Origin of the sequence: Streptomyces sp. NPDC048290 (assembly GCF_040652095.1) — a bacterium.
Lineage (GTDB): Bacteria > Actinomycetota > Actinomycetes > Streptomycetales > Streptomycetaceae > Streptomyces.
Genome location: NZ_JBEZLM010000025.1, coordinates 1 through 54,766 on the forward strand (window position 1 = coordinate 1; position 54,766 = coordinate 54,766).

The following is a 54,766-nucleotide window of genomic DNA, read 5'->3' on the forward strand; positions in this document are numbered from 1 at the left end:
CCACGGGCCCACAGCTGACGTCCAGCCGACAGCAGTCACCCACCGTTACATCCGTAACTGGCCGTACGTGAGGAATCCCCCGGTGGCCGCTGTCAGGCGTAGTCATCGACCGCGGCCTTCAGCGCCGCCGCAACCTGGGGGTTGAGGAACATCGGCGTCAGATCGTGCGCCTGTACGGATGGTGACCGTCCTAGGTAGTGCGCCGTTATCTGCGGCACCGCTCACGCTGAGCTGCGGGTACGGAACAGACAGTGGGGCCCGGCATCTGGCCGGGCCCTACGTCGTCCCACGTGGTGGGCTCGCGCCGGGGCAGGGTCGGCGGCCGAAGCCGCCTGGGAGCGGACTCGCGAACAGGGTAGGCATCTGGAGGGGCTGAAGAATCTCGCCACGGCCGGACCAGGATGCCGGGGGCGCAACCGTGGACCTTCGGGTCCTGTCTCCATCCCCATGGAGACCTTCCAAAGATCAGGATCAGCCCCGAATGGCCGGGAGTTACGGCTGTGGCGGGTGGGTCGGGCTCTGACCGTCACGTTTGTCGCTGCGGTGCTGGTCGCGGGCGGTGTCTTCTACAGTCTGGTGGTGCTGTTGGACTTCCGGGAGATCGACAGCACCGCGAAGCTGGATGCGAAGACGCTCTTCGACCTGGTGAAACTCTCCTTCGGAGTGGTCGCCGGAGCCGGTGCACTGGTCGCCCTGGTCGTGGCCTACCGCCGTCAGCGCGTCGATGAGGCGGGCGCCCACCGGGAAGCCACCCGGCTTCACACCGAGCGGTTCACCGCCGCCGTCGAGCAGCTCGGCTCGGAGTCCCCGGCCGTGCGCCTGGGCGGAGTCCACGCCCTTGCCGGCCTTGCCGACGACGCCCCCACACAGGACCTGCGTCAGACCTGCGTCGACGTCCTGTGCACGTACCTTCAGCTCCCTTTCACCCCCGACCCCGGTGACGACCCCGCCCACCAGGAGGAGCGCCACCGTTACCTGGCCTTTCGCAAGGTCCGGCACACCATCCTCCGCCTCATCGGCGACCACTACCGGCGTCCCCGGGGAACCCACGGCTCCTGGCAGGGCTGCGACCTTGACCTCACGGGCGTCACTATCGACGGAGACCTCGACTTCAGTGACGCCACGTTCTCCAGCGGCACGGTGCACTTCAGCGGTGCGGCGTTCTCCGGCAGCACGGTGGACTTCAGCGCGGCGACGTTCTCCGGCAGCACGGTGCACTTCAGAGGGGTGACGTTCTCCGGCGGCACAGTGCACTTCAGCACGGCGGCGTTCTCCGGCGGCACGGTGAACTTCAGAGGGGCGGCGTTCTCCGGCGGCACGGTGGACTTCAGCCTTGCGAGGTTCTCCGGCGGCACGGTGAACTTCGTTAGTGCGACGTTCTCCAGCGGCACGGCGAACTTCCTCGGTGCGACGTTCTCCAGCGGCACGGCGAACTTCGTTAGTGCGACGTTCTCCGGCGGCACGGCGAACTTCAGCCGTGCGACGGGCCCGGCTCCCCATGGGCTTCTTGCTGCTGTCGGTCCTTCACCTTCTGCGGCGATGACCCTTCCCTCTGATTGGCTGCCCCCGCCTCCGTAGCCCTGTGGAGGCGGAATTGGGGGTCGGGGAACAACGGGCCGAGAACCGGAGCCAACGGCCTTGCCGCAGATAACGGGGCCGCTTCGCGCAAGCCGCGCCCGGCGTATTCGCAGCTCAGCGTGAGCGGTGCCGCAGATATCGCCCTATTATCTATGGGAAGACTTCACGCCCCGGCGGGCACCGACGACCCGTCAGGTGCCCACCAGCGGAGATCCGGGCTTAGCGCACGATCTGGCATGGATGTTCCTCAACCCCCAAGAGCCCCGTGGGTTCACGGAAACTGAAGCCTGTTCAGTGGGAACTCGTGGGTCGGTCCGTGTGCATCAGCTGCGTGTGTCCGTGGGTTCGGTGTGAACGTGGGGGTGGGCTGCGAGGTGGTGGGCCTCTGCATCGGCTTGGTCCGCGGTTCTGTTGCTGTACTCCGGGACGTCGTACTCGTCATCGACTTCGGCGTGCCTGGATATCGCATGTCGCATGCTGCTTCTCCGGGGTCTTAGCTCGACGTCGGGTTGCTCAAGCCGTCGCCCGTCGGACGTTGTAGCGCCAGTGGGAGAGCGACCGGACCACAGTCTCAGCGCCAATGGGGTTCGCGCTGTGAACGAAGACCGTTCCGATTTGGAACGGCCGGTCATTGAAGGCTGCTTCTTCCAAGAGGGACACCACAGGCAAGATCGTGTCGTCACCGCCGAGATCGTGGTCGAGCCAGAGTTCGTCGATGAAGGTGTCGTGATGCTCTTGCAGGAGCTGGATGCCTTCACTGCTGGTGCGGGCAATCCGCGTGGCCCTGGGCAGCGGCCGGAGGTCATCAATGCCGAGTATGACGGGCGTGTGTGCGGGCGGGTCTACTTTCACCGGGCCATCATCGCGGTTACTGGGGTGAAAGCGGGTCTCGTCGTCCGATGACCTCCGCGAGCGGAGCTTCCGTGCGGGCAGCGACGATGCGCCGTGCCCGCAACTGAGCACGAGTGCGGGGGCGGAATTTGGGCTCCCTGACGCAGCCGCAGGGCTCCCGGCCTTCGTAGCGCAGGCCCGCATTCAACACTGCGGCCACGACCGACCAGCCCTTCACGTCGTGCCGTCGGGGTGCTGCGAAGTCATGTCCTGCGCAAAGCAGCGGTCCGCTGCAGCGAGGGCAGGCATGTGCGCCTTCGAGCTCGGGGTGCTTCTTGAACGACACGCGGCACGGCAGGCACGCGTAGTGCAGCTTGTACGGTGTCTCGGCGTAGAAACACATGAGGCGACGATACCGGACGATGCCAGCAGGCCACCGAGGGAAAATCGAAGGCCTTTTTCTCATCATGGTGCTTCTCGGTCGAGCGGATTTCGTCGAAGTGGCTGTTCGGCGGCCTGCTCCAGCAGGGCTCGTGCGGAGTCCGCGTAACGCATCGCTGTCTTCTCGTCGAACCCGAACACCTCGGCGAGGTGGAGCGGATCGGGCCCGTGGGTCAGGGCCCCTTCGAGTTGCCGGTCGACGCGGAGCCGCTCCAGCGTCGCGTCCTGCCCGCGCATCGAGCCGCTGATCCAGTGGTTGCTGGCACGGCTGGTTTTGGTGGCGGTCTGGTTGTTGATCAGCAGGTGGAGGTTCGCGGTGTTCGGCCACCGGCTTCGCCGGTGTTCCAGCCAGTCCAGCAGCAGTTTCAGGGGGAGGTCGTCGAGCGGGCGGACGCGTCCCGCGATGGTCAGCCGGCGGTTGCCGAGGTCGACGTCGTCGAGCATGAGCGTGCCGATCTGGGCGACCCGGGCGGCGTGGATTGCCGCGAGGGCGAGGACGAGCCTCGTTGCCGGAGTGGTGGCAGCCGCGACGGACCGGTCGACCTGGGCGGGGACGAGCGGTTGCAGCACGGCGTACTCGTACTGTCCGACTTTGATCCGGCTGGTCGGGTTGCGGAATAGCAGCCCATTCCGCTTGGCCCAGGTGAACAGCGAGCGCAGGGCCACGAGTTGGTCACGTCGCTGGTGGCCGTGCAGTGTCTTGATGTGGGTCAGGACGTCGTCGCGGGTCACTTCCCGCAGGTGGTCATAGCGGTCCGACCATTCCAGCAGGGCAGGCCGGACACGGTTGAGGTAGAGCCAGACCGTGCCTTCCCGCCGCGGGAGGCTGCGGGGGCCACCGTCACGCAGGACGCGGGTCCAGCGCTCGGCCCCCGAGCGGATGCCGGGTGCGAAACCCTCCAGACGCTCGGCGAGCCAGCCCTCGAAGGAGGGTTCTCTGTCGTCCTCGAAGATCCCCATCTCCTCCAGTACCGTGACGACGTGGCCGACCGGAAGGTCGCGGGACCGGAGCGGGGTGAAGATCTCGCTGTGCCGGATGATGTCGCCCTCGACGTACCCGGTGAGAACAAGGGCCAGGCCGCGGTTCACGGCGAAGCGGATGTTGCGCCCCCAGCCCCGTGCCTCGGCAAACCGATGAGCGAGGTACTTCGCCCAGGTCAGCCAGGGACTGGTCAAGTCAACCCCGGAGGGATCGAGACGGCCGTAGTCGCGCGAGACCTGTCCGAACAGCGGCAGCTGTTTCCAGTCGGCATTGGGCCGCCAGGCCGGCGCGGGCGGCTGCTTGCGAGGGGCGCCCCGCCGTCCGCCACGTCGCCGAGGGGCGGGTGCCGATCCGTTGCGATGGTGCATGCCCATGAAGAACAGCTGATGGTGCCGGACCGCGTTGAGGCGGGCCCTCACATCGGCCTCCGCGGCCAGCCGGTCGACAGTGGCCTCGGCGCCCAGCCGGGCCTGGCACCAGCACAGGCGGCAGTAGTCCGACTTCAGCGGCTGGGTGCGTCGGCAGCCGGCGCAGACGGCCGTCGCATGGCTGCGGCCGAACATGTAGCAGGTCGGGCAGAGTCGTCCGCTGAAGTCGCCCCAGGCCAGGCAGCCGTCGCAGGAGTCGGCGGGCTTGCGGTGGCCCTTCGGATACCGGCTCATGCAGGCGGCAGCGACCGGCCGTCGCGACGCTTGGGCACCACCGCTGGGACCGTTGCGGCGGCGCCGACAGCGGTCTGGGAGATGTTCTTCTCGCCGGGGCGGGTGACCTTCTGCGGTTCCGGGATCAGCAGGTCGCCGATCTCGCAGCCCAGCACCACGCAGATGACGTCCAGATCGTCCAGCTTGAGGGAGACCGGCTGGCCGGACCACAGCCCGGACATCTTCCCGGCCGAGATCACCAGGCCGTGCTCGGCCAGGCTCCGCTGGAGCTCGGACGCCTTCCAGATACCCCTGTTCGCGGCGGTCAGTTGCAGGTTCCACCTCATTGGGCCAGTCCTTCCAGCCGCTTCGCGGCCCGTTCCATCCCTGCGACCCAGGCGTCCTCGACCCGGGTCTGCTGCACGTGGATATACCGCATCGTGGTGGCGATCCAGGCATGTCCCAAAACCTCCTGGATGGCAAGCAAGTCCAGTCCGTTTCCATAGAGTTGGGACGCGCAGAAATGCCGCAGAACGTGCGGCGTCAACTTGTCCGTCCAGCCAGACAGATGAGCCTCGACGGCGTTGTCGAGACCGTTTCGCAGGGCGTCGTCGCCGACCCGGCGGGCGGAACCGTCGGCGTTCTTCCGCTCGCTCGGGAACAGCGGGGCGCCGGGCCGGGCGTGATCGTCGTCGAACTGGCCCCACACGTCCTCGATGAACCACCGCAGCGTCCGGTCGGCACCGTTGATCAGCGGCACCATCCGCTCGCGCGGCCCCGAACCTCGGGCGCCCTTGCCGTGGCGGACATGGAGCTTGCCGAAGCGCCCCAGATCCCACTTGATGTCGTCCAGGTCGAGGCCGCATGGCCGCCGTCATCCTTCGTGGCAGTTCCCCGCGGGCGCTTGTTGGGCCGGTAGCTGGGGCCGTTCATGATGACCTGGTGGCTGGTGTTGATCAGCCGGTCGGGCAGCGACTCGGCGACGACGGGGTTGGGGAAGAGGGGATACCTGCGGACGGACCGCTCGCGCCATCGGCGGACATGCGTGCGGGAGCCGTATCCCGGTCACCGGTTGCTCCCGGGACCGGACCGGGCACGGCGCAGCGGCGGGGCGGCCAGTTGCGAGGGAAGACTGTCGAGCAGGCGGTCGGTGAGTGCAGAGGCTGCGGCGTGAACGAGAGGCGGGCTCCCGTCCTGTGCGGACCGCAGCCTGGAGAGGATGGTGTGTGCGTCCGGGCTGAGGTGGACGGTGATCTTGCCGGTACGTGTCCGGCGGCGGAAGTCCTTTGCGCACGTCAGATGTTCCTCCGGGTGCTGGGGACCGGTGCGCAGGGCGGCGTCGATGTAGTGGCTGGGCGCGATGCGGCGTCGCTGTGTCTGGTCGGTATCGGCCCGTGCGACGAGCCGCGTCAGCACCTGCGCGTCCAGCCGCAGGAAGAGCGGGGTCCAGGCACGGGCATGCACCTGGGAGTCGGCGAGACCGGCGTCGAGCGCACGCAGCCGGGCCCAGACGAGGGCCCCGGCTCGGGGGGCGTCGCGCCCGTGCTCCGCGTGGTACTGGGCGAGGAGTTGCTGGTAGGTGAGCCCCAGAGCATGGGCGCAGCACTTGAGCTGGCGGAAGTCAGTGGCCATGGCGCCTCCGGGCGCAGCTCCGGCGGACTGCGGCCCAGGAGTCGGTGACCGGGCAAGGATGGAGCGCCAGGCCCGCTGGGCTTCTGCCGTGCTTCCGGGCCGGGGCCGGGGCATCTCGGCAAGGGCGCTGGTGAACCCCGCAGTTTCAGCTGCTGGGCTCAGCATAGGGCGCGCTTCCCGCTTCATCGAGGAGGCACGGCGGGGTGGTTGGGAAGGGCTGCGTGTCCGCTCGGGTCTGGAGACCGCATGATGCCCGGGAGTCACCGGTTCGGCGCGTGACGCACGCCGGCCCTGGTGGTGGCGGACGGCGTGTACGGGTACTGGCCCGGGTGCACTTCGCCCTGATCACAACCACTCAGGTGTCAGTCGCCGATGTCGTCGACGTCGAGGAACTCGCGCACGCGGGACGCCGCGTCCTCCTCCTCCGGATCTTCGGCCCCTTCCCTGTCGATGAGTTCCACCGCGGTGGTCAGAATTGAGAGTACGTCCCGCTCGCTGATACCGCCGATTTCATCGTCTGTCGGGACTTCGGGGAGTGATCGCAGCCGCTTGATGGTGTCGATTTGAAGCTGGCTCAGAATTTGGTGCTCGTCACCGTGGGTATCGTAGATTTTGATGGCGCGGGAGATCAGGAGACGAATATCGCTGATTTCGAATTCTTTGCAAATCGGGTGATTACTCATGCGGCTATCATATCGCCTTCGCTGGTTCCGTTGAAGCTCCATCCGAGTCCGCTTTCCCTCTGCCTGCGCGCCTGCCCTTGCGGATCTGTGTGAGAGGCGCTGCCGGGCAGGAGGCGGTAGGAAGGTGGCGGGCCGTGCAGGGTCGAGTGGCCGCCGGGATCACGCCGGCGGCCAGATGATGCCTCTCGGAGGCGTCGAATCGCGCAGGTCGCGATGAGCACCCCCGTGATGGAGCCGAGCCCAGGGCAGCCGCCGATCGGTCCCGCGCCTCGTCCAGACACGTCCGCCGCGCCTGACGGTGCGAGACGGTACGGGGGCGCGCCCTCGACCTGGAGCTGTGCATGTCCGCTGGACTGACGACTGATCACCCCGCCTGGAGCGAGACCGGGAGAGGGGACCGTGTCCGGGCGGTGGCCACCGCGTCCGGGATCTGGGCACTGTCCTGGGACCGTGAGGGACTGCTGGTGGCAGACGACAAGGAGACCGCCCCGTCGACCGGGCGGGCTCGCTACGGTGATGACTATGACGCACCGGAGCGAGACACAGACGTGGTCGGGTACGGGCCTGCCCCCGCGCGTCGACTGGCACGGCATCGAGCGACCGGCCGACGACGCCGAAGTTTTCAGTGCCGAGGGCATCGCCGCCCGTGTCCGGCGCGAGGCCGCCGAGATGAGGGCCGCCGCCGCGGAGTTGGCTGCCGGGACCTCGGATCCGCTCGACATCGCCGTCGCCGCTTTCCTGACCACTCAGGCCACCCTCCTGGAACGGGCCGGCGGCGACGCCGTGCGCGCCGACGTGATCCGCCCGGAGCAGGACACTCTCCACAGTTCTGGAACGCTTCCGACCGCCGCCCGGTCCGCGCTGCTGATCGCCCGCGCCCACCAGGAACGCGCACAGGAGGACAAGCCCACGCCGCGGTGAACGCCGCTGTCTCGCGATCACCGCGGCGGCCGTCAGTTCATCGCCGGTGGCCAGGGGGGCGGCGGGTTGTCATGCTGCGCCTTGACCGCCGGGGCCGGGGTGGTGCCGGTATCTGCCGGCGCACGGGGCGGTGTCCGCGGTGGCCATGCGGTGCTGCTCTTCGCGCAGGGAGGCGGCCGGGTGCAGGTCTGGTGGGCGTTGCCGGCCCGGCCCGCCGCTGGTCTGGCCCGTTGCCGTGTTCCCGGTCCGCGGGGGTGATGCCTGTGCCGTACCGTCGGCTGTGGGCCGGGTGCTCGGGGTTTCCGGGCCGGGGTCTGCGGCAGCGGTGGCATGTGCGGGACGTGCGCCGGGGCTGTCCCGGCGGGGTGCTCCCGCGGTGAGCAGCTCCTTGATCCGGCGGTCGAATCCGGCACCGGGCAGGGGGAGTTCGGTCTCGGGCCCGCGGAGGTATCCCGCGGTGACCACCTGGGGGATGTAGGCCATGAGCCTGGCGACCGCGGGTGAGCGGCGCCGGACTGTGTTGCGGGAGAGGCGGCTCAGGATTCTGAGGAAGGTCGCGATGGGCGCGTTGCCGAAGCGGAGGTCGGCCGGGTGCCCCGGGCACCGCCGGCCCGGGTTGCGGTCCCGGTCGGATGGTTGTGGTCCGGGTCCGGGCGGGGGATCGCGCCGGGCGTCGTCGGTCTGGCGGTGCCACCAGTCTGCGGTGGCCCTCTCGCCCTGGGCCAGGTGGTGCAGGTAGAGGCAGTAGGCAGCGGCGGCCTGGCCCGCCCCGGCGGCGTACTGCCACCAGAAGCGTGCTCCTTCGGCGTCGGCGCCGGGGCTGTTCAGCTGGAGTACACAGGCCAGGACCAGTGCGCTGCGGGGCCCGGGTACCTGTTCGGTGACGAAGTCGGCGACCGCGTCGGCCGGGGTGTGGGTCACGAGGACCTCACACAGGACACGCAGGTCCTCGGCCGCTCCGGTGCAGGCGCTTCTTCCCGCCGGGGCGGTGGCGGAAGGTCTCCTGGCCGCCGCTGACGGGCTCCTGGCGGGGACGACGTCGCGGGGGACGGTGCGCTCGCGTACCAGGAGGGCTCTGGACAGGAGTTCTTCGACGCGGGGCATGGGGTGGTGTTTCCTTCGGTCGGTGAAGGGGGGCAGATGACGCTCTCCACGAAACGGGTGGCGTGCCGTTCCTCGGAGCGCACCGTTGCCAGGGACGCGCCCAGCAGGGCGGAGACGGTCCCCACCTCCTGGTCAGCCAGAAGACCGCAGTTGACCCCGACCACCCGGCCGTCAGCATCGGCACCCTGAGCGGAGCCCTTCCCCGCGGGTTGACGCTGAGCGGCCTGCGCCAGGACCGCATCCTCAACGAAGCGGCCGAGAGCGCCGACCCGCTCCGGCTGATGCGCCTGTTTGGCATCACCGAGCAGACCGCCATGCGCTACGTCACCGCCGCTCATCCCGAGAAGACGGCGAAGCTGCCCAGGTGATGCCTCAGCGCGTGAGGCTGTCGGGGATCTTGAAAACTAGCCCAAGGGCGCTTACTCAACGGCCGCGTCCGCGGGAAGCGTGTGTTCCTCGAATCCGCCGTCTGTAACAGGGGTGAATCGTTGGCTGTGCCCGTTGGAGTAGCGAACGGTCACGGCGCCATCGGTGACGAACACATGCCGGTCGGGGTAGACCAGAGACTGAGCTACAGCACCAAGCACTGCCCTACGAGGGTCCTTGCTCCGCGCCAGCCCCGGCCCCGAGAACCGGCTGGTCAGGCTGTATTCGTTCCAGACCTCGTCACCCGCACCCAGCAACTCATCCGCGTACCGAAGGGTTTGGTAGATCGGCGTGTCTCTGGGGAGCGTGTGTTCCTCGACGTCTTCATGGCAGTCAACCTGCGTCATGGCGCCGCGGTCGGTGGCAGGTTGGGATTCAAGGGTGATTGTGGAGGGCTTGGGGGCCTGGTCCAGCTCACGGATCCGGCTGAGGGCGTCGTGGTAGCCGATGCCTTCGGCCTTCTGGAGTTCCCTCGCGCGCTGCTGCTCGGTGTTGCGCCTAGTCACGATCGTCTCCTGACCGGTCCAGGGCCCCCACGCAACCCGCCGGTGAAGAACGGATCGTCAGTCTGCGATTCCCGGATCCCGCAGGACCTTCTCCCGTCGGTGCCTGCGCGGCGTGGGCGCGTGGGCTGCGGAATGGGCGTTCGGCTCGCCCTCGAGGGAGAGCGTACTGGATGCGACTGACTCCGGTCAGCATGTGGCGCGGCGGCCGCTAACCCGAGCACCGGCGCCTACCCCGGGCTCATCGATCAGCTGGGCCGAACCCACTCGTTCTACGTCCGAAACCCCAGGTTGGTGGACGGGTTCCCCGTCAGACCGTTGCCAGATTCTGCGAACTCGCGCGCTTCTGACCGGGCCGCCCAGAAAATTCGCAGGCAGGAGCACGGTCACCGGTACTGCGAGGAAAGCTGATCCGGTTCGGCGCCGCCGTCCCGCGCGCCGGAGCGGACCCTGCCGAGTGGCTCGGGGAGACCCTCGCTGACATCGGAGTGCGCGGAATCTGGCACAAAGGTGCACACCTCCGCGAGCGGGGCGGTCCTGCGGTGGTTGCAGTGGACAAGCGTTCCCGACGCGGACCACGCCGTGTTCCCGCGGGGGCAGTGCGCGTGGAGGGTGCGTGTTCCATCGGGTAGTGTTCACAGGATCTTCCACAGCGGTCCGTGGTTGTTCTCGCGCAGGCCGGTGATGCGGCGCTGGACCTCGGTCAGGGAGCCGGGGGTGTGGGGCGGCTCTGCGGGCGTTGGTGGTGATCATCCGCGGTTCGCGGATGTCGCGGAGGATTTCGTGGCCGGGCCAGGTGGTGGTCTTTTCGACCGGCGGGGAGCCGGTCGGGGATGGGGAGGGACCATGGTGTTCCGTAAGTTTCTGAGCGCGCTCGGTGTGAACGCGCCCCGGGTCGAGACGGTGGTGGAGAATCCGGCGGTCCGGCCGGGCGGGACCCTGCACTGCACGGTAACCGTCGCGGGCGGCGGAGCCGACGTCGACATCGAGCGGCTGCGGCTGGAGTTGGTGGTGCGGGCCGAGGACCGCGAGGCCGACGGTTCGGCCGGCTGGTACAACCCGTACACGGTGGTCGCGGCGGACATCGACGGCTTCCGGGTGGCCGCCGGGGAGACCGTCACCCACCGTGTCGATCTCCAGGTGCCGTGGGAGATGCCGCTCACGCACGGGCGGGGTGCGCGCATCCGGGGCGGCCGGGCGGCGGTGCGCACCGAGCTGGCCGTCGACCGGGCCTTCGACAAGGGCGACTTCGACGAGATCTCCGTGCACGCCCTGCCGGCCCAGGACGCGGTCCTCCAGGCGTACGAGGATCTGGGCTTCCGGCTGCACGAGGCCGAGGTGAAGATCGGTCTTCTGCGGAGCGCGCCGCGCATGGAGGACCGGCAGACGGCCCCGTACTGGCAGGAGATCGACTTCTTCTACCCGGAGTCCTGGAACATGGGCCGCCAGGAACTGGAGACGGTGTTCATCGCCCGCGAGGACTCCCTCGACGCCCACCCGGGCGGCAGTCCGGCGGTGACCTTCCGCCACGCCGAGCTGGATCAGAATGTCTGGACGGAGACGCTGGACGCACACGTACGCCACTGCCACGGGATCGACTAGATGTTCTGGATCACCCGGGTTGTGGACGATGAAGAGCTTGACGCGGGGCCGCAACGCGGCCTTGCGGGTCTCCGGGGGCAAGGTGTCCTGGACCTGGAGCCGTCCCGCCAGGGCGGTAGCGGCCAGATCGACCCCGATCGCGCCGAGGAGGGATGAGACCACTGTGACCGGTGTGGCCGGTGTTGAGGCCACTCGCGCCGCGTTGCGCGAGCTGGAGGGACGGCCGTTCACGGCCATCGGCCGGGCCGCGACGCTTGTCTGGCTCGCGTTCGGTGACGACGTGCCATGGGCGGACCACCGTGGCGAGCACGCAGTCCGCCCGGAGTTGTCGCTGCACCTGCAGTGCCGCTGGCGGCTGCTCAACGGTGTCTCCACGATGGTCCAGGAGGGCGATCTCCATGTCCCGGGCGCGCGGGCCGGAGCCGGATTCGAGGCCGGGGGCGAGATCGGGACGAGTCGGTTCGACGACCGCGTGACAACCGTCATGCAGGTCGTCGCGGCAGATGCTCCCGTCGTCGACCACGTGCGCATCGGCGACGAGTTCGACCTTCAGCTGACGCTCTCGTCCGGCATGTCCCTGGAAGTGTTCCCGGCAGGGCGCCCGGAGTGGGAAGACTGGCGGTTCCTCAGCCCGGGCGTAGGGCGTCCGCACTATGTGGTGGAGAACGGCTCGGTGTTCAAGGCGTGAGCTCGCCACGCGCCCGCGGGCCCCGTCGCCGGGACCCGCGACGGCCAACGTGAACTACTTGGTCAGGACCTTCTCATCCTTCGTGGCAGACCCCCGCGGGCGCTTGTTGGGCCGGTAGCCGGGGCCGTTCATGATGACCTGGTGACTGGTGTTGATCAGCCGGTCGAGCAGCGACTCGGCGACGACGGGGTCGGGGAAGAGGGGATACCTGCGGACGGACCGATCGCGCCATCGGCGGACATGCCGTCGGGAAGTCTCGTCCGGGTGGGGCGCCGGTAGTAGACGGAGCGGACCGAGGCGAGGTCGAGGGTGCGGCGGTCGCTGGCCAGCGTGCCGTTCCAGCGGTCCCCGTCGAGGGATGCGGCGAGGGTGAGCCTGAGCGGGAAGTCGGCCATGTCTGCCCGGAAGACGGGCACACCACGGCGGTTCAGCTCGCTGGTCACCAGGTCGCACGTCGGGTCGAAGCGACCCGCGAGAACGAGGATCTGTCCGGTCTCGGGCATCAGTCGTCGCTGGCCCGGGATCGTCCGGCGCGTCCATCTCGCCCTTCGGCTGTGTCGGACCGTAGGTCTTCGGCGGATTCTTGGTCATGTAGACGCCCGGCGGCAGACCCTCGTACGTGCCGGTCTGCGTGTCCTCGTCGTAGGCGATATCGCCCGGCAGGATGCCACCGGTAGCCGGCACCGGTACGAGGAATCGCAACGCGACGGTGACGGCCCCTCCCCTGTGGGCAGCTCCGGCATGGCCTGGGCGCCGTCGGGACTCAGCGGAAGCCGCGACTCCGGCACGTCGAGCGCGACACCTGCAGGACGGCGGCCCTCAACCGTGATCGGCATGGCCTCTCCCCCCTCTTCATCCGCGGACAGGGAGTACTCGTTCTCCCCGCTCCACAGGAGCAGGGAGACATACCGGCGGGACTCCCACAGGCGGGAGAGTGAGAAGCAGGCCAACGGCCACGGACGGGCCGTACTCCGTCCTCCGGCGACGGCTCCCTACTGCCCGGGAGCAGCCACGTCCCGCTCGGTGAGGAACCTGTCGAGGAGTTCGGTGGTGGGTGAGGCGCTGGACAGGAAGAAGGCGGTGGCCAGAGCCACGGCCGACAACAGAACGAGCTTCCTCACCGCGCGATCATGGCACACCGCGAACCGCCCACAGCGCCCTTCCCGGGCATGTCCACCACATGGTGTGAAGCGCCTTGAGGAGGGTGTCCGAACTACGGGCCGAGAGGCCCGGCAGATCCTCGTCCTGCCGGGCGGCACCTCGTCATGGCCGACGAACGTGCGGCAGGCGGCTTCGGCACGGGCGTCGCCGGGCGGAGGCCCTTGGGGCGCGGCCGGGCATGCCCGTACCCGTGCGGTACGGACCCGGCGGTCCCGCCGGGTCCGGTCACGGGCGTCGCTGCGGACGATGTCCGTCTTCGCCGCGTTCGGGAACGGGGCGTCCCGGCGTGCGTCGGGGGACCCCGGACAGGGAGGCCTGTCGGTGTGGGGGAGGATGCGGGAGGGGAGGGGATGGTGAATGCGCTCAGAAACTCAGGAGCTGGTGCAGCCGCAGGTGCGCGTGGTGGACAGGTTCGGAGCGGTGCTGGTGGCTTCGATGTCCGTGCTGTGCGTCGAGGTTGTGATCGGGGCGATCGCGCTCGTCGTGTGGGGGCAGACCCAGGAGAGTCCAGGTCTTGCCTACAACACGATGGGAATCCTCGTCCTCGTCGTGATGACGCCGTTCGTTGCGGCGGCCGGAGCTGTCCTCGCAGCTCTGCTGTCCGTCGGTGTGGTGATGCCGCTCCTGGTCGTGGCCGGATGGCTTGGCCGCCGGTTCTCGGGGCGCGAAGTGTGGTGGTGGGCGCCGGCGCTGGCGGCCTCCGGGACCGCCTTGCCGGCCCTGATTGCGGCGGTGTTCATGGAGACCGGTCTCCTGGTGTGCCTGGGAGGGTGGCTCGTGGTGACGGTGGCGCTCGCCGTAACGGCGCTGGTCGCCCGCAGGTTGCTGCTACCGAACCGTCCGCGGCTCTCCGGCGGCGCGATGTTCGGACGGGTGGCACTGTATGGGACGTTCACTGTTGTCACCGCCGGCACGCTCGCCAGCATCGGCCTGTACGCCGGGATCGGATACGAGCCTCCGCGGCTGAGCACGGAACGGGTGGCCGGGACGTGGTCCGACGGAAAAGGCGGCATGCTCACTCTCACGGCCGACGGCAAGGCAACAGCGATCCGCGTCGAGACGTTCGACCTGGACGACTCCTTCGAACCCGTGATCCACCAGTGCACCGGCATCGGGACCTGGAAGTACGATCCGGGTGCCGGACCGTGGTCACAGGAGGTGGCTGTGTCCGTCGACAACTGCCCCATGGACACCTGGCAAGTATTCGGGACCCCCGAGCGTCCGAAGCTGTTCGTCTTCGTCGGCGACCCCGACACCGGGGACCTCTACATCCTGCAACACCGCGAACACGCCGTGTCTTACGGGTAGCCGCCTGAGCCGGGAGTCGAGCTTCTCCCGCCCTGGGCCAACAGCGCGATCTCGTCCTCGTCGAACGCGATGTCCAGCCATTTCTCCGCGAGGTCTGCCGTAGCAGAGTCGGTCACCACGCGTCCGCCGGGAGCGGAACGGGCGTGCTCTCGCTCCGCTCTCGCGCGCTATGGCACTACTCGCAGGTGGGTCGGCCAGCCGAAGTTCTTCCTGTCGAGGAGACGGAGCGTCTTCTTGATGTCCTCCGGGTCCAGTTTCACGCACCCCCAGGACTCGTGGTCACCGTCGCCATCCCAGCGACGGTTCGTCCCTCTGTGTTCCGGAGCGCCAGCTCCCGGTCCGTCCGTCTGCGTCCAGCTGCTTCACCCTCTCGCCCCACAGCCACCTCTGATTCCCGTGCCCCGCGACCATGCGATGGAACCTGCTCACAGACATCCGGGAGACCGGGCAAGCCTTCCGCGACGCCGGCGGGGACGGCCCTTCGCACCCGCACGCCGGTGCCGACGCAGTCCTGGTCCCGGCGCTGTCGACCGACTTCGGCTTCCACGTCTTCCTCGGCCGCAGTCCGCGGACACCCGGTTGGAGCGTGGTGCTGCTCGACCGGGACGAGGGCGGCTACCGGGAACACGCCATGGGTTTCGCCGAGTCGCCCTACCGGCACCTCGTCGGCGAGGAGGTCATCCATCCGAACGGCCCCGGCCCGGTCAAGCTCCAGCACCTGCCGATGGGCCGGGAGACCGTCCGGTGCCCGGGCACGGCCCTGGCCGCGGAATGTGAGGGATGCCCGTAGGCCCGGGGCGGTCGGCAGTCCGTCCACCGGCGACGGCTGGCTCCCTACTCCCCCGAAGCAGCCGCGTCCCGTTCGCCGAGGAACCTGTCGAACAGCTCGAAGAGCGTCTCAAGGACGTGAGCCTCCTGCTCCGGTGTGAGATCCCAGTCGCCCCGCCAGTCCGGCAGGGCAATCTGCCGGATCTGGCCGACCCAGCCGGGACTGCTTCTGACCTGGTAGTTCGCCATCAGCCACTCCCCTCACCCCTTCAGTCCCGGCCCGCCGTACCGCTGGGCCGCCTGGTCGTGGCCCACCATGAAGGCCGTCACACCCTCCAGCGACGTACGGTCGAGGAACATCCCGGTCCGCGCAGCGAACCGGGCGAAGTACTCACGCTCACTCATGTCGATCACATGGAGCTTCTTCAGCGTTGCCGCTCCAGCGTGAGGATGGCCTTGGCGATTGACGTCATTCGGTTCGGGCTGCACCGGGACCTGCGGAAGATGCGCCAGGACTTCAAGCGGGCGATGCCGCGCTCGACTGGCGCTCGTGCAGCGGCCAGTGCCCGGTTGAGGGTCTTCTCGGTGGGGGTGAGTTCCTGCAGGGCCTGGATGTGATCCGTCACCACGCATGCCGCCTCTCTCCTGCCCCGGGTCCGCGGGATCGTGCAAGCCCCTGATCGGGTCCCGGATGCCGTTGGCCACTCGAACGTGTGAGTTCAAAAGCAACCAGGCAGCCGGCTCTTGTCCCGGACGCCGGGATCGCATTCGTGTTCGAGATGTTCGTCCGTCCGGGGCCATTACGGTCCCGGATCCGGCGCGTTCTTAGAGCACAAGTACCAACCGGCTGCCCCGACGGAGGACACCGTGAACACTTCACCCGCGCCCGCTCATCGCCCCGGATTCGAACAGCGGCGGCGGTCCACGCTCTCCTGCCCGCCGCCCGGACCGCGGCAGTGCGACGCCTTCGCGCGCCGTTCAGCACGACGGGGCACGAGGTGCGGGGCATGAGCACCGGTGATGACGAAGGCGGCGTCCGCCAGGGTGCCGTGCCCGGCCCGCGCGGCGGGGAACTGCCGCTGCCGCCCGCCTCCGTGCCGGCCGGGCCGGACGACGGTGACATCACCGACGCCCTGTCGGAGGCGTACTGGTCCGTGTACGACGGCGCCGCGTCCAGGGCCACGGTGGGACAGATCCTCGCGCGGCTGCCGCGTATCGTGCGCCGGATCGGCCGGCTGGCCTGGAGCACGGACCGGGCCGCGACGCTGGCGGTTGTGGTCCTGCAGCTGGCTGCAGCGGCGATGACGGCGTTCGGGCTGATGGCCTCGGTGGCGGTCCTGCGGGAGCTGTTCACCGACGGGCCGACCGCGGACCGGGTGCGGGCGGCCGTCCCCCAGCTCGCGCTCGTCGTCGGGTTCCTGTCCGCCCGGGCACTGCTGGAGGCGGGCGTTGCCGTGGCGCAGGCCCGGGTGACGCCGAAGATCCGCACCGCGCTGGAGAGAGAGTTCCTCACGCTGACCGCACATGTGCGGCTGGAGGTCGTCGACGACGCGGACTGGCACGACGAGGCCTACCGGGCCAACGACCGCGGGCTGTTCTACGCCCGGCAGATCGTCGGCCAGGTCGTCTCTCTCGCCGCGGCGCTGCTGGGGCTCGTGGGCACCGCAGGTGTCCTGGGCGTTCTGCACCCCGCCCTGCTGCCGCTGCTCCTGCTGTCCGTGCTGCCGGTCGGCGCGGCGGCCGTTCGCAGTGCCCGGGCGCGCTTTCATTCCTTCAAGCGGTGGAACGCCCTGCAGCGCAGGGTGCGGGTCTTCTCCTGGCTGCTGCTGGAACGGGATGCCGCTGCCGAACTGCGTTCCGACACGGCCCAGGGCGCGCTGCTTCAGGAGCATCACCGGCTGACGACACGGATCGCCGAGGAGGACACCCGCCTGGGCGTGAGCTCGGCCGGGCTGGCTCTGGCGGGCCGGGCGGTGGGCGGGATCGGCACCGGCATCACCTACACGGTGCTCGCCGCCATGCTGATCGCGGACTGGCTGCCCCTGGCTGCCGGGGCCGGCGCGGTCCTCGCCATCCAGAGTGCGCAGACCTCGCTGACCCGGCTCGTCGACGTCTCCCACCTCCTGTACGAGCACGCCATGTGGGTGGATGACCTGCTCGCCTTCCAGGAGCGCTGCCGCGCCCTGCAGCCGCGCCGCAGCAGCCTGCCCGCCCCTGAGTCGGTGGAGACCATCACACTGGACGACGTGTCGTTCACCTACCCGGGCAAGGACACCCCGGCGCTGCACGGCATCTCCCTGACGCTGCACGCCGGTCAGACGGTGGCGTTCGTCGGTGTCAACGGCTCCGGCAAGTCCACCTGCGCGCGGCTGCTCGCCGGGCTGTACGAACCCCAGGACGGGGGCACGGTCCGCTGGGACGGCGTGAACGTGCTGGACATGGACGCCGAGTCGTTGCAGGCCCGGGTGGGCTGCGTGCTCCAGGACCCGGTCCGCTTCCCCTTCAGCGCGCTGGCCAACCTCACCATCTCCCGGGGCACTCTCACCGAGGCCGCCCCGCAGCGGGCACTGGACGCCGCGCGGGCCTCCGGCGCCGACCAGGTCATCGCCGCTCTGCCCGGCCGGTGGGAAGCACTGCTGTCCAAACGGTTCCGGGGCGGTCAGGAACTGTCGGCCGGCCAGTGGGCGAAGATCGCCGTGGCCCGCGGCCTGTACAAGAACGCCCCCGTCCTGCTGCTGGACGAGCCGACCGCCAGCATGGACCCGCGCGCCGAGCACGCCGTGTACGAGGCGGTGCTGCGGGACGCGCCTCGCCCCGATCAGATCACGGTGCTGATCTCCCACCGTCTGGCGAGCGTGGTCGCCTGCGACCGCATCTTCGTCTTCGACGGTGGCCGCATCATCGAGAGCGGCACCCACCAGGAGCTGATGGCCCTCGGCGCCGAATACGCCGCCATGTTCACGCTCCAGGCCGACGGCTACCGCTCCGAGGCCGGGGAGGCGGCGTGATGCCCGACCACACGCAGCCCCGTGGCCCGGACACCCGGACTGTCGGCCCGACGAACACGCTCAGTGCGACTCCGGGTGAGGGCCCAGAAGGCGGGGCGGGAGGCGCCGCGTTCAGGATCAGGTTGGTGTCAGCGCGGCGGTAGACCCAGACCCGCAGTCTCCCCGTAGCGGGAACCCGGGCCCAGGGCGTCTGTGCGAGGAGGCCCCGTGGTCCGGCTTTCCGCTACGGCGTCCACGACCTGGCCCGCTGGCGCAGCCACCTCATCGCCCGGCTCCCTGGCTGCCGGTTCGACTATCTGCACGCCCCCGACCCCGAGAGTGCCGCCGACCTGCTCACCAAGGAGACCGGGACCGGATGAGCGCCGCCGCGATCCTGCCCAGCCGCAACGAACCGGCCACCATCGCCGCCGTGACCACCGCCGTCGACACCGCCCTGGCCGATCCACGGGCGGTCATCGTCCACGCCGACTCCTCCGACACCCCGGACACCTCCCGGCATTTCACCACCACACCGGTCCAGGCCCGCACAGCCGCCCTGGCGGGGCTGCGGCGGGGCAAGGGCGCCCAGATCCTGGCCGCCGCCCGCCGCCCGGAGATCACCGGCGCCGAGGCGGTGCTGATCGCCGACACCGACACCCAAGGCCCCGACCCGGCCCTCTACGCGGCGCTGCTGGACCGTGTCCGGGCCGGGGCCGCCGTCGCGATCGCCGACTACCCGCGCCACTGGGACGAGGCCAACCTCACCCACCACCTCGCACGTCCGCTGATCGCCGCCACCACCGGACACGATGTCCCCCAGCCACTGGCCGGCGACCTCGCCCTCTCCCGCCCGGCCCTGGAGGCCGTCCTCCGCCACATCGACGCGCTGCCCCCGGACATCGCAGAGTGTGCGGACGGGTACGGCATCGACGCCTTCCTGCTGCTGACCGCCACCACCATCGGGCCTCTGGTCTCTGTCCGGCTCGATCAGCCCAAACGGCACGCCGGGTCCTTTCCCCACCTGCCCTCCATTTACCACCAGGCCGTGCCCGTCCTGCTCCACCTGACTGCGGCGCGGACCCCACCACCGGCCGGTCCGGGCGGCTCGGGGGCGCTGTACCGGGCCGCCGACCGCCCGCTAAAGGCCGCCCGGCTTGAGTCGATGCTCACCACGCTGAACAGCTTTGGCCCACACCCGGGCGGATACGATGAACACGCGTGGCCGCTTCCCGTCGCACACGCCTGGCACGCCGTCACCTCCCGTACACCAGCAGCTGATGCGGCCCGCCGACTGTGGCCGCACTACCTGCGGCGCGTGACCGACTGGCTCACCAGCGCCCAGCACGCCACCACCCGGCAGCGGGCCGCGACGCTCGCCGCCGCGCACACCCGCCTGCACACCGCCGTCCTCACCCCCACTGGAGCCCGACGATGACCGCCGCCCCGACCTCCGGCTTCTCCGCCTTCGCCCTGGAGCCCTTCCCCGAGGTCCAGCCCGGTGACGACCTGGCAGGCACCATCACCGGCGTCCTCACCCGCACCAGCACCGAACTCCAGCATGGGGACATCGTCGTCGTCGCCAGCAAGGTGGTCTCGGTCTCGGAGAACCGCCGGGTAGACCTGGCCACCGTCACACCCGGTGCGGAGGCCCTGGACCTGTCGGCCCGCACTGGCAAGCCGGCAGAGGTGATCCAACTCGTCCTGAACGAGTCCGTCTCACACTTTGTGGCCGGAGGCCGAGGCCCCATCATCGCCCGCCACCGGCTGGGTTTCGAACTCACGTCAGCGGGAGTCGACCGGGACGGCCCGGACGGCGCATGGCTGCTGCCCAGCGATCCGGATACCTCCGCCCGCGCTCTGCGTGACGCACTCACCAAGGCAACCGGCGTCCCCGTAGCCGTGGTGATCGCGGACTCCGACGGCCGCGCCGACCGGCGCGGGGCCACCGTCATCTCCATCGGCGCGGCCGGGATCTCCCCGCTGCGGACGACCCAGCACGCGGGCAAGCGGCAGGAGGAGACCTTCACCGACCTGATCGCCGCCGCAGCAGGGATCATCCTCGGACAGCGCGGACGCGGCGCCCCGGTCGCCGTCCTGCGCGGCATCGCCCACACCACAGGCGACGAGGGCGTGGCAGCGATCCTCCACCACCGGCCGTGACCAGGCAGCTCGCCGTCCTCGGCTCGCCGGTCGGCAACGCCCTGTCCCCGGTGCTGCACCGCGCCGCCTACACAGCCCTCGGTCTGGACTGGACGTACCGCGCGATCGACTGCACCCCCGCCGAACTCCCCGTCTTCCTCGCCTGCATGGACGAGACCTGGGCGGGACTGTCGCTGACCATGCCGCTCAAACGCACCGCCGTCCACCTCCTCGACGACGTGTCCGCCACCGTACGGGCCACCGGCACCGCCAACACCGTCACCATCCGCGACGGACGGCTCCACGGCGAGAACACCGACACCCACGGCATGCTCCAAGCCCTGCGCGAAGCCGGGATCACCCGCGCCGAGTCCGCCTGCGTGCTCGGGGCGGGAGCAACAGCCGCCACCGCCCTCGCCGTCCTGCACTGCCTCGGCTGCCGTGAAGCGACCGTCATCGCCCGCGACACCGCCCAGGCCAGCGACCTTGAACTGGCAGCCGAACGCATCGGGATCGCCCTGAACATCCGGCCCTGGGCCGAAGCCACCCGACATCTTCAGGCACACCTCGTCGTCTCCGCCCTCCCGCCCGGCGCCGCCGACCCGCTCGCCCCCGTCTGGCCACCAGCGGCGAACACACTGCTCGACGTCGTCTACCGGCCGTGGCCCACCGCGCTCGCCCAGGCTGCCCGCCGCACGGGCGCCACCGTCATCGGCGGCCTGCCCATGCTGCTGCACCAGGCGGCCCGGCAAGTCGAACTCCAGACCGGCCACTCCCCCGCTCCCCTTCCGGCGATGCGAGCCGCCGCCGGGCACGCCCTGCTCCGCGACGGCACCGCCCCGGCACAGCGGCAAACAGGCCATTGAAGCTGCTACGCGGTGGCAGGCGGCTGGTGAGCGGCCACCCGGGGGAAGGCGTTCCAGGTGCTGTGATGGACGGTCAGCGGGGGCTGATGGGGCGACCGGTGGAGGCTCGACTGGGTGCCGGCCCCTGGCAGCGCTTCCCGCACTTCTACGGCCCGGGTGAGGAGATCCCCGGCCTCCGCAGGCTCATCACTCATGCCGCCGAGCGTCCTCGTCGACACCCTTGTCCATCCCGGCCCGGGTATCACGCCGGCCCACCGTTGCGGCCATCCGGCCCAGAAGTCATCCTCCACGGCTCGGCCTTCCAGCCCACGGACAACACTCGACCCCAGAAGAGTGTATCGACCGGTGTTCAGGAGCGTGGTTCCTCTCTGGTCAGTCCACGCCGCTGCGTTGGGCGAGGCCTCGGAGCTCGGTGGAGGCGGTCCCGGAGGCCAGGAGGCTGGTGATCAGCGACTTGGTGGCCGGCCGGGCGTGTGTCTCCTGTGGGGCGAGGCGTTCCGCGGTCAGGAGGGCGTTGAGGCAGTCGGTGCGACGGCCTAGGCGGTCGTAGGTGAGGGCGATGTCGCCGAGGGCGCGGGAGCGGCGTTCGAGGCTGGGCAGTTCTTCCAGTGGGATCGTGGAGGCTGCGGCGAGGGCGGTCAGGGGGTCTCCGGCGTGGACCTCGGCGCTGACGCGGTGGAGTTGCACGGTGAGGGGGGTGAAGGCGCCGCCGTGGTCGCTTTGCGGGGTGTTGCCGAGTTCCCGGGCGATGGCGGCGGCTTCGTCGGTCAGGGCGCGCATTCCGTCCCGGTCGCCATGGCGGGCGAGGGTGTAGGAGGCGTTCTGGATCAGGCGTCCGCGTGCGGCGGTTCCGGCGGGTCCGGCTGTGCGGAGGCTGGAGTGGTCGGCGGCTGTCAGGGCGATCGACAGGGCATCGCGGTGCCAGCCGCTCTTCCTGGCGAGGACGGCGCTCTGTCCGGCCGCTTCCGCGATGGTGAGGGCGTTGCCGCCGGTCTCTGCGAAGTGGCGGGCGCGGTCGGCGGCCAGCCATCCCAGCTGGATCGCGTCCAGCTTCACGAGCGTGCGGGTGACGAGCAGGTATGCCCTGGCGAGGAGGGTGCAGTGGTCCGTGTGGGTGGGGGTGGTGAGTGCGCGGCCGGTGTGGATGAGGCGGGGCAGGCGGGTGGCGAGGGCGGCGTAGCGGCAGGCGTCGAAGTCGGCGCGGGCGTGGGTGAGGTGCGTGGCGAGGGCCGGTGCGGGACGGCTCGTGGGGGCGGGGACGGGGCCGAGCAGGGCGGCTCGGACACGGGCGACGATGAGCTCCCCGAGCAGCGCCTCGCTGGGCTGGGCGGCTCCGGTTGCGGTGAGAGGGGCTTGGGCGACTGTGGCGGCCAGACCTGCGAGCAGCAGCTTCCTTCGCCGCACAGGGTCTTCACCGTCCTCTCGTCCGAGGGTGTCCAGACTAGGGGGTGGTGTCAGCGTTGGGGCTGGAAACGCTCCGGCCGTCTGAAGTGGTGGGCTGTCCGGGGCGGGTGTGTGCGGGGTGCGGGGGGCGCGGCCTGGGCTGAGGCCGAGGGCGGTGTCCGTGTCGGCGGCGTAGACGGCGCGCAGGGCTGCGCGGATGTCGGCGCGGGGCCAGCGGATGGCTCCGCGTTCGAGGCGTGAGACGGTCTGCGCGTCGAAGCCGGGGGCGGGCGGCCGGCCGTGGTCGGTGAGCCAGGTGCGGATCTTCTCGGCGGTCTGGTCCTGGGTCCAGCCGCGGGTGTTGCGGGCGCGGCGTAAGGCGTCGTTGGTGTTCAACTCGTCCCTCTGATCGGGTCGTTGGATGGGGCTGGCCTGGTGGGTGGGGGCGTATTCTGCCTACCTAATCTGCCGTTCCCGCTCGGCTCGATGGGGTGGACTCTGGAGGCTGCGGCAACCGCCGCGGCCAGGCTCCAGAGGAGGACCACCATGTTCGTGCTCAGGCGTTCCGCGCCCTACCCGTTCGAGGACGGTCCGCTGCTGAGTGGCGTCGCTCTCAATCCGGTGACGCAGATGTCCGAGCTGGGGGGCGTTCCGCTCCTGGACACCAACGCGAGGGCCCTGGCGGCCACCGCGCACACCACCACCGCGATCAACACGGAGGACAACGACTGATGATCCTGCTCCTCACCCGTTCCCTGGACCCGACCGCCGACATGGTGGTGAGGGCCCTGGGTGAGGCGGGAACCCCCGTGGTCCGTATGGACCCGGGGGACCTCCCGCGTTGCGTCGAGATGAGCGGCTGGTTCGAGCGGGGGACGTGGCGCGGCAGGCTGACGACCGGGCACCGGGAGGTGGATCTGGCCGAGGTGACGGCCGTCTACAACCGGCGTCCGAACCTTCCGCAGGCCGGCGTCCCGGGGATGCGGCCTGAGGATGCCGAGTGGGCGTCGAACGAGTGCTACGAGGGCTTGTACGGCGTGCTGTATGCGCTGGACGCGTTGTGGCTCAACCGGCCCGACCGGAACCGGACCGCGAGCCTGAAGCCCCTCCAGCTGTCCACCGCCCACTCCAGCGGACTGTGTGTCCCCACGACGCTGATCACGAACTCCCCCGAGGACGCCAAGGGGTTCGTGACGGAGGAGCGGTCGGTGATCAAGACGCTGCGGGGCGTGCCGCGGCGGGATGCCGACGACGCTCCGGGACGTCCTCTGATCGTCTACACCTGGGAGGTCCCCCCGCAGGAGGTCGACGGCACGGTCGCGCTGGCGTTGTGCCAGTTCCAGCGGCGGATCGTGCCGCAGTACGAGGTGAGGGTGATCGCGGTCGGCGCGCAGTTGTTCGGTGCGCGGATCGACTCCCCGTCGGGCCGGGAGGGCGAGGTCACGGACTGGCGGGCCTACCAGCGCACTGACCGGATCTCCTACACCCCGCTCGACGTGCCGGACGGCGTCCGCGACGGCGTCCGCGCATACCTGGCCGCCTTCGGCCTGCTGTATGGCGCTTTCGACTTCATGGTCGACGCGGACGGGCAGTGGTGGTTCCTGGAGGCGAACGCGAACGGGCAGTTCGCGTTCGTCGAGTACGGGACCGGCTACCCGATCGCGCGGGCGGTCGCCGGCCTGCTCACCCAGGGCGTCCGCGCCGCCGGTCATGTCATGACCCGTCCCCGGTGACCGGCAGCGGCTGGGGCAGGCCCGCCCCAGCGGCCGGCCGGTCGGTGCGGAGCATCAGCATCTCCTTGAACGCCCCGTCCGTGTGGGCGAGTTCGTCCCAGGTGCCGTGCTGGATCACCCGGCCGCGGTCCATGACGTAGATCCGGTCCGCGACCCGGGTGTTCTCCAGGTTGTGCGTCACCAGCACCACGGCCGCGCCGTCGGCGGCGTCCCGCAGCCGCTGGAAGGCGGCGTGCTCGCCGCGCGGGTCCATGTCGGACGTCGGCTCGTCCAGGACCAGCAGGCCCCGGCCGCGGTGCAGGGCCCGCGCGAGCGCGAGCCGCTGCCACTGCCCCGACGACAGGGCCTGGCCTCCCCACATCTCCTTCGCCAGCAGCGTGTCCAGGCCGGAGCGCAGCCGGGTGATGACCTCGTCCGCGCCGCTCGCCATCGCCGCCCGCCACACCGCCGCGTCGCCGTCCTCGTCCGGCTGCCCCAGGGTGATGTTCTCCCGGGCGGTCATCGGCCACCGCGCGAACTCCTGCGGAACGACTCCGCACAGCCGCCACAGCGCCTCGGCGTCGTACTCGTGCACCTCGGCGCCGTCCCAGCGCGCGGCGCCGCCGGTCGGCAGGTTCAGCCCGCACAGCAGTTTCATCAGTGTGGACTTGCCCGACCCGTTCTCCCCCACGACCGCGACGACCTCCCCGGCGCGGACCTCGAAGTCCACCCCGCGCAGGGTGTCCTCCACCGCCCCCGGATACCGGAACACCACCTCCTCCAGGCTGATCCGCCCGGGCCGCCGCGGCACACGGTTGCCGCGGGTGCGGTCCACCCGCTGCCCGTCGGCGGCCTTCACGAACCGGTGCCAGTCGTCCATGAAGTACCCGGACAGCATCAGCGCGCTGCCCTGCGTGACCAGGCTCTGCACCGCGAAGCCGGCTTCCCGGAGCGCCAGGACCGCCGTCCCGGCCACCGCCGTGCTGACCCGGCCCGTCACCACCAGCCCCAGCAGCGCCGCCCACAGCACCCCGGTGCCCGCCCCCGACACCAGCGCCCCCACCACGCCCACCCGCCACCGCGCCGCGACCGCCCGGTCCGTGGTGGCCCGCACCCGCTGCCCGGCCCGCCGGTACTGCTCCAGCAGCACCGGCGCCACCGTGTCGGTGCGGACCTGGTCCGCCTGGTCCCGGCCCACCAGCCACCACCGCAGCACGTACAGCACCCGCCGGTCCCGCGACATGTCCGCCATCGACGCGTACGTGATCCGCTCCGCCCGCAGCGCCGCCCACACCCTCGGCACGGCGCTCGCCGCCAGCAGCACCAGCAGCAACGGGTACAGCGCCCCCACCACGGCCCCCGCAGCCACCAAGGACGCCACCGCCGACACCACGTGCTGCGCCTGCCCGAGCGCGGCCTGCGCCTCCTCCACCCCCCGCTCGGCCTGCTCGTACCGGTCCGCGAAGCCCGGATCGTCGTAGACGGCCATCTCCGTACCCGCACCGGCGTGCATCAGCCGCAGCCCGGCCTCCTGGTAGACCCGCGGCTCCAGCCGCTCAACGAGACCCGTCACCGCCAGGGCCAGGAGCGCCCGCGCCCCGGCCGCCCCCGCAAGCACCAGCACCGCCGGCACCGCCCGCGACACCCTGGACGGGTCCGACGCCGCCGCCACCACCGCGGTGAGCGCCGACGCGGTCGCCAGCAGTCCCAGCGCCGCCAGCAGCCCGGACGCCACCTGGCACACCAACAGCGCCAGCGTCCCGCGCCGGTCGACCCCCCACGACAGGACGAACACCCGCACCACCAGAGCCGGCAGCCGGCGCCGCATCCGCCGCGGCGTCATCACCCCGGCCGCGTCCGCCCGGTCGGCCGTCGGATGAACGAAGTGCATCTCCTCCCGGCCATCCGCGTCCACTCCGGCTCGCGCGCCCTGTCCTTCGTCCACAACGACTCCTCCTGCACGGCTCTCAAAGCCGACACCGTCCCTGGGAGGCTACGACTCACGGCACAGGCCGGTGCACGGAACGTGATGCTCGTGTTCCCGTTCTTGGCCGGGGGTGTGCCCCCCTGGTGGGTGGGGTGGGTGTTGGAGGCGTGGTCGTGACCGAGGGCAAGTTCGTGGCGGGGCAGCGTGTGGAGGTGGTTCAGCGCTCGCTGTTGGTAGCTGGCTGCCGGGTGGCGGATGAGTCCGAGGATGTCGGGGTACCGGTCCGGGCCGGTGGTGAAGACGTCGGGGCCCCGGGGCCAGCGGCGATCCCCAGGTCATCGGCGAGGCCGCCCGGATGGTCGCCATCGCCCTGCGCCGCGCCGGAACGCGGCCTGCCGGGCTGCCCACCGCCCGGACACGTCACCGCGGTTACGGTGAAGTCCCGGGTGGTCCGGGGCGAGCCGGATGGGAGCGCGCGGGGTGAGCGAGGGGAAGGGCGGGGGAAGTCCGATAGGGCGCCGTGTGCGGACGTGGCGGACCCAGCGGGGTATCTCGCGTGACCACCTCGCGGACCTCCTGGGCGTGGATCCTGCGGACCTGTCCGCGCTGGAGGAGGGGCGCGGCTGGTGGGACCGGCGGGGGCTTGTCCACCGTGCGGCGGCGGTGTTGCGGGTCGGGGTGGAGGAGCTCACCGGACAGCCGTACCTAGACGTGGCAGGGGCGGATGCCGCCGAGGTTCGGGGGTGTGTGGTCGCGGTACGGCGGGCCTTGATGGTCCGGTATCTGTCCGCCGGTTCGGATGGCGGCCGGAAGGCAGCCGCAGGGCGAGATGTTGTGCATGCGGCCGAGCTGGGGGACGACCTGGCGCTCGCCCGGGGCGCGGCGGGCGTCGTCGCGGCACTCCGCTGCCCAGGGGGTGACGGGCAGTCCGGGCAGGTGGTGGCGGGGTGGCTGCGGCGGTGGGGGTACGGGGATCTGGCATGGTCGGTTCTTCAGCGGGCGCGGGCGTGTGCTGGGGCGTCGCCGGGTCTGGTGGCGGAGGAAGTGCGGGTGCTGCTGGACGGTGGGGCGCCGGACAGGGCGCTGGAGCGGGCCGGGTATCCGGGAGAGGTGGACGCGGTGACGGGGCCGGTGATGGGGGTGGCGCTGGCGGTGCTCGGCCAGTTCTCGGAGGCGGAGCGGGTCCTGGCGGCGGCGGTCGGTGCTGCAGAGAGTGTCGGGGAGCGGGCCGGGGTGGAGGTTGCGCGGGCGGTGGCCGCGCTGGAGGCCGGTCGGCCGGAGCTCGCGCTGGAGTGCTGCGCCCGTCTCCCGGGAGCGGATGAGTGGGGCGCGGGGCTGTGGGCGGAGGCGCTGGTGGTGGGAGCGCTCGCCGAGGCCAGGTTTGGTGATGTTCCGGCGGCGGTGCGGTCGTTGGCCGGGGCGGCTGGTGCGGCGCCGCTGCGGACTCTGGTGGATCCCTGGGCGCGGGAGCTCCTGAGCGCCCTGGCGGGATCGGCGCCTGGCGAGGACGGTGTTGTGCTGCGGGCGTTCGCGGCACGGGCGGGCGTTCTTTCGGGCTCCGGGTGCGGCTGAAGATCACCACAGGTGGTGAGGGGGCCGCTACCGTGGGGTGCTGGGCCGGAAGGACGCGGGGGGCCGGGTGGACGAGGCGGATGCGGCGAAGGCGTTGGGGATCGGGCGGGCGGTACGGGCCCGTCGGCTGCGGCAGGGGATGAGCTTACGAACCCTGTCCGGGCTGTCCGGGCTGTCGACGGGATACCTCTCGATGGTGGAGAACGGGCTGCGGCTCCTGGACAGGGCCAGTCACATCACTGCGGTCGCGGACGCGCTGCGGGTGGCGCCGTCCGAACTGGTCGCCCCGGTCCTGCCGGTGGCTGTACGGGCCGCTGCGGCCCACGAGGCCATCCCAGCGCTCCGGCTGCTGCTCATGGGAGTTGTGCCCGATGTGCCGGGTGGTGACCGTGCGGCGGTGACGGCGGGTCCGGTGCCGGTGGGTGTGCTGGCGGGGAGGGTGAGGGAGGCGAACCGGCTCTACCACGCGGCGGCCTACGACACGCTGGCCGCGGCCCTGCCCGCGCTGCTCAACGATCTCCAGACCGCCGCCGGCTCGGGCGGGCCCGCGCGCCACCGGCTGCTGCGCCTGCTCGCCGACGCCTACCATCCCGCGTGCGCCCTGCTGCTCAAAGCCCTCGGATACGTGGATCTCGCGTGGATGGCGGTCACCCGGGCCGCCGAGGTGATCGCCGAACTCGACGACCCCGTCCGCACCGCCTCCTCCGCCTTCTTCCACACCCACATCCTGCTCGCGGCCGGCAGCCCCGACCAGGCCCTGACCCGCGCCCGGGCCGCCGCCGACCAGCTTCAGCCGCACCTCGCCCGCCCCGCCGCCGAGGCCCTCCTCGGCGAGCTCCACCTCATCTCCGCCTCCGCTGCAACCCAGCTCCGGCGCGGCACCGGCCAGGACGCCGACGACGTCCTCGGGCACCTCACTGAGGCCGGACGCCTCGCCGAGCGGACCGGGGAAACCCGTGTGTGGCACCTGAACTTCGGCCCGGCGAACGTCAAGGTCCATCACGTCAGCCTCAACTCGGCGCTGGGACTCCACGCCCATGCCGTCGAGGCCGGCACCAAGGTGGAGCCGGGGCAGGTGGCCACCGCGGGACGGCGTGCCGTGCTCCACGCCGACCTGGCCCGCGCGTACGCCCAGCTCCCCCGGCACCGGGAGGAGGCCGTCCGGCACCTGCTGGACGCGGAAGCAGCGGCGCCGCAGCGCATCCGCGTCGATCCCGTCGCCCGGGACACCGCCGCCCACCTCGTCGCCCGCTCCCGCACCCCAGCCGACCGGCGCGCCCTCGCCGGGCTCGCACGCCGCATGAACCTGGTGGTGTGAAAGGGCCGCCTTGCCCGGGCGGCTGGCGCACAGTGCCGCAGTACGCGCCCCCGGCTGCTCCCCGCGCCCCTGCCGTCCAGGACTCCGGGCGAGCCGTCGCGTCCTAGGCTGGTCCACGCCCATGCGCGCGGCGGGTGCCGTGCGCGCGAGTGTGGAGAGGCGTTCCGGTATGCCTGAGCAGAGCGCGACGAGATGGACGGTCCGTCACGAGGAGCGGGTCGCGGTCCCGGACACGGTGGACGGAATCCGGGCCGCTCTGCCCGAGGACCAGCGGGCCCGTTTCGAGGAAGAGCTGGGGCGGGCGACGGCGGAGACCATCGCTGATGTGGTGCGGCACTGGGTCCTCAATCTGGCGTCCGACGCGCAGGACGAGGACGAGTTCGCCCGGTTGGAAGCCGAGGACCGGGGTGCTGCGTGAGCCGGTATGAGATCGCGTACGCGCCGGTGGCTGAAGCGACGCTCAAGCAGTACGCGGGGGCGGCCGGGTTCCGCGCCGAGATGGCGAGGACTCTGGGCAGAGATCCGTACGGTCATGGCTCCAGCCCGGTCGGCGGGGAGAGGGACCGACGGGAATCGACTGTATCGGGCGTTTTCATCCGCTACTACGTCGCGGTGAACGTCGTGAAGATCACGGTGGTGCGGATGGTGCCCCCACCCTGACACCGAGCTGGAGGCGGCGGTGGTTCCCGTCAGTCGGCGGGGAGCACCGGTGCTCGCGGCCCGGTGCGTCCTGAGGGCATTGGTGGATCGCGGCGGGCGCCGCCGGGGGGTCAGAGTATGCCGTTCCAGGTCCAGGGCCGTGGGCCGTGCCGTCCGCGGAGGCAGTCCACCCGGTACTGCGCCTGGTCGTGCCAGCGTGGATCGGTGGCGGCGTGCTGGGCGGCGTAGGTGGTCATGCGCAGTTCGCGAGCGGCGGCGAGGAGAGGGTAGCCGTCCCATTCGGTGACGTCCTGGCCGTAGGCGGTGCTGAACTCGGCGTACTCGGCCGTGGTGGTGGCGCCTGTGGTGAAGGTGCGGACAGCGGTGGAGACGAGGTCCCACTCCGGGGGGCCGAGGGAGAAGCGTTCCAGGTCGAGGACGCGGACGCCGGTCGTGGTGCGGATGATGTTCCCGGGCCAGGAATCGCCATGGACCGTCGTCTCGGACCGGCCTGCCGGCCGGTGGCCGGTCCACTGGGTGCGCAGGTCGTCCAGAAGGCCGGACAGCCAGGCCCGGTCCGGGGCGGGCAGGGTGCTGGCGGCGTCGAGGCGTTCGGGTATGCGGACGAAGGGGTCGAGCGGCCGGACGGGGAACGGCGGGCGGGGCAGGCCGTGCAGGTGCTTGAGGGTGCGGGCGAGGTCGAGGGGTGATCCGGGGGTGTGGGGGCCGGGGATGTGTTCCCAGAAGGTGACCGGGTGCCCGTCGGCGATGACCGGCTGGTGGATGTCGAGGGGGCGGACGACGGGGACCTGGTGGCCCGTGAGCCAGCGGGCCGCCTGTACTTCACCGGCGGCGGCCCGGTCCTGCCCCGGCTGGGTGACCCGTGCCACCACCGTCCCGGGGAGCAGCCAGGTCTGGTTCTCGGCGATCCGCAGCGGGTGGGCGTCTTCCCATGGCAGACCGGCGGCCCGGCACGCCTCGATGAGGGCGGCCGGGATGGTCCGGGAGGTGCCCGGGGTCATGCGGGCAACACGGTGGTGATCCGGCGGGCCAGCCCGGTCGCTTCCCGGACGGTGGGATGGCGCCGTGTGTGGTGGGCGAGTTCGCGCAGGTCCTGGGCGGCGCGGCGGGAGGTGAGGGTGCCGGAGAGGTCGAGGGCGGTGTGGCCGAGGGCGGCGGCTTCGCGGGGGTCGCCCTTGATCATGGTGAGGGAGGCGAGCTTCGTGCAGGAGATCGCTTTGGAGCGGGTGTAGGCGTCGGTGTGCCCCGCCACGGCGGCGCGGAAGCGGTCGCCGGCCTGGGCGGCGTCCTGGCCGTCGATGCCGGTGGCGAGGTCGTACAGGGCGTGCGCGGTGTCGCCGTGGTGCTGGGCCTCGTCGTAGTAGGCCATCCAGGGCGGGTCCTCGCCGGGGTTGCGCTGGGCGAAGGCGTCGTCGGCGGCGCCGACGGCGGCGAGGGTCTCGCGGACGTTGCGGAGCTTGCCGAAGGCGCGGGCGCGGGCGGTGTGGAGCATGGCGCGTTCGGTGGCGGTGAGCCGGTCGGAGCGGACCAGGCCCTTCTCGGCGTGGGTGATGCCGTCGTCGGGCTGGCCGGTCCACACGGCCTGGCGGGCGAGGAAGCTGTAGCCCTTGGCCCGCAGGTGCCAGGAGCCGGCGAGTTCGGCGCACTCGACGGCGACCTGGAAGGCGACGCGGGCGTCGGTGTGGCGGAAGGCGTCGAAGTGGCTTGCGCCGGCGACCAGTCCGAGGCCGGCGACGGCGCCGTGGAAGCCGGCGCGCAAGGCGTCGGGGCAGTCGACGGCGAGGAGGCGTACGGCCCAGTGCATGGAGTGGGAGGCGATCTGGCCGACCATGCCGCCACCGCCCTGGGCGTGGTCCCAGCCGCGCAGTCCGTCGGCGAGGGCGGTGAGCTGCCTGATCTCGACCGGGGTGATCTTCACCGGAAGGGGTGGCGGGGAGGTGGGGGCTATCAGGCGGGCGAGGTCGAGGGGTGCGAGGGCGGCGAGGGTGCCCACGGCGAAGAAGGCGCGGCGTTCCATGGGGTCGGCGCTCCCGGGGTCGAGGGACGAGTACCCCTTCAGGATGCGCCCTTCGAGCAGGTGCGCGGATGCCGCATCCGCATCGGGCCGTGAAGTATCCGCATCCGGCGCGGATTTATCCGCATCGCCGAAGACCATCTGCCACGCGCGTTCGAACAGACCGCCCGTCCGGAGTGCGTCGTCCAGGCGCGGCGCCAGGTACCTCGGGCACCGGTAGACGCCCTTCTCGATCTTGAGGATGACGTCCCCGCCCACCCGCACGACCTCGGCGAACGGCCCCACCGTGGCGTACCCCGCGGCCTTGCGCCGGTGGCGCAGCTCGTACCCGAACCACTGCTGGGGTGATGCGCCCGGATCGAGAGCCTTCTCCGGCTGCGGCATCGCTCACTCCTCGCCCCGATGCGGATTTCTGAAGCATCCGCATCAGCTTCTCCACAGGCCACACGGGCTCTGCGTGAATGGTTGCCGAACGGTTCAAGGTCAGTACACACCGCAACCGGCACCCCCATAGGGGAGTTCCGGCCAACGAAGTGGACCAGGACATGACGCCCCTCGACAGCACCACCGCCACCGGCACCCGGACGGTCAGCTCACCGGGCCAACTGACCATGACCCTCGCCCCGAAGTCCATCGACCTCGTACGGACGATCGTGAGCAGTCATGCCCGCCTCTGGGGCCTGGAACACCTCGTCGACCGCCTGGCTCGCATCACCACCGAGCTGCTGACCAACGTCGTCGAGCACGCCGACTCCCCGGCCCCGGCAGCGCGAAGGCCGCCAGCCTGCTCCTCCAGCGAACCCCTCATGGCGCCGTCGCCATCGTCCACGACCCCCGGCTCCCCGCCGGCCAGCCGTCGTCCACCCATGGTGCGCACGGCCGCGGCCTGGAACTCGTCCGGACCCTCACCTCGGAACTCATCATCACCCCCAGCCCCCGCGGCAAGGACACCACCGCCATCCTCACCAACAACCCGCATCACGCCGAACTCGCCACCTCCGAATGACTGCCAGTTGCCTCAATGACCGGCCGGACCAAGCACGTCCCCGACAACGTTCACAAGCGTGAACCCGTCACCCCCTCGGCCACATAGCATCCCCGTCCCCGGCACATGAGATGCCCGGACCCGTAACCCCTTCAAGGAGTTGCCCCGTCATGCCCGCGCCTACCGCCCCCGCCCCAGCTCACCGGCGACCGGAACCTTCCCGGTCGGCCAACCGGCGGCGCGGTGTGTCCAGCGCCCCGACCCGCACCTCTGCAACGCAGCGCCGGGCCCTGGCGGTACCCGCGGCATCGGGCAATGGGCCAGATCCCGGCCGTGGGCATGGGCACGGTTTCTCAGTAGGGCAGGAGCATCTAGACAGGTACCCGCCCGGCGCCGCGCGGTCCCATGGGCGGGAAGTAGGGGGCGAGGTCGAGGGCAGGTGTGCCGTCGACGGCGTCGAGGCCGGTGACACGGATCTCGCGGCCGTCGACACCGATGGTGCACGGGAAGGATGTTGCTGCTGTGCCACCGTAGCCGCAGACTCGCAGTCTGTCCCCGGCGGCGAAGGGCTGGTCGCTGCGTTCGACGGCGTCCCTGCTCCCCGCCTCGTGGGCTTGGGAGGTGGATCCGGACAGCCCGGGGCGGTGCTCCTCGGTGGGGGTCGCAGTTCCCAGTGTGCCTGCGGCGCCCAGAGCGATGTCCGCCCACCGCGCAGCGGGGCCGTCGGCCTGTTACGGGTTAGTGGTGTGCCGGAGATGGTCGAGGGTTTCCGGGAGGGTGAGGTCGGTCCGGTCCTTGTCGCTTTCCCAGTGGGCCAGGACGGTGGCTGCCGCCGCGGCGAGGTCGGTGGGGAGTCCCGCGTCGTCGAGGGTGTCGGCGATCTCTTCCATCTCGGGTGCCCAGCGCCAGGCGCGGGCGGCGACGCTGGGCAGGTATCCGGGGTCCGAGAGGATCTGCGAGGTCATCCGGTGTGCCTCGTCGGTCAGGAGTGCGGCGACGCCGTGGGTGTCGGCCAGGGCGTGGGAGAGCCCGGCAAGTGTCCGTGCGGTTTTCTGGAAGTGGGCGAAGGCCATCTTCAGTGCGCTGGCCGAGCCGATCGCATCTCCGGCGCTGCGGGTCTCGACAGCGGTGTCCGTGAACAGTGCGGCCACGGCGGCGGTGGTGTGGCCGGGGCCGGCGAGGTAGAGGCGGCAGGTTCTGCCGTCTCTCGGCGGGGGTCCGAGGATCGCCCCGTCCACCGCAGTTGCGGGCCGGACGATGCCGGTGATGCGGTGCATGCGCTGGGGGCTGATGGCGTTCGCGTCGGCGTACACCCCGGTGTAGGCGTGTGCGGCGACCTGGCGGGCGACGGCCTCGGCGGCGTGCGGCGGGCAGATCGACAGCACCAGGTCGCTGGCCGTGACGGCTTCGCGCAGTGTGCCGCAGGCGGTCAGTCCGGCCTGTTCGGCGCGGTCGCGGGTGGCGGTGCTGCGTCCGTCGGGCACCCACAGCACCTGGTGCCCTTTGGCTGCGGCCTGTGCGGCGACGGCGGCGCCCATGGCTCCGGGATGCAGGACGGTGACGATCACGCGGGTGCTCCTGGCGGCAGTTCGGCGGGGCGGGAACTCTGGTGCGCGGCGATGGCTTCACGCAGGGCGAGTGCGTGGGGGCTGGAGGCTGCGGGATGGCGGGCGAGGCCCCGGCTGAACTGGGTGAGCCTCTTGCGGACGGATTCGGTGCCGCGGCGGGCGCTGACGCCGAGTACTTCGTGGATCTGGTCGGCGGCGCCGTCGAGTTCGCCCTGGGCGAGTCGCGCGGTGGCCAGGTCCATGCGGGCCAGTGCCCATTCTCCCAGGCGGCGTTCGCCGGGCGGGGCAGCTTCGAACCCGGTGACCGCGTCCTGTGCGTGGCGGGCGGCGGTGGCGACATGGTGATCTCCGCCGAGCCACAGGTGAGTGGAGCTGGCGTAGAACAGTTCCTTCTCCCGGGGGAAGGCCATCATGCCTCCGGGCAGGTCGTCGCCGGTGGTGAGCTGTTCGCGCAGTTCGGCCGCGTGACGCAGGGCGTCGGCGGCGGCGGCGGCTTCCTGGAGTTGGCCCAGGGCGCGGGCTTTGATCGAGGCGAGGCGGATGTGTGCGGTGCCCGCCTCGGGTACGAAGACGGCTCCGGCGTCGGCGAGGCCGACGGCGTCGCGTGGGCGTCCGTCCCAGTAGGCGATGAGGGCCTGCAGTCCGCGTACCCAGGCGCGCAGGCCGTGGTGTCCGGCCAGTTCGCCGCAGAGGAACGCGGTGCGGGCCTGTGTCTGGGCTGCGCTGTAGTTGCCGAGGTCGAAGCTGGCGTTGGCCAGGACTCCGCACAGGACGCCCGCCGCGACGTACAGGTCGCGGCTGTAGGCGGGCGGCTGGCGTCCTTCGAGGAGCGTGAACGTCCTGTCCCGCAGGGCCCGGACCTCGGTGAACACCGGACCGACCGGGCGGTTGGGGTAGGTGGTGACGAGGCGCCGGATGTCGGCCTCCAGCTGCTCCAGTGTGTGCGGGCCTATGTTGGTGGCTTCACACCGGGCGGCGAACGCCGCCGACTCGTCGGCCGCCTGGCTCACCGTGTCGGCCACCCCCGCGGGCAGGTCCGGCGCCGGTCCGCGGCGCACACCCCTCGACGCCCGGTGTTCTGCTCCACCGGCCCTGTCCGGCCGGTCCGTTCCTCCCGGTACGGGGGCGAACAGAGCTTCGACGGGGACACCGGGGAACAGGTGCCGCAGGATCTGCCGGGCCTCGCGACGGGGAAGGGACTTGAGCTCCCCGTTCTTCCACCGCTGGAACTGCCGCTCGTCGATCGACGCCGTCGCCAGTGCCACGGGCCCTTCGGTCTGCGCGAGGTACCGGGCCGCCTCCTCGTAACGGGCCTTGAAAACCGTGTAGTCCCCCCAGCCCTTCTGCTCCAGCAGAGTACGGATGAGTGGCGACTGGTCCATGCGTGGCCCTCCTCAACTCGTAGTTGTACCTACCACGCTAGGCACCCGACGGCACGGAACGCAGCAGTTCCAGTGCTGGAAGTTCCCCGGAAGCAGACATGTCGTCCGCATGACGGAACATGTCGGCTCACGTCGTGCCGGGGGCCGTGGAGATGTCCAGGCGATCACGGGATTCTGCTGCCCCAATCACCGTGCGTGGCGGAGCTGTGTTCCCCGTCACGTCATCAGGCCGGGCTTCCAGCGCAAGAGGCCCGAACTGCCGCGCCGGCCGGGCTCGCCCGCCTTCCGCGCCCGCTGTCAGTCCCTCTACTTCATCGGAGAAGCCCCGTGCCGACGTCGTCCGGCCTCCCTGCGGTCATCCGCCTGCCCTGCCCGGTTCCGGGACAACGGCGCTCGGTGACCGCAGAACGTACCAGCGGCACCGAGGCCGCCGGATGCTCTGCGCCCGGCGTGCAGAGCCGGGCCGGCTGCCTCTTCAACACGAGCAGCTCATGGGGCACATGCGGCCCAGTGGTCCTTTCGCTCATTCGCGGCGACTTCCGCATGCGAGCCGAAGCCTTGGGTGAGCAGACCGCTCGAAGGGGGACTCGCACCCTTGCGATGTGCCTCAGCCTCCGTACACATCGGACCGGTGGGCTTCCCCCCGGCCCTTCAAGCAGCACGGCCTCGGTGGTTCCGGTCAAGCCGGACCGGGACTCAGTCTTCGGTCGTGGGGACGATGTCCCAGTAGTGCGGGAGCATCTCGTCGCCCCGGGCTGGGACTCGCACGGCACCGCACGGTCCCATGGGCGGGTAGCAGGGGGCGAGGCCGGGGACGGGCGTGCCGTCGACGGCGCCGAGGCTGGTGACACGGATGTCGTGGCCGTCGGCCCCGAGGATGCGCGGGATCGATGTCGTGAGCTGGCCGGGGCTCTGGCCGCAGACGACGGTGGCGAACGGCCCGGTGTGCGCCGCGTTCCTCCGGTGCGGGGCGGGAGCCGGGGTTGGTCCCCCGGCTCCCGTCCGGACGTGTGCTCAGGCGGCGATCAGCTGTGGTTCGCGGTTGCGGACACCGTCGACGAAGCAGGTCCATTCGTGGTGGGTGTACTCGTGGGGGCGGACCCCCGCGTCGTGGCTGTCGCTCAGGGTGACTCCGCCGGCGGAGACGTCCACCCGGATGCGGCCTGCCGCGGGGCGCTCGCCGCGCAGGTAGGCGACGAGGTCCTGCCAGTCACCGGCCGGATAGACGTGCGGGTCCCTGGTGGTGTCCTTGCTGTCGCGCACGGCCACGAACCCGCCGTCGAGGACGGCGACTTCGACGCAGCCCTGGGCGGTCTCCGAGGCGCTGGACTTGCACCACAGGGCGGTGCTCAGATCGGGCAGCATGACTCACATCTCCTTGAGGGCACTGTGCAGCCATCGCCGGGACTCGGGGCCGTCGAGAGCGGAGCCGCGCAGAGCCGCGTGCACTCTCTCGAAGCGCCGCATGTCCGGCGACTTCTGCAGGTAGAGGTTCCCGCCGGGGCTGTCCACGTAGGCCACCGACGGCTCGGACGGGTCGGGGAAGTCCAAGATCGTGAAAGAGCCGTTGAGCGCGCCGTGCGCGCCCTTGTCGAAGGGCAGGATCTGCACCGTGACGTTGGGCGACTCCGATTGCCGGAGCAGCCGTTCGAGCTGGGCCTTCAGCACGGAGCGGCTCCCGACCTCGCGCCGCAGGCTGGCCTCGTCCATCACGGCGATCAGTTCGGCCGGTGCGTCCGGGTGCAGCAGGCTCTGGTTCTGCCGCTCCAGATGGAACTCGGTCAGCCGGCCGATCTCCGCCTCCGGGGCGGTCGGCGAACCCGCGCGCAGGACGGCACGCAAGTAGTCCTCGGTGCGCAGCAGGCTGTGGACGGCGGCGAGGGCGAAGACCTTCAAGGTCGCCGCTTCCGCCTCCAGTTCGACGTAGCTCGCCAGGCCGGACGGCATGACGTCCTTGTAGGCGTCCCACCAGCCCGCGTCGGTGATCTCCGCGTGCAGCGTCAGGAGAGCAGCCGCAGTCGCCGCGTCCGCACGGTAGAGATCCAGCAGCGCTCGCAGTTCGAGAAGGTGCGGCTTGCGCTTGCCGGTCTCGGTCCGGCTGATCGTAGGGTTCGACTTCTGGATCGCCTCACCGGCCTCCACGGTCGTCAGGCCAGAAGATTCACGCAGCTCCCGCAGCCTGGCGCCGAGAAGGCGTCTCTTCCCGGCGGATCCACGAGAAGTCGTGCTCATACGCAAGTGCTCCCTCTTCGGCCCACGTCGGCGGCTACGGAGCAAGTGTGCCGTACGGGCGGCACGGGGTGCACGGTCCGGGTCCACAGAGCCTCCAGAACATCGAAAGTGATCGTGAATCTTCATTCTGAACTTTCAGTCTGAAGATTCAAGCTGCATTCTATGGATACCAGCTCGCGGCAGAGGACGTCGTGCCCGACAGCGCCGGTCAACGCCGGCCAGGGACCGACGCGGCATCAGAGGCCGAAGGAAACGGACAGCTCAGCGCCGGTCTTCTGCGACGGCACCGCGCACCCGCCGAAGACGCGAGGACGGACAACGAGAACCACGGGAGCAACCATGCCCAACCCCCCGGGACTCTCAGCAGCCTGGTCGGTGCCCGCCGACCGCAGTCAGGTCGGCCTGGTACGGCGAGCAGCCGGCGCGTGCCTCACCGACTGGGGACTCGCCCCCATGACCGACGACGTCGCAACCCTCCTCAGCGAACTGCTCACGAACGCGGTCGAACACGGGGGCGGAGAACACGTGGAAGCACGGCTCTCCCACCAGGGCGCCATCGTCCGGATCGAGGTCAGTGATACCGGCGAGGGCACAGCCCAGATGACCGATCCCGGCGCCGACCAGGAGAACGGCCGCGGCCTCGTCATCGTGGACTCCCTCGCCCTGGCCTGGGGAACCCGCCGCCGCACCGACGGGACGGGGAAATGCACCTGGTGCACCCTCAAAGTCCCGCCCCCGGCGGGCACCCGCGAGCAGCGGCAGACCGTTTCCGCTCCCGGTCAGGCACCGTCGTCCGCGTGCCCGTGGAGCCCCGCGGCCCCGATGCCCGAAACCCTCTTACTGGCCGCCGGCACAACGTGCGCGCTGACAGCACCCGTACCGCGCACCAGCCTGGCCCGCGCGAGGATGACAGCCGGCAGGGCAGCACTGGTGAACGGCGGGCCGGTGTCCGCGCTCACCAGCGGCACCGCAACGGCCGGGCGCCCTCGCCTGCAGTGCACGGCGCGGTGGGGCCGATGAGCCAGCCCCGGGAAGACACCGAACCGCGCGCACCCTACGCACGGACCAATGCCCCCACCGTGGCCGCCGTCAGGGACGTCCTGGCGCTGGTCCTCGACGACCACGCCCTGCCCGTGGAGACCGCCCGTCACGCCGACGCGCTGCTGCGCAAGCTGCGCGGCCTGCTCATGCAACTCGGGTACACCGCCAGTGCCGGACCGCCCCCGCTGGCCGACGCCTACCACCGAGCCCTGACGGTCAAGGACACGCACGTTCCCCCAGGCATCGAGCACGTCCGAAGTCACCTGGGGGTGCTGGCGCTCGCGGTCCAGGAAGTCCTCGCCGGGATGTGCGCGGCGGGACTCGCGTGCGAGCACCGCGACCCCTGTCCGGCGGCCGACTCCGAGGACTGCCAGGCCGCGAAGATCCGCGACCACTTCCCCGCGGCGGGCTACACGGCCCTGTGCAACGGCCTGATCCTGTTCGAGGACGGCGGGTACCTGCTGCCCGACGGCCGGACCGGCGGGCCCTCGCGCCCCGTCGAGACCGGCCGCCCGCAGGCGCTGAAGGGTGGGGCGCCGTGAACCCGCCGTACGCCGGGATCGGACCCGGGGTGCGTCTCCTGCCGCCCGGGGAGGCGCTCGACTTCGGTTTCTGGGCGGCCCGGCTGGCCAACCCCGCTCTGCTGGAGCAGGCAGTTGCGGTGGCGGGCTACCGGATTGCCCTGCTCGCCGTTCCCGCAGGCCCTGGGCGGCGCGGAGGCCGCGCGGACATGCTCGATGCGTCCTTCGCCGCGCTGACCGCGCGGGAGCTCGAAGGCAGGCCGGGATTCAGCAGGGTCGCAAGCAGCGGGCCGTGTGTCACCTGGGGCGAGCCACTGCCCCCGGACCTCAGCAAGGCGCAGCGGGCGCGGTTCTACGGCCTGCGTGAGTCACCCGCCGACCCGTGGTGCCGCTGCGGCATGGGTGATCGCTTTGGCCGCGATGGGGAGCCGGCGCCGGAGCGGGCGTCCGCTCCCCCGCTGACGGCGGACGGCGTGGCGGTCATCGTCCGCGGCCCGGTCCAGGCGTCCGCGGCGCCGTCGCGGGTCGGCCCCGAGCAGCTTGATCTGTGCGGTCTTGCGCAGCCGTAGCCGGGTTCGGGTGACCACGGCACACATTCCCCTCTTCTATCCACCATGGCGTCGCCGGATCGGACGGCGCCCCGCACGGACGGACATGGCATGGCTGGGCGTATCGAGGACTACGCACTCATCGGGGACATGCGGACGGCCGCTCTGGTCGGCCAGGACGGGACGATCGGCTGGCTGTGCCTGCCGCGGTTCGACAGTGCCGCAGTGTGCGCCGCACTTGTGGGGACCAGCGAGAACGGGTTCTGGCGCATCAGCCCGGTCCCCACCTCCAGGCAGCCCGCACCGGCCGCGACCCGGCGGGCCTACCGCGGCGACTCGCTCGTGGTGGAGTCGGACTGGGTCACGCCCACCGGGACCCTGCGGGTCACCGACTTCATGCCCCTGGACGGGTGTGCTCCGCGTGTGATCCGTATCGCCGAGGCGGTGTCCGGAACGGTGACGGCCCTGTCGCAGCTGTGTCTGCGGTTCGGCTACGGCGCGACCGTGCCGTGGATCAGTTCGGCGCACGGACGGATGCGCGCGGTCGCGGGCCCCGACGCGGTGTGGCTGGACATCGAGTCCGAGGCCGGTGACGTACCAGCCGGTGAGGTGACCGAGTTCGCTCTGCGGGAGGGGGAGCGGGTCGCGTTCACCCTGAGCTGGAGCCCGTCCCACGAGGCCCCGCCCGAGCGGGTCAGGTCCGGACCGGCGCTCGCGGCGACCCGCAGGGTGTGGGAGGAGTGGGCGGCCCGGTGTACCTACACCGGCCCGCACCGGGAAGCGGTGGTCCGATCTTTGCTGACGCTGAAGGCGCTGACGTACGGGCCGAGCGGGGCGATCGTCGCGGCGCCCACCACGTCGCTGCCCGAGGAGATCGGCGGTGTCCGGAACTGGGACTACCGCTACACCTGGATCAGGGACGCGGCGGTCACCCTGGGCGCGCTGCTGGCCACCGGCTACCGCGACGAGGCGCGGCAGTGGCGGCGGTGGCTGCTGCGGGCGGTGGCCGGTGACCCGGAGAACCTGCAGATCATGTACGGGATCTCCGGTGAGCGGGAGATGCCCGAGCGCAACCTCGACTGGCTGGCGGGCTTTGAGGGGTCGGCGCCGGTCCGGGCGGGCAACGGGGCCGCCGGGCAGCTCCAGCTCGATGTGTACGGGGAGGTGATCGAGACCCTGTACCTCGCCCACCGCGGCGGTCTCGCCCGGTGCGGGGACACCGAGGCCCTGATCGAGCGACTCGTCGACCGGCTGAAGGTGCTGTGGCGGGAGCCGGACGAGGGCATCTGGGAGGTACGCGGGCCCCGGCGGCACTTCGTGCACTCCAAGGTGATGATCTGGGTGGCGCTGGACCGCACGATCCGGCTGGCCCGGGACGGTGTCCTGGCCCGGGTGGACCTTGCCGCGCTCGTACGGCTGCGCGACGCCGTCCATGAGGAGGTGTGCCGCCGCGGCTACGACAAGGTACGCAACACCTTCACCCAGTCCTACGGTTCACAGGCACTGGACGCCTCCCTGCTGCTGATTCCCGCAGTCGGTTTCCTGCCCGCCGACGATCCGCGGGTCGTGGGGACCGTGGACGCCGTGCGACGCGAGCTGTCCGGGCCGGACGGGCTCGTGTACCGGTACCGGACCGGGGGCGCGGGGGCGGGAGCCGACGGACTCGCCGGTGACGAGGGAGCCTTCACGCTCTGCTCGTTCTGGATGGTCGACGCTCTCGCCCTGACCGGCCGCGTGGACGAGGCCCACGATCTGTTCGCCCGTCTGCTGTCGCTGCGCAGCGACCTCGGGCTGCTCGCCGAGCAGTACGACCCCGCCGAAGGCCGCCACCTCGGGAACTATCCTCAGGCGTTCTCCCATCTCGGTCTGGTCGAGAGCGCGGTGCGGCTTGCAAGGCTCACCCCGGCGGCGGAGAAGGGCTGCGCGGTCCCGGGTTCCTCCCTCACCGGCGGGCACACCCCGGCGCCGATCGGGGCGGGCCGATGACCCAGGTACCCGTCAACCCCGCTCTTGCGAGGGAGCTGGCCGACCGGGCCGGACAGAGCATCCCCCGCTGGGCCGGCCGGGTCTGCGGGGACCTCGGCCCGGATCTCCTCAGGCAGGTCCGGCGCGCCGACCAGGTCCATGCCCGGTTCCTGCGGCAGGTCCTGGACAAGTTCCGGTGGCCGGGGTGGCGCCTGGTCGGCGACGACGCCTGCCACGCCGCCTACCTGCTCGCCCTGCACGCGGACGACGACCCCCGCCTCCAGGCGACCGCCGCCACCCTCCTGCACGAGGCCGTCCGCGCCGGGGACGCCAGCCCGCGGGACTTGGCCCATCTCAAGGACCGGGCCCTGGTCAACAGCCATCAGCCGCAGGAGTTCGGCACCCAGTACCGGCTGGGCGCCGGCGGCCCCGAACGCTGCCCCGTGTCGCAGCCCGCCCTCCTGGACGCACGCCGTGCCGGGGCCGGACTCTCCCCCGCCGCCCGCGCGCTGGCCGCCCTGCAGGAACGGATCGCCTCCGGTCCCGGCCCGCGTTCCTGCTTACCGGGCGATGGGAGCGCCGTCCTGGACGCCGCGGCGGACGCGGCATGACACCCACCGCCATCTCCCCGGCCCGCCCCTCCCCTGCGGGCAGCACCGCCGTACGGAGCGCACCCCGAATGGAACCCCTCCGATGAACACCACCAGGGCCGCCACCGCCACCGCCAGCGGGCACGCTGCCTGGGGCCACGCGCACACCGCCCCGCCCCGCAGGGTGACCCGCCGTCCGCTGACCGCACCGGACGAGGCGGCGACGGTATGACAGCCCAGCCGCGCACCCTGCTGTACCACCTTCTCGACACCCCAGAATTCAACTGTGTGACCTGGCCGCGGTTCAGGGTGTTCTGGGACCGTATGGCCGGCGAGGCCGCTGAAGGTCTCGGAGACCCCCGGCTCAAGCGTGTCCGGGTCTCGGAGAACACCTTCCGCCGGTGGCTGGCCGGGCAGGTGACCGCGCGCGGTGACAACCGCCGCATCCTGGAGTTCTGCTTCGGCAAGTCCGTCGAGCAGCTGGGACGGCTCGTCCCCGCACGCGAGTTCCTGCGGCCCCAGCCGCTGCACCGGCGCACCCGGAGCACCGCACGGCAGCTGGATTACAACTGGCCGACATCCCGGCACATCCCGGGCGATGCCGATACGGGAATCCACGGCACGTGGGTCCTGGCCGGCGGCTCCCACTGGGAGGGCACCAGCATCGGCGTCCACCTCTACGAGGCGCAGCACGCCGACAAGTCGGCCGCGATCACGGCAGCGGACGTGCCCCATCTGCGGGACTTCGCCCGCTCCTCGCGCCGGGGGATGGTCCTGGCCTCGCTCGGCGCGGCGGGCGGACAGGGTCTGTACATGCTGGACTCCGCGCTCGCCCGCCCGGCGCTGGCCGTCGGCCGTGCTCCGCTCGTTCCGCTGGCCCATGAACTGGACGATCTCACCTACGGCATCGTGTGGGCCCTGCACCTGCTGGACGACGGGCTCCTGGCCGACGACGGGCCGCTGTCGGAGCGGGCCGGGGAACTCTCCCACTACATCGAGATCAGCGCCACCATGCGCAATCCGGCGCCGCCGCGTTCCGGGATGCCCGACCTGTCCCCCGTCGGCGCCGCCTGGCTGGGCTCCAGCCTGTGCGCCCAATACATCACCCGCCACCTCGACGCCCTGGACGGGACGCCCGCCTACTGGGCCCGCGAGGCGTCGGGGGAGGAATGCGCGCCCTGGCTTCTGTTCCGCCACAAACACGCCTACCTGGAGCACACCGCGGCCGGGCCCGCCGCCGGCCGGGTCTTCTGCCTGCCCGAGAGCACCGTCAGCGCCAGCCCGCCCTACGAGCGGATCCTGTTCTTCCTCACGGCCGCGATGATGGAGATGCACGGCATCAGGGTGTGGGTGTCGACGCAGCCCGAACACGCCCGGCTCGAAGGGGCCGTTCTCGCCGCCGACCGGGCCATCCTCGCGAACTGGCTGCGGGAGGAGTCGGTGTGGCGGGTCGGCACCACCTCCCGCCGCGCCGATCTGGACCCCTACCGCGAAGCGATCACCCACGCCCGGACCCGCGGCCCCCTCGACGGGCGGACACCGGCCGCACGTCTGAAGTCCCTTGCCTCCTACCTCCGCCTGGACTGGCCGTGGCTCACCGCCCGCTGCGCCGCGCTGGCCGAGGGCGGACTCCCGGCCATGGTGCGGCCACGCAGCCGCCTTCTCACCGTCACGGCCCTGGACCGGACGCTCCGTTTCGTCGGCGAAAGCGGCACCGAAGCGCACGGCCGATAGGCTCAACCCTCCCCGCCGGCCCCGTGAGCTGAGGAACACGCCGTGACCGTCCACCACCCTCCCACCGTCCTCGTGGTCAGCCTCGGCGGCACGATCGCCATGACCCCCTCCGCCACCGACGGTTCCGCCCACCCCACCCTCGACGCGCAGGACCTCCTCGACGCGGTGCCGCAGCTGACCGCGACGGGCGTCACGGTGACGACACTGCCCTTCGCAGCCAAGCCCGGCGCCTCCCTGACCCTGGACGACATCGAGGCCCTCGCCGCACACCTCGACACCCTCACCGACAGCGACAGCGACACGGTCGACGGCGTCGTGATCACCCCGGGCACCGACACCCTGGAGGAGACCGCCTACCTCCTGAGCCTGCTGTACCGGGGACGGGCCCCCGTGGTCGTGACGGGGGCGATGAGAGCCCCCTTCCTCGCGGGCGCCGACGGCCCCGCCAACCTCCTCGCCGCCGTCACCGTCGCCACCAGCCCTGCCGCCCGAGACCTCGGCCTCGGCGTCCTCGTCGTCTTCAACGACCAGGTCTTCGACCCCGCCCGGGTACGCAAATCCCACAGCACCAGCACCGCCGCGTTCACCGCCCCGGACACCGGCCCCCTCGCCACGGTGACCGAGAACACCCTGCGGCTCCTCGCCCGCCCGGCCCGCACACCAGCGCCCCTCCCCCTCCCCGACGGCACAGCCCGCCGGGCCAGGGTCGGCCTGTACACGGCCTGCCTCGGCGACGACGGCAGTCTCCTCACACCCCTGCTCGGCCAGACCGACGGGTTGGTGATCGCCGCGTTCGGTGCCGGGCATGTCCCCGCCTCCTGGGTACCCGCGCTTGAGGCCGCCGCCGCGCGTATCCCGGTCGTCTTCGCCTCCCGCACGGGCGCGGGCAGCACCCTCACCGCCACCTACGGATTCGACGGCTCCGAGAAGGACCTCATCAGCCGCGGCCTGATCCCCGCCGGCCACCTCGACCCCTGGAAGGCCCGTCTTCTGCTCACCGCCCTCCTGCGCGCAGGCGCCGACAACGGGCAGATCCGCGACGCCTTCTGAGAGGTCGTTTTCATCTCTGATGCCCCCATATCCGATGATTCTTGAAGTGAGGGGTCGTGGTGGTGGTGGTGAGGCGGGTGGTGTCATCGGTGCTGGTCGGCCGGATGGGGTGACGGCTGGGGCGGGGTGTGGTCTGGGCCTGTTTCATCCCAGGAAGTCGTTTCCCAAGCGCTTCCGTCATCGCGGCTGTGCGCCTGGGCGCACTCGGTTCGGGGCGGTACGCCGGAAGCATGGCGAAGCGACGTCCGTATCCGAGTGATCTGTCCGATGCCCGCTGGGAGCTGATCGAGCCGGTGCTCTCGGCCTGGCGCTTCGAGCGGCGCGGCAGGGCCCTGGACTTCGGCCGGCCGCCCGAGCACGACCTGCGCGACATCATGGACGCGATCTTGTACGTGGATCGCACCGGAGTCCAGTGGCGCTACCTCCCGCACGACTTCCCGCACTGGAACACCGTCTACGGCTACTTCGCGAAATGGGCGGATGAGGGTGTGTTCGCCCAGCTCAACGGCCTACTCAGGCAGCTGCTGCGGAAGAAGGAGGGACGGGACGGCGAACCGTCGGCGTGTGTGATCGACGCGCAGAGCGTCAAGACCTCCACCAGTGTCCCGGCCGCCGGTCAGGGCGTCGACGCGGGCAAGAAGATCGTCGGCAGGAAGCGGAGCATCGTCACCGACACGCTCGGCCTCCTGCTGGCTGTGCTGGTCACCGCGGCCGGCGTGCAGGACTCGGTCGCCGGCACCCGGCTCCTGGACCAGGTCGCCGCCGAGCACCCCACCGTTCGCAAGGTGTGGGTCGACGGCGGTTACCGCCAGCACCTCGTCGAGCACGCCGCGACCCTCGGCATCGACATGGAGATCACCGCCCGCAAGCCCGGCACCAGGGGTTTCACCCCAATCCCGAAGCGGTGGGCGGTGGAGCGGACCTACGGATGGCTCATGCTCCACCGCCGCCTGGCCCGCGACTACGAAGCCCTGCCCAACCGCTCGGAGGCCCTGGTCAACCTCGCCATGACTGATCTCATGGCCCGCCGACTCACCGGCGAGAACACCATCTCCTGGCGCGACCCGAAAAGCCCCACCAAACACCTGATCTCGGGATGAAACATCGGACGAAAACGACCTCTGAGGGGGACAGCGTGGACGCCGGAGTAGCGATCAGTCTGATCCGCATGGCCGCTGCAGACTTGACCATGGCCCCTTGGCATCGCCCCTCGGACGACTATCTGGTCCAGTTGGGCTTGGACGCCCTCATGGCCGACATCGAGGTTCCCTCGCTTCCCCTGCTGGCTGGGCTCGCGCGCGGTGAGTACCCGCAGGCCCATGAGCTGTTCGACCTTGTGCTGGAAGAGTTGGGTCTGCTGCCGCTGGCCTCGGAAGACCTTGCCAAGGCGCGATGGACCGCGGCCCGTTGGCGAGCCGGCCAGATCGTGGCGTGCCAGCTCGATCCCGTACACGGAGCCAAGCTGATCTATGAGGAGTCCGCAGCCGAACTCGACTACCCCGACGCGCTGCAACCCATCGTTGATCTGGCCAGAGCGCTCGACCTGCTGAACGATCAACATCTGGACCAGCAGCACGTCCGCGACCAGATCACCTCCGCGGCGCGCGACTTTCTCGCCACAGAAACGCACCAGAACCACAGCCTTTGAACTTACGTCGCATGACCCACCTGACCGGTTCACGGAGGGCGAGCCAGAACCCTCTCGCTTACGAAACCAGGCAGGCGACCGCCGGGCCTCACGCTGCTTGCGGAGCACAGATCAAGGGCAATCAATCAATTACCGTCTGGCATAGGCCGCAGCCGTTTGGCCAGAAGAGCTCTCTAGCCCTCGGTTCCGGCCCCGGGAATGCGTCCGACGAGGTGCTGGAGCCTCCCGCCGAGTGCCTTCTCCCAGCCCTCCGGGTTGAGTGTCGAAAGGGCGACGAGCGTCGTCACCGCGACGTCCACGAGTTCCTTCTCGACGTCCTCCCAGGTGTGGGAGTGGCCCTTCCTCGGGTTGCCCCCCAGCGCGCCATGCAGGGCCTCCGCGACCTCACCGGCCTCTTCCGTGATCTTGAGGACGCGCAGCATCATCTGCTTGTCCCTGTCCCCGCCCTGCCCGGCCTCGGCGTCCAGCCACTCCCGGATGAGGTTCACACCGCGAAGGTCCACGCCGGGCGCAAGCTCACCGTTCATCACGTTCTCCTGCTGGGTTGTACGGATGGATCAGAACAGGGCGGACGGCACCAGGCCACCCGTCCCGGGCGCGGCCACCGGCAGCTGGTCCGTCGCGGTCACGGCGAGGCGCACCGTCAGCGCGGAGTGGTCGGTGAGCCGGTCGGCCATGAGGCGCGGCTCATGGAGGTACGAGCAGCCGTGAAGGCTGTCCACGAGCGCGCGCGAGACGTGGGCGTGGTCGTAGCGGTAGCCGTCGCCCGTCCGGCCCACCCACGAGTATTCGGGCCTGTCCGGGTGGAGATGCCGGAAGGCGTCCACGTACAGGTTGTTGCCGAGCCAGTCGTAGAACTCGTACTCGAAGGGGGCGAAGAACCGGTAGTGCGGGATGTGGGACGGCTCCAGGACGTTGAAGTCGCCCAGCACGATCCGGCGCGCGTCGTGCGCGCCGTCGGGGAGCACCTGCTGTGCCTCCCGGAGGAACCGCCGCTTGCGTTCGGTCTTGTGCTTGCTGGCATCCCGTGAGGGGACGTACAGCCCGAGGATGTCGACGGGTCCTTCGTCGGTGTCCACGCTCACGCCCACCGCACGGTGCGGCAGGTAGGTGATCCCTGTTTCCAGCAGCCGGGTGGCCAGGCGGCTCACGATCATCACGCCGCGCTCGGGGGGCTTCGGCCGCGGGAACGTCACGCTGTAGCCGGCCGCGGTGAACCGCTCCGCGAGGAAGACGCATCCGGCGTTGTTCGCCGTCTCCGTGAGGACGAGAACCTGCTCCGGCCGGGCCGCGAGGTAGGCGAGCTGGCGCTCGGCCCGTTCCCGGCCCGGGTAGTTCAGGTTGAACGTCAGCACGTCCAGCGTGGTCATGCGCTGCCCCTCATGGTCCACGGCTCCTTGATCGCCGCGACGATGGCGGCGGCGACCTCTTGCGGCCCCGCGGTGCTCGTGTCGAGCTGGAGGACGCGGACACCGGCTGCCATCAGGAACCTAGCGGCTTCGAGGAAGTGCGCGCACTCCCGCTCGCTGGAACCCGCCTCGCGCTCGTAGCGGCTGTGCGGGCCGCGCTCGGCCAGCCGCTTGCTGATGACGTCCGCGCGTGCGTTGAGGATGACGGCCAGGTCCGGCATGTCGGCGTGGCGGTTCATCTCCCAGACGATGTCGCGGCCGACGCCGTCGAGGACCTGGAGGACGAGCGAGGAGGCGACGTACCGGTCGCAGACGACGGTCTCGCCCCGCGCCAGGGCCGGCCGGATCTCCTCGTCGACGTGCATGTACCGGTCGGCGGCGATCAGGCATGCCATCGTCATGCCCTGGTACAGGTCGGTGCCGCTGCGGGCGAGCCTGCCCAGCGGCGTGTCGGACGGCTCGCGGGTCTGGAGCACGGCGCGTCCGCCGTCCCGCAGCTTCTCGGCGACCAGGGCGGTGACGACGGACTTCCCGACTCCGCCGGGTCCGTCGATGCTGACGAAGAGACCGGTCACGACACACCGACCAGGGGGAGGTGGTGGGTCTGCTGCGGGATGACAGGGCACAGCTCGCTGTCGACGGCGCCGATCCGCTCGCCGCCGGCGACCACCGCGGCGGGACAGCCCTTGCCGCAGGACGCCGACAGCGCGCACGACCCGCAGGTGGCGTTGGCGCCGAGGTCCCAGCGGTCGGAGAACTTCCCATACGCGTCCAGGCGCGCGGCGATGTCGTCGTGCTCCCAGACGTTGCCGACGAGGAAGTCGGAGTCGGGATGCCGGGACGCGGACGTGCGCGCGGCGAAGACGAGGTAGGGGCAGATCGCCACGCCGCCGTCGGTGAACACGTAGATGATGTTCCCGGCCTCGCAGCCGCCGAGGGGCTTGCCGTCGTTGGGGAAGCGGATGTTCACCATCTCCAGTCCGTCCGCCTCGAAGGCGGCGGTCCCCGCCGCGATCTCGCGCATCTGCTCCTCGGGGGCCCGGAGCCGGCCCTGCGCTGTCTTCGACGCGCCGCGTCCCATCGGGCCGAGCGGGTTCATCAGGACGTACCTGGCGCCCTGCTCGCGGGCGAACCCGGCAAGCTCGCGGTACTCCTTGTCCTCGGCCAGGTTGTTCGGCGTGCACAGCAGGCCCTGGAGGATGCCCGCCGCCGCGAACCGTTTGATCGTGTCGATCGTCTCGGCGAAGCAGCCCGGCAGGCCCCGGAAGATGCTGTGGGACTCCTCGGCGAAGCCGTCCAGGCTGACGTTCATGTGCGCGTCCAGCGCGGCCAGGGCGTCGATCTGCTCGTCCGTGCACAGGGTGCCGTTGGTGCAGACGCCGACGGACATGCCGGCCTCCCGGAACAGGGCAACGATCCCGGTCAGGTCGGGGTGCATGAACGGCTCCCCGCCGGTGATCGTGACCTTCTCGACCCGGGCCTCGGCGAGCTGCGGGACCAGGCGGTCCCGGACATCGCCGACCGGCATGTAGTTCCCGCGCCTCGTGGCCACGACGAAGCAGTGAGCGCACAGCGCGTTGCAGGGCTCGCAGATCTGGACGAGGGCTTTGCGGTGGGGGGCGTCCACGGTCGTCCGGAAGTAGCAGGACACGGCCTGCTCCCCGGTATTGATGGCGCGTCCGGACACAGATGACCTCCACGGTGGGGTGGGGTGGGCGGGACGGTGGAGCCCGCCCCCGGCGTACGCCTCAGCAGCACGCCCGGGGGCGGGGAACGGGGTCAGCCGACCGAGTCGGCCGGGCTGAGGGCGCGCGCACGCATGAGCGCGGTGAGGCGCAGGATGCAGGGCTCGCACGCGTAGAAGGGGGGCGTGGCCGAAGTCGGGGTTGTGGATGTCGCCGATCCACATCACCGGGGGGCCGCCGCCGTCGCAGCGCCGGCAGAAGCCGGTCAGCCAGGTCGGCTCAGGCACCGGAGTTCCCGAGGATGCCGTAGTACAGCGCGCACATGATGGCCGCCACGGAGACCGCACAGAGGAATTGCTTGGTCCGCTCACTCATCGGGCTCCGCCTTCCGGGCGGTCAGGCCGGCCCGCATCCGCGTCCCCCAGGGCAGCGGTTTCGGCACCCGCTGGTCGCCGGTCGGGGCCGTGACGGTCTCCGGGCCGCGCCCGGACTCGTCGTCGCTGCCAGAACCGCGCCGCTTGGGCAGCTCCCTGCGGAGGCCGACCACGGCAAGACGGACCACGTCGTCGTCCGGGCGGGTCACACCGCTGCGCAGTCGTCGTTCCGGGCGCCGCGACGCCGGACCGCAGCCACGTCTCGCCCTCTTCCCTCCACCTGGCGCACGCCTCAGCCCCGAGCCGGGCCGGTGCCGGAAACCAGCGGCCGGTCGCCACCGCGCACTCGCCTGCCGTTGATGTGACTGCAGCGGCGCGGCTGACGCCTGGGGCTCCGGTATCTCTCGTTCGTGTCCTCGGCATTGCTCTGCACTCCCAGGCCGGTCGTGGCCAACCGTCGAGTTGGCGCCCTCATGTACGAGCCAACTCCGCATCAACCCGGCGCGCCGGACCTTCGGGCGGACTTTGCGGCGGACTTTCCGCGGCGAGCGGTCTTTCCGGCGCGAGAAGGGTCGCTACTGTCAGGAGTGTTCAATTCACCGGAGGTGACCGGGTGGATGCGCTGACGCCTTTCGAGCAAGCCTGTCTGTTACACGGCTGGGAGAGCACGGGCGAGTTCCTGCAGGCCTTCGAGGCCACCGCGGATGTCCTCGGCGAGGCTGTGACGCTGACCGACCGTCAGTATCGCCGCTGGAAGCGGCCGAACCCGCCCGCGCCCCGGGCTCGCGCATGGAGGACTTTGCATGCGATGTTCGGGGTGTCACCGCTCGAACTCGGGTTCCCCGGGCCTCCGCCAGGTGCGACCGTGGGCAGTGCAGCACTCCCCGCGCAGAAGGGCAGCACCTCCGTGGACCGACGCGTATTCATGGCCGACGGGATCGGCGTCGCGGCCGGCCTGAGCCTTCCCCACCCCCCGGGACCGGCCGGCCCACCCGGCGGGATCGGTGCCGTCGGCACCACGCACCTCCTGGCACTCCGGGCGCACCTGAGCTCGCTGTTCCAGCTCGACAACGCGTTCGGCGGCGGCGATGTCCGCTCGCTGGCCGTCCGGCACCTGCGGCGCGTCCGCCGCATCATCAACACCGGCCAGTACCCGGACACCATCGGCCGTCAGCTCCAGCTCCTCGCCGGGGAGACCGCCGAGCACTGCGGATGGCTCTACTACGACGCCGACGAGCAGGACAACGCCCGCAGGTACTGGGGCGAGGCCCTGACCACCGCCACGATGCTCCGCGACACCAACCTGGAGATCCTGGTCTTCTCGTCCATGAGCCTCCAGGCGTGCCACGAGGGCCGCGCCCGCGACGGCCTTGAGCTGGCCCGCGCCGCGCAGGAGCGCGCCACCCATCTCGGCTCGCCGGTCCTGCAGTCCCTCATCGCCGTCCGCGAAGCCCGCGCCCTGTCACTGATGGCCAACGGCACGGACGCGAAGCGGCGCCTGTCCGCCGCGCTCCAGCTCGTGGACCGCCAGGACCGGGGCCGCCCCTGCCCCGAGTGGGCCGACTTCCACGGGCACGCCGAACTGGACTACGCGCACGGTCTGCTCTACACGGATCTGGGCAACCACCGCGCGGCCACACGGTTCCTGTCGGCCGCGCTCGCGCACCAGGAAGCCAGCTACGGCCGCAACCGGGCGCTCTACCGGATCACGCTGGCGCTGGCCCTCGTCAACGCCGGTGAGGTCGACGAAGCCGCCGCGCACGCGGTCGGCAGCCTGGAGGCCCTGGAAGAAGTCGAGTCCGGCCGGGTGATGCGCCGCCTCACCACCGTGACAAAGTCGCTCCAGGCGGTCGACGCCCGTTCCGCGCGGGCCGCCGCCGAAGAACTCACCGAGTACCGCCTGGCGAAGGAGGCCGCGTGATGCCCGAGGTGACCTACGAGCGGCACGACGGCCCGGAGGGCGCCGCGGCGGCACTGGACACCTTCCTCCCGGCCTACCAGGAGGTCTACGCCGAGCCCCCGTACAGCGAGGGCCCCTCGGACGTCACCCAGTTCATCGAGCACTACGCCCACCACGTCCGCCGCCAGGGGATGCGCCTGATCATCGCCCGCGAGGACAGCGAGGTCGTGGGCTTCTCGTACGGCTACTACCTGCCCGCCGACACCGGCTGGTGGGGCAACGTCCACGAGGACCTGGCCGAGGACTTCACCCACGAGACCGGCACCCGCACCTGGGTCATCCTGGAACTGGCCGTACGAAGGCCGTGGCGGCGGCGCGGCATCGCCAAGGGGCTTCACGACGTGATGCTCGACGGCCTCCCCGTGCAGCGGGTGACCCTGACCGTCCGCCCGGAACCCGAGGCGGCACCGGCACAGGCCGCATACGCCGCCTGGGGATACCGGCCCGTCGGGATCTCGCATCCCTGGGAGGACGCCCCCTTCTACCAGGCGATGGTCCTCGACCTGAACAGCCAGCCAGCCGTCTCCTGACCCCGAACGCACAGATGCCCCGTGGTACAAGGCGGTGATCCTGGACTCCGCGGGCCGCCCTGGGCGAACTCCGTGTGATCCGGGCTGCCCGTTGCCGGTAGGTTCGCCGTCATGGTGTCGTACGCGAAGGACGATCGGTGTGTGGCGCTGGCGAAGGTTCTGGTGCCGCTTCTGGAACGCAGCGGGCCTGAAGGCGCCGGCGGCTACGGCGGGACCTTCCAGGTGCACGTGCCGGTCGAGACCGCCGCGCAACTGGGCGGCCTGGACCTGATCCGGGCCGCGCTGCGCAAGGCGGCGCGTGAGCTCGGCTGGAGGTTTGGAACCTACGGGTTCGGTGGTGGCCAGGGTTCGACGACACTCATCGGCATCCACGACAAGCGTGAGATCCCGGAGCCCTACGCCCGGGTCGTGGAGGAGCACCGGCAGCGGCAGATGCGGGCCGCGGTCGAGCGCGTGTACGCGAGGTACTCGGACCTGGCCGGCTCAGCGCCGCCGAGTCCGCCGTTGCGCGGGACACCCGTGGCGCAGACCAAGGAGTTCCTGGCGGCCGTCACCGACCAGGGCCTGGTGACGTAGCGCCCTCTTGGCGCTGAGAGATCGGTCATGGTCCGGTCGCTGCGAGCGCGGTTCTCGTACGCGCGGCGGGCCTTGCGCTGGCCAGGGAGGTATGGCTAGTCGCCCATGAACCACAAGTAGCTTCCCGGGGTCGTCGCGCACGCTTCAAGGAGTTCGGCAAGGTCGGAGAGAGCCGCCTTCTGCTGGGCGTCCGTACACGCCTGTTCCAGGGTGGCGGCTTCCTGGCGGGCGACGTGCGCTTCCTGTTCGTTGAACAGTGTGTCGCCGTACGGGTCCACCCAGCCGAGCTTGCCCGAGCCACGCCGGTCGAGAGTGCTCAGCGCTCTCGCCAACGCCTCGCCGTGCTGGTAGGAGCCCCGCAGCAAGGTGTCGCAGGACGACCCCTTTCGCGTGGGCCGCCCCGAGTGCAACTCCAGTTCAATCCCCATGGCCCCTCCTTCGATCCCGGGCAGCGAAGCATCTCAGGGATCGTTCTGTCAGAGACATGACTTCAGGAAGGGTTCAGCCCTCGCGTCCCGGCGCGATCTGCTCGGGGCACAGTGCCTGCCGACACATCTGCCGGGGAGGCCGGACGCCGCGGGGGACCGTCGGACACGTGCTGGCCGGTCCGTGCGGGGTGTGCTGTGTAGCGTTCGTGGCCGAGGTGCCACAGGTAGGCGTGGGCGACGTGTTCGATGATCCTGGCGTGCCGTCTGACCGGTTCCCGGGCGTCGGCGGCGAGCGCGTCGAGGTGTGTGCGGGCTGTGCGGGCCCGCTCCTGGCACATCCGTTCGGCTTCGGCCAGAGCAGCGTGCGGGGTGAGGCTGTCCCGTGCTATGAGGAGTGTCACGAGGCTGAGCGGGGGTGTGGGGGTCTGTGCTGCCGCCTCTTTGGGGTAGGAGGCGATGTCGTTGGCCCATCCCGCGAGGTCTGCGACGGCCGTCTCCGCGCCTCGCAGCACTGCGGTCTGGTGCCGGTCCGGCAGTGGTTCGGTGTCGTCGAGGAGTTGCGCGCAGGCGATGAGTGTGTGGACGAACACGGTGGTGGGGCGGACGGTGCGGTAGAGGGTCAGGGTGACGTCTTGTGGTCTGGTCCTGTGGTGGGCTTCCCACACGATGCCGATGAGGTTGCCGCGGATGCGG

Annotated in this window: 59 protein-coding genes and 3 pseudogenes (1 of these 62 cut by a window edge); 30 read left to right on the forward strand and 32 right to left on the reverse strand. The window is 70.9% G+C overall.

Going from position 1 to position 54,766, the window contains the following annotated elements:
- Positions 1-579: 579 nt before the first annotated feature.
- Positions 580-1,578 (forward strand): pentapeptide repeat-containing protein, encoded by a 999-nt coding sequence (locus tag AB0D49_RS32805; protein WP_362764705.1) that lies wholly within the window; start codon positions 580-582, stop codon positions 1,576-1,578.
- A gap of 513 nt (positions 1,579-2,091) precedes the next feature.
- On the opposite strand, the gene AB0D49_RS32810 is transcribed toward AB0D49_RS32805, so the two are convergent.
- From AB0D49_RS32810 to AB0D49_RS32835, 6 genes are all read right to left on the reverse strand, one after another.
- Positions 2,092-2,613, reverse strand: a complete 522-nt coding sequence (locus tag AB0D49_RS32810) for a cyclic-phosphate processing receiver domain-containing protein (protein ID WP_362764708.1) — start codon at positions 2,611-2,613, stop codon at positions 2,092-2,094.
- A gap of 261 nt (positions 2,614-2,874) precedes the next feature.
- On the reverse strand, positions 2,875-4,494 hold the full coding sequence (locus tag AB0D49_RS32815) for a hypothetical protein (RefSeq protein ID WP_362764711.1): 1,620 nt from the start codon (positions 4,492-4,494) through the stop codon (positions 2,875-2,877).
- On the reverse strand, positions 4,491-4,820 hold the full coding sequence (locus AB0D49_RS32820) for a helix-turn-helix transcriptional regulator (RefSeq protein ID WP_362764714.1): 330 nt from the start codon (positions 4,818-4,820) through the stop codon (positions 4,491-4,493). The genes AB0D49_RS32815 and AB0D49_RS32820 overlap by 4 nt, the downstream gene beginning before the upstream one ends.
- On the reverse strand, positions 4,817-5,326 hold the full coding sequence (locus tag AB0D49_RS32825; protein ID WP_362765064.1) for a site-specific integrase: 510 nt from the start codon (positions 5,324-5,326) through the stop codon (positions 4,817-4,819). Before AB0D49_RS32825 ends, AB0D49_RS32820 begins: the two co-directional genes overlap by 4 nt.
- A 212-nt stretch (positions 5,327-5,538) precedes the next feature.
- On the reverse strand, positions 5,539-6,105 hold the full coding sequence (locus AB0D49_RS32830) for a hypothetical protein (protein WP_362764717.1): 567 nt from the start codon (positions 6,103-6,105) through the stop codon (positions 5,539-5,541).
- Positions 6,106-6,467: 362 nt separating this feature from the next.
- A complete protein-coding gene (locus tag AB0D49_RS32835; RefSeq protein ID WP_362764720.1) occupies positions 6,468-6,788 on the reverse strand; it encodes a hypothetical protein in 321 nt (106 codons plus the stop codon).
- Positions 6,789-7,310: 522 nt separating this feature from the next.
- On the opposite strand from AB0D49_RS32835, the gene AB0D49_RS32840 reads away from it, so the two are divergent.
- Positions 7,311-7,709: a hypothetical protein gene (locus AB0D49_RS32840; protein WP_362764722.1), complete on the forward strand. Its 399-nt coding sequence runs from the start codon at positions 7,311-7,313 to the stop codon at positions 7,707-7,709.
- A gap of 69 nt (positions 7,710-7,778) precedes the next feature.
- Here the strand turns inward: AB0D49_RS32840 and AB0D49_RS32845 are convergent, their stop codons facing one another.
- The gene (locus AB0D49_RS32845) at positions 7,779-8,813 is read right to left on the reverse strand and encodes a hypothetical protein (protein ID WP_362764725.1); all 1,035 of its coding nucleotides are present in this window, start codon (positions 8,811-8,813) and stop codon (positions 7,779-7,781) included.
- A 119-nt stretch (positions 8,814-8,932) separates the two neighbouring features.
- Between AB0D49_RS32845 and AB0D49_RS32850 the strand changes: the two are divergent.
- Positions 8,933-9,181 (forward strand): annotated as a pseudogene (locus AB0D49_RS32850) (hypothetical protein); the annotation flags it as partial.
- 51 nt (positions 9,182-9,232) lie between these two features.
- On the opposite strand, the gene AB0D49_RS32855 reads toward AB0D49_RS32850, so the two are convergent.
- Positions 9,233-9,745, reverse strand: coding sequence for a hypothetical protein (locus AB0D49_RS32855; RefSeq protein ID WP_362764727.1), 513 nt, complete (start codon positions 9,743-9,745; stop codon positions 9,233-9,235).
- Between the two features lie 843 nt (positions 9,746-10,588).
- On the opposite strand from AB0D49_RS32855, the gene AB0D49_RS32860 reads away from it, so the two are divergent.
- Positions 10,589-11,344, forward strand: coding sequence for a sporulation protein (locus AB0D49_RS32860; RefSeq protein WP_362764730.1), 756 nt, complete (start codon positions 10,589-10,591; stop codon positions 11,342-11,344).
- 163 nt (positions 11,345-11,507) lie between these two features.
- The gene (locus AB0D49_RS32865; protein WP_362764733.1) at positions 11,508-12,032 is read left to right on the forward strand and encodes a hypothetical protein; all 525 of its coding nucleotides are present in this window, start codon (positions 11,508-11,510) and stop codon (positions 12,030-12,032) included.
- Between the two features lie 155 nt (positions 12,033-12,187).
- Here AB0D49_RS32865 and AB0D49_RS32870 read toward each other — a convergent pair whose 3' ends face one another.
- Together AB0D49_RS32870 and AB0D49_RS32875 are read right to left on the reverse strand one after the other, a co-directional pair.
- Positions 12,188-12,535 carry an MvdC/MvdD family ATP grasp protein gene (locus tag AB0D49_RS32870; protein ID WP_362764736.1) on the reverse strand — a complete coding sequence of 116 codons (348 nt, stop codon included), beginning with the start codon at positions 12,533-12,535 and terminating at the stop codon, positions 12,188-12,190.
- A gap of 489 nt (positions 12,536-13,024) precedes the next feature.
- Positions 13,025-13,153, reverse strand: a complete 129-nt coding sequence (locus tag AB0D49_RS32875) for a hypothetical protein (protein WP_362764738.1) — start codon at positions 13,151-13,153, stop codon at positions 13,025-13,027.
- Between the two features lie 421 nt (positions 13,154-13,574).
- On the opposite strand from AB0D49_RS32875, the gene AB0D49_RS32880 reads away from it, so the two are divergent.
- Positions 13,575-14,501: a hypothetical protein gene (locus AB0D49_RS32880; RefSeq protein ID WP_362764741.1), complete on the forward strand. Its 927-nt coding sequence runs from the start codon at positions 13,575-13,577 to the stop codon at positions 14,499-14,501.
- Here the strand turns inward: AB0D49_RS32880 and AB0D49_RS32885 are convergent.
- Positions 14,492-14,617 carry a hypothetical protein gene (locus tag AB0D49_RS32885; RefSeq protein WP_362764744.1) on the reverse strand — a complete coding sequence of 42 codons (126 nt, stop codon included), beginning with the start codon at positions 14,615-14,617 and terminating at the stop codon, positions 14,492-14,494. The genes AB0D49_RS32880 and AB0D49_RS32885 overlap by 10 nt on opposite strands.
- Positions 14,618-14,910: 293 nt before the next feature.
- On the opposite strand from AB0D49_RS32885, the gene AB0D49_RS32890 reads away from it, so the two are divergent.
- Positions 14,911-15,291, forward strand: coding sequence for a hypothetical protein (locus AB0D49_RS32890; protein ID WP_362764746.1), 381 nt, complete (start codon positions 14,911-14,913; stop codon positions 15,289-15,291).
- Positions 15,292-15,335: 44 nt separating this feature from the next.
- Here AB0D49_RS32890 and AB0D49_RS32895 read toward each other — a convergent pair whose 3' ends face one another.
- The 3 genes and pseudogenes from AB0D49_RS32895 to AB0D49_RS32905 all read right to left on the reverse strand — a co-directional run.
- Entirely contained in the window at positions 15,336-15,518 is a 183-nt protein-coding gene (locus tag AB0D49_RS32895; protein WP_362764748.1) for a hypothetical protein, read from the reverse strand.
- Between the two features lie 12 nt (positions 15,519-15,530).
- Positions 15,531-15,674, reverse strand: coding sequence for a hypothetical protein (locus AB0D49_RS32900; protein ID WP_362764750.1), 144 nt, complete (start codon positions 15,672-15,674; stop codon positions 15,531-15,533).
- A gap of 20 nt (positions 15,675-15,694) precedes the next feature.
- Positions 15,695-15,874: pseudogene (locus AB0D49_RS32905) on the reverse strand (transposase family protein); the annotation flags it as partial.
- Between the two features lie 402 nt (positions 15,875-16,276).
- On the opposite strand from AB0D49_RS32905, the gene AB0D49_RS32910 reads away from it, so the two are divergent.
- From AB0D49_RS32910 to AB0D49_RS32925, 4 genes are all read left to right on the forward strand, one after another.
- Entirely contained in the window at positions 16,277-18,277 is a 2,001-nt protein-coding gene (locus AB0D49_RS32910) for an ABC transporter ATP-binding protein (protein ID WP_362764752.1), read from the forward strand.
- 355 nt (positions 18,278-18,632) lie between these two features.
- Entirely contained in the window at positions 18,633-19,691 is a 1,059-nt protein-coding gene (locus tag AB0D49_RS32915) for a hypothetical protein (protein ID WP_362764755.1), read from the forward strand.
- Entirely contained in the window at positions 19,688-20,416 is a 729-nt protein-coding gene (locus AB0D49_RS32920; protein ID WP_362764757.1) for a coenzyme F420-0:L-glutamate ligase, read from the forward strand. Before AB0D49_RS32915 ends, AB0D49_RS32920 begins: the two co-directional genes overlap by 4 nt.
- Positions 20,413-21,261 carry a shikimate dehydrogenase gene (locus AB0D49_RS32925; RefSeq protein ID WP_362764759.1) on the forward strand — a complete coding sequence of 283 codons (849 nt, stop codon included), beginning with the start codon at positions 20,413-20,415 and terminating at the stop codon, positions 21,259-21,261. Before AB0D49_RS32920 ends, AB0D49_RS32925 begins: the two co-directional genes overlap by 4 nt.
- A gap of 5 nt (positions 21,262-21,266) precedes the next feature.
- On the opposite strand, the gene AB0D49_RS32930 is transcribed toward AB0D49_RS32925, so the two are convergent.
- Both AB0D49_RS32930 and AB0D49_RS32935 read right to left on the reverse strand, forming a co-directional pair.
- Positions 21,267-21,455, reverse strand: a complete 189-nt coding sequence (locus tag AB0D49_RS32930; protein ID WP_362764761.1) for a hypothetical protein — start codon at positions 21,453-21,455, stop codon at positions 21,267-21,269.
- A gap of 178 nt (positions 21,456-21,633) precedes the next feature.
- Complete coding sequence (locus AB0D49_RS32935) at positions 21,634-23,040, reverse strand: helix-turn-helix domain-containing protein (protein WP_362764764.1); 1,407 nt, start codon at positions 23,038-23,040, stop codon at positions 21,634-21,636.
- 150 nt (positions 23,041-23,190) lie between these two features.
- On the opposite strand from AB0D49_RS32935, the gene AB0D49_RS32940 reads away from it, so the two are divergent.
- Both AB0D49_RS32940 and AB0D49_RS32945 read left to right on the forward strand, forming a co-directional pair.
- Entirely contained in the window at positions 23,191-23,376 is a 186-nt protein-coding gene (locus AB0D49_RS32940) for a hypothetical protein (protein WP_362764767.1), read from the forward strand.
- On the forward strand, positions 23,376-24,377 hold the full coding sequence (locus tag AB0D49_RS32945; protein WP_362764770.1) for an MvdC/MvdD family ATP grasp protein: 1,002 nt from the start codon (positions 23,376-23,378) through the stop codon (positions 24,375-24,377). Before AB0D49_RS32940 ends, AB0D49_RS32945 begins: the two co-directional genes overlap by 1 nt.
- Here AB0D49_RS32945 and AB0D49_RS32950 read toward each other — a convergent pair.
- Positions 24,358-26,301, reverse strand: a complete 1,944-nt coding sequence (locus AB0D49_RS32950; protein WP_362764773.1) for an ATP-binding cassette domain-containing protein — start codon at positions 26,299-26,301, stop codon at positions 24,358-24,360. The genes AB0D49_RS32945 and AB0D49_RS32950 overlap by 20 nt on opposite strands.
- A gap of 447 nt (positions 26,302-26,748) precedes the next feature.
- On the opposite strand from AB0D49_RS32950, the gene AB0D49_RS32955 reads away from it, so the two are divergent.
- From AB0D49_RS32955 to AB0D49_RS32970, 4 genes are all read left to right on the forward strand, one after another.
- On the forward strand, positions 26,749-27,855 hold the full coding sequence (locus AB0D49_RS32955) for a helix-turn-helix domain-containing protein (protein WP_362764776.1): 1,107 nt from the start codon (positions 26,749-26,751) through the stop codon (positions 27,853-27,855).
- A gap of 139 nt (positions 27,856-27,994) precedes the next feature.
- A complete protein-coding gene (locus AB0D49_RS32960) occupies positions 27,995-29,173 on the forward strand; it encodes a helix-turn-helix transcriptional regulator (RefSeq protein WP_362764779.1) in 1,179 nt (392 codons plus the stop codon).
- A gap of 169 nt (positions 29,174-29,342) precedes the next feature.
- On the forward strand, positions 29,343-29,591 hold the full coding sequence (locus AB0D49_RS32965; protein ID WP_362764782.1) for a hypothetical protein: 249 nt from the start codon (positions 29,343-29,345) through the stop codon (positions 29,589-29,591).
- Positions 29,588-29,833: a hypothetical protein gene (locus AB0D49_RS32970; RefSeq protein ID WP_362764785.1), complete on the forward strand. Its 246-nt coding sequence runs from the start codon at positions 29,588-29,590 to the stop codon at positions 29,831-29,833. Before AB0D49_RS32965 ends, AB0D49_RS32970 begins: the two co-directional genes overlap by 4 nt.
- A 110-nt stretch (positions 29,834-29,943) precedes the next feature.
- Here AB0D49_RS32970 and AB0D49_RS32975 read toward each other — a convergent pair whose 3' ends face one another.
- The 8 genes and pseudogenes from AB0D49_RS32975 to AB0D49_RS33010 all read right to left on the reverse strand — a co-directional run bounded on the left by AB0D49_RS32975 (position 29,944) and on the right by AB0D49_RS33010 (position 38,014).
- Positions 29,944-30,834 (reverse strand): aminoglycoside phosphotransferase family protein, encoded by an 891-nt coding sequence (locus AB0D49_RS32975; RefSeq protein WP_362764788.1) that lies wholly within the window; start codon positions 30,832-30,834, stop codon positions 29,944-29,946.
- Entirely contained in the window at positions 30,831-32,231 is a 1,401-nt protein-coding gene (locus AB0D49_RS32980) for an XRE family transcriptional regulator (protein WP_362764791.1), read from the reverse strand. Before AB0D49_RS32980 ends, AB0D49_RS32975 begins: the two co-directional genes overlap by 4 nt.
- 209 nt (positions 32,232-32,440) lie before the next feature.
- Complete coding sequence (locus AB0D49_RS32985) at positions 32,441-32,593, reverse strand: hypothetical protein (RefSeq protein WP_362764795.1); 153 nt, start codon at positions 32,591-32,593, stop codon at positions 32,441-32,443.
- 610 nt (positions 32,594-33,203) lie between these two features.
- Positions 33,204-33,350, reverse strand: a pseudogene (locus AB0D49_RS32990) (S-adenosylmethionine-dependent methyltransferase); the annotation flags it as partial.
- 213 nt (positions 33,351-33,563) lie between these two features.
- Complete coding sequence (locus tag AB0D49_RS32995; RefSeq protein ID WP_362764798.1) at positions 33,564-34,400, reverse strand: DUF1932 domain-containing protein; 837 nt, start codon at positions 34,398-34,400, stop codon at positions 33,564-33,566.
- The gene (locus AB0D49_RS33000) at positions 34,397-35,782 is read right to left on the reverse strand and encodes a hypothetical protein (RefSeq protein ID WP_362764800.1); all 1,386 of its coding nucleotides are present in this window, start codon (positions 35,780-35,782) and stop codon (positions 34,397-34,399) included. The genes AB0D49_RS32995 and AB0D49_RS33000 overlap by 4 nt, the downstream gene beginning before the upstream one ends.
- A 1,014-nt stretch (positions 35,783-36,796) precedes the next feature.
- Complete coding sequence (locus tag AB0D49_RS33005; RefSeq protein ID WP_362764803.1) at positions 36,797-37,147, reverse strand: DUF397 domain-containing protein; 351 nt, start codon at positions 37,145-37,147, stop codon at positions 36,797-36,799.
- Positions 37,148-37,150: 3 nt separating this feature from the next.
- Complete coding sequence (locus AB0D49_RS33010; protein ID WP_362764806.1) at positions 37,151-38,014, reverse strand: helix-turn-helix transcriptional regulator; 864 nt, start codon at positions 38,012-38,014, stop codon at positions 37,151-37,153.
- Positions 38,015-38,353: 339 nt separating this feature from the next.
- On the opposite strand from AB0D49_RS33010, the gene AB0D49_RS33015 reads away from it, so the two are divergent.
- The 10 genes from AB0D49_RS33015 (at position 38,354) to AB0D49_RS33060 (ending at position 47,111) form a co-directional block, all read left to right on the forward strand.
- Entirely contained in the window at positions 38,354-39,034 is a 681-nt protein-coding gene (locus AB0D49_RS33015) for an ATP-binding protein (RefSeq protein ID WP_362764808.1), read from the forward strand.
- A gap of 326 nt (positions 39,035-39,360) precedes the next feature.
- Positions 39,361-39,597: a DUF5999 family protein gene (locus tag AB0D49_RS33020; RefSeq protein WP_362765067.1), complete on the forward strand. Its 237-nt coding sequence runs from the start codon at positions 39,361-39,363 to the stop codon at positions 39,595-39,597.
- Positions 39,594-40,145: a DUF6302 family protein gene (locus AB0D49_RS33025; RefSeq protein ID WP_362764811.1), complete on the forward strand. Its 552-nt coding sequence runs from the start codon at positions 39,594-39,596 to the stop codon at positions 40,143-40,145. The genes AB0D49_RS33020 and AB0D49_RS33025 overlap by 4 nt, the downstream gene beginning before the upstream one ends.
- 90 nt (positions 40,146-40,235) lie before the next feature.
- Positions 40,236-42,110: a glycoside hydrolase family 15 protein gene (locus AB0D49_RS33030; RefSeq protein ID WP_362764814.1), complete on the forward strand. Its 1,875-nt coding sequence runs from the start codon at positions 40,236-40,238 to the stop codon at positions 42,108-42,110.
- Entirely contained in the window at positions 42,107-42,700 is a 594-nt protein-coding gene (locus tag AB0D49_RS33035; RefSeq protein WP_362764817.1) for a DUF6624 domain-containing protein, read from the forward strand. Before AB0D49_RS33030 ends, AB0D49_RS33035 begins: the two co-directional genes overlap by 4 nt.
- An 82-nt stretch (positions 42,701-42,782) precedes the next feature.
- Positions 42,783-42,911, forward strand: a complete 129-nt coding sequence (locus AB0D49_RS33040) for a hypothetical protein (RefSeq protein WP_362764820.1) — start codon at positions 42,783-42,785, stop codon at positions 42,909-42,911.
- Entirely contained in the window at positions 42,908-44,413 is a 1,506-nt protein-coding gene (locus AB0D49_RS33045) for a transcriptional regulator, XRE family protein (RefSeq protein ID WP_362764823.1), read from the forward strand. Before AB0D49_RS33040 ends, AB0D49_RS33045 begins: the two co-directional genes overlap by 4 nt.
- Before the next feature lie 42 nt (positions 44,414-44,455).
- A complete protein-coding gene (locus tag AB0D49_RS33050; protein ID WP_362764826.1) occupies positions 44,456-45,463 on the forward strand; it encodes an asparaginase in 1,008 nt (335 codons plus the stop codon).
- Positions 45,464-45,693: 230 nt separating this feature from the next.
- Entirely contained in the window at positions 45,694-46,563 is an 870-nt protein-coding gene (locus AB0D49_RS33055; protein ID WP_362764829.1) for an IS5 family transposase, read from the forward strand.
- Between the two features lie 35 nt (positions 46,564-46,598).
- Positions 46,599-47,111, forward strand: a complete 513-nt coding sequence (locus AB0D49_RS33060; protein WP_362764832.1) for a hypothetical protein — start codon at positions 46,599-46,601, stop codon at positions 47,109-47,111.
- Positions 47,112-47,284: 173 nt separating this feature from the next.
- Here AB0D49_RS33060 and AB0D49_RS33065 read toward each other — a convergent pair whose 3' ends face one another.
- The 5 genes from AB0D49_RS33065 to AB0D49_RS33085 all read right to left on the reverse strand — a co-directional run bounded on the left by AB0D49_RS33065 (position 47,285) and on the right by AB0D49_RS33085 (position 50,788).
- A complete protein-coding gene (locus tag AB0D49_RS33065; protein ID WP_362764835.1) occupies positions 47,285-47,638 on the reverse strand; it encodes a MazG-like family protein in 354 nt (117 codons plus the stop codon).
- A 30-nt stretch (positions 47,639-47,668) separates the two neighbouring features.
- Positions 47,669-48,481: an endonuclease/exonuclease/phosphatase family protein gene (locus AB0D49_RS33070; RefSeq protein WP_362764837.1), complete on the reverse strand. Its 813-nt coding sequence runs from the start codon at positions 48,479-48,481 to the stop codon at positions 47,669-47,671.
- On the reverse strand, positions 48,478-49,095 hold the full coding sequence (gene tmk, locus AB0D49_RS33075) for a dTMP kinase (protein WP_362764840.1): 618 nt from the start codon (positions 49,093-49,095) through the stop codon (positions 48,478-48,480). Before tmk ends, AB0D49_RS33070 begins: the two co-directional genes overlap by 4 nt.
- Positions 49,092-50,207: a radical SAM protein gene (locus AB0D49_RS33080; protein ID WP_362764843.1), complete on the reverse strand. Its 1,116-nt coding sequence runs from the start codon at positions 50,205-50,207 to the stop codon at positions 49,092-49,094. The genes tmk and AB0D49_RS33080 overlap by 4 nt, the downstream gene beginning before the upstream one ends.
- Positions 50,208-50,572: 365 nt before the next feature.
- Entirely contained in the window at positions 50,573-50,788 is a 216-nt protein-coding gene (locus AB0D49_RS33085) for a hypothetical protein (protein WP_362764846.1), read from the reverse strand.
- 656 nt (positions 50,789-51,444) lie between these two features.
- Here AB0D49_RS33085 and AB0D49_RS33090 point away from each other — a divergent pair.
- From AB0D49_RS33090 to AB0D49_RS33100, 3 genes are all read left to right on the forward strand, one after another.
- Entirely contained in the window at positions 51,445-52,500 is a 1,056-nt protein-coding gene (locus AB0D49_RS33090; protein ID WP_362764848.1) for a hypothetical protein, read from the forward strand.
- Complete coding sequence (locus tag AB0D49_RS33095; RefSeq protein ID WP_362764851.1) at positions 52,500-53,069, forward strand: GNAT family N-acetyltransferase; 570 nt, start codon at positions 52,500-52,502, stop codon at positions 53,067-53,069. The genes AB0D49_RS33090 and AB0D49_RS33095 overlap by 1 nt, the downstream gene beginning before the upstream one ends.
- A 111-nt stretch (positions 53,070-53,180) precedes the next feature.
- The gene (locus AB0D49_RS33100) at positions 53,181-53,645 is read left to right on the forward strand and encodes a hypothetical protein (protein ID WP_362764854.1); all 465 of its coding nucleotides are present in this window, start codon (positions 53,181-53,183) and stop codon (positions 53,643-53,645) included.
- Positions 53,646-53,740: 95 nt separating this feature from the next.
- Here AB0D49_RS33100 and AB0D49_RS33105 read toward each other — a convergent pair whose 3' ends face one another.
- Together AB0D49_RS33105 and AB0D49_RS33110 are read right to left on the reverse strand one after the other, a co-directional pair.
- The gene (locus tag AB0D49_RS33105) at positions 53,741-54,073 is read right to left on the reverse strand and encodes a hypothetical protein (protein WP_362764857.1); all 333 of its coding nucleotides are present in this window, start codon (positions 54,071-54,073) and stop codon (positions 53,741-53,743) included.
- A 62-nt stretch (positions 54,074-54,135) separates the two neighbouring features.
- Positions 54,136-54,766 carry the 3' portion of a hypothetical protein gene (locus AB0D49_RS33110; protein WP_362764860.1) on the reverse strand. The gene runs 464 nt beyond the window's last position, so the window shows 631 of its 1,095 coding nt (coding positions 465-1,095); the start codon falls outside the window, past its right edge — the gene reads right to left on this strand; the stop codon is at positions 54,136-54,138.

Bases quoted from the DNA above. Each gene is read 5' to 3' on its own strand.
- AB0D49_RS32810 (WP_362764708.1), bottom strand. From the start codon at position 2,613: ATGCGGGCCTGCGCTACGAAGGCCGGGAGCCCTGCGGCTGCGTCAGGG.
- AB0D49_RS32815 (WP_362764711.1), bottom strand. From the start codon at position 4,494: ATGAGCCGGTATCCGAAGGGCCACCGCAAGCCCGCCGACTCCTGCGAC.
- AB0D49_RS32820 (WP_362764714.1), bottom strand. From the start codon at position 4,820: ATGAGGTGGAACCTGCAACTGACCGCCGCGAACAGGGGTATCTGGAAG.
- AB0D49_RS32830 (WP_362764717.1), bottom strand. From the start codon at position 6,105: ATGGCCACTGACTTCCGCCAGCTCAAGTGCTGCGCCCATGCTCTGGGG.
- AB0D49_RS32835 (WP_362764720.1), bottom strand. From the start codon at position 6,788: ATGAGTAATCACCCGATTTGCAAAGAATTCGAAATCAGCGATATTCGT.
- AB0D49_RS32840 (WP_362764722.1), top strand. From the start codon at position 7,311: ATGACGCACCGGAGCGAGACACAGACGTGGTCGGGTACGGGCCTGCCC.
- AB0D49_RS32845 (WP_362764725.1), bottom strand. From the start codon at position 8,813: ATGCCCCGCGTCGAAGAACTCCTGTCCAGAGCCCTCCTGGTACGCGAG.
- AB0D49_RS32860 (WP_362764730.1), top strand. From the start codon at position 10,589: ATGGTGTTCCGTAAGTTTCTGAGCGCGCTCGGTGTGAACGCGCCCCGG.
- AB0D49_RS32870 (WP_362764736.1), bottom strand. From the start codon at position 12,535: ATGCCCGAGACCGGACAGATCCTCGTTCTCGCGGGTCGCTTCGACCCG.
- AB0D49_RS32890 (WP_362764746.1), top strand. From the start codon at position 14,911: ATGCGATGGAACCTGCTCACAGACATCCGGGAGACCGGGCAAGCCTTC.
- AB0D49_RS32895 (WP_362764748.1), bottom strand. From the start codon at position 15,518: ATGGCGAACTACCAGGTCAGAAGCAGTCCCGGCTGGGTCGGCCAGATC.
- AB0D49_RS32900 (WP_362764750.1), bottom strand. From the start codon at position 15,674: ATGAGTGAGCGTGAGTACTTCGCCCGGTTCGCTGCGCGGACCGGGATG.
- AB0D49_RS32910 (WP_362764752.1), top strand. From the start codon at position 16,277: ATGAGCACCGGTGATGACGAAGGCGGCGTCCGCCAGGGTGCCGTGCCC.
- AB0D49_RS32915 (WP_362764755.1), top strand. From the start codon at position 18,633: ATGAGCGCCGCCGCGATCCTGCCCAGCCGCAACGAACCGGCCACCATC.
- AB0D49_RS32920 (WP_362764757.1), top strand. From the start codon at position 19,688: ATGACCGCCGCCCCGACCTCCGGCTTCTCCGCCTTCGCCCTGGAGCCC.
- AB0D49_RS32930 (WP_362764761.1), bottom strand. From the start codon at position 21,455: ATGAGTGATGAGCCTGCGGAGGCCGGGGATCTCCTCACCCGGGCCGTA.
- AB0D49_RS32940 (WP_362764767.1), top strand. From the start codon at position 23,191: ATGTTCGTGCTCAGGCGTTCCGCGCCCTACCCGTTCGAGGACGGTCCG.
- AB0D49_RS32945 (WP_362764770.1), top strand. From the start codon at position 23,376: ATGATCCTGCTCCTCACCCGTTCCCTGGACCCGACCGCCGACATGGTG.
- AB0D49_RS32955 (WP_362764776.1), top strand. From the start codon at position 26,749: ATGGGAGCGCGCGGGGTGAGCGAGGGGAAGGGCGGGGGAAGTCCGATA.
- AB0D49_RS32960 (WP_362764779.1), top strand. From the start codon at position 27,995: ATGAGCTTACGAACCCTGTCCGGGCTGTCCGGGCTGTCGACGGGATAC.
- AB0D49_RS32965 (WP_362764782.1), top strand. From the start codon at position 29,343: ATGCCTGAGCAGAGCGCGACGAGATGGACGGTCCGTCACGAGGAGCGG.
- AB0D49_RS32975 (WP_362764788.1), bottom strand. From the start codon at position 30,834: ATGACCCCGGGCACCTCCCGGACCATCCCGGCCGCCCTCATCGAGGCG.
- AB0D49_RS32980 (WP_362764791.1), bottom strand. From the start codon at position 32,231: ATGCCGCAGCCGGAGAAGGCTCTCGATCCGGGCGCATCACCCCAGCAG.
- AB0D49_RS33000 (WP_362764800.1), bottom strand. From the start codon at position 35,782: ATGGACCAGTCGCCACTCATCCGTACTCTGCTGGAGCAGAAGGGCTGG.
- AB0D49_RS33005 (WP_362764803.1), bottom strand. From the start codon at position 37,147: ATGCTGCCCGATCTGAGCACCGCCCTGTGGTGCAAGTCCAGCGCCTCG.
- AB0D49_RS33010 (WP_362764806.1), bottom strand. From the start codon at position 38,014: ATGAGCACGACTTCTCGTGGATCCGCCGGGAAGAGACGCCTTCTCGGC.
- AB0D49_RS33015 (WP_362764808.1), top strand. From the start codon at position 38,354: ATGCCCAACCCCCCGGGACTCTCAGCAGCCTGGTCGGTGCCCGCCGAC.
- AB0D49_RS33020 (WP_362765067.1), top strand. From the start codon at position 39,361: ATGTGCGCGGCGGGACTCGCGTGCGAGCACCGCGACCCCTGTCCGGCG.
- AB0D49_RS33030 (WP_362764814.1), top strand. From the start codon at position 40,236: ATGGCTGGGCGTATCGAGGACTACGCACTCATCGGGGACATGCGGACG.
- AB0D49_RS33035 (WP_362764817.1), top strand. From the start codon at position 42,107: ATGACCCAGGTACCCGTCAACCCCGCTCTTGCGAGGGAGCTGGCCGAC.
- AB0D49_RS33040 (WP_362764820.1), top strand. From the start codon at position 42,783: ATGAACACCACCAGGGCCGCCACCGCCACCGCCAGCGGGCACGCTGCC.
- AB0D49_RS33045 (WP_362764823.1), top strand. From the start codon at position 42,908: ATGACAGCCCAGCCGCGCACCCTGCTGTACCACCTTCTCGACACCCCA.
- AB0D49_RS33055 (WP_362764829.1), top strand. From the start codon at position 45,694: ATGGCGAAGCGACGTCCGTATCCGAGTGATCTGTCCGATGCCCGCTGG.
- AB0D49_RS33065 (WP_362764835.1), bottom strand. From the start codon at position 47,638: ATGAACGGTGAGCTTGCGCCCGGCGTGGACCTTCGCGGTGTGAACCTC.
- AB0D49_RS33070 (WP_362764837.1), bottom strand. From the start codon at position 48,481: ATGACCACGCTGGACGTGCTGACGTTCAACCTGAACTACCCGGGCCGG.
- AB0D49_RS33095 (WP_362764851.1), top strand. From the start codon at position 52,500: ATGCCCGAGGTGACCTACGAGCGGCACGACGGCCCGGAGGGCGCCGCG.
- AB0D49_RS33100 (WP_362764854.1), top strand. From the start codon at position 53,181: ATGGTGTCGTACGCGAAGGACGATCGGTGTGTGGCGCTGGCGAAGGTT.
- AB0D49_RS33105 (WP_362764857.1), bottom strand. From the start codon at position 54,073: ATGGGGATTGAACTGGAGTTGCACTCGGGGCGGCCCACGCGAAAGGGG.